At 62.0% G+C, this 57,671-nt stretch carries 44 protein-coding genes (2 of these 44 cut by a window edge); 16 read left to right on the top strand and 28 right to left on the bottom strand.

Going from position 1 to position 57,671, the window contains the following annotated elements; genetic code table 11:
- Window positions 1–3,114, bottom strand: the 5' portion of a protein-coding gene (locus tag BLV09_RS07990; RefSeq protein WP_146686895.1) for a vitamin B12-dependent ribonucleotide reductase. 630 nt of this gene lie to the left of the window's left edge; only the first 3,114 of its 3,744 coding nucleotides appear in the window; its start codon is at window positions 3,112–3,114; the stop codon falls past the left edge of the window.
- A 744-nt stretch (window positions 3,115–3,858) separates the two neighbouring features.
- Between BLV09_RS07990 and BLV09_RS07985 the strand changes: the two genes are divergently transcribed.
- The gene (locus BLV09_RS07985; RefSeq protein ID WP_146686894.1) at window positions 3,859–4,758 is read left to right on the top strand and encodes a DMT family transporter; all 900 of its coding nucleotides are present in this window, start codon (window positions 3,859–3,861) and stop codon (window positions 4,756–4,758) included.
- A 24-nt stretch (window positions 4,759–4,782) separates the two neighbouring features.
- On the opposite strand, the gene BLV09_RS07980 is transcribed toward BLV09_RS07985, so the two are convergent.
- From BLV09_RS07980 to BLV09_RS07970, 3 genes are all read right to left on the bottom strand, one after another.
- Window positions 4,783–7,029 carry a CHASE3 domain-containing protein gene (locus BLV09_RS07980; RefSeq protein ID WP_146686893.1) on the bottom strand — a complete coding sequence of 749 codons (2,247 nt, stop codon included), beginning with the start codon at window positions 7,027–7,029 and terminating at the stop codon, window positions 4,783–4,785.
- Window positions 7,030–7,051: 22 nt separating this feature from the next.
- Window positions 7,052–7,456: a response regulator gene (locus tag BLV09_RS07975; RefSeq protein WP_146686892.1), complete on the bottom strand. Its 405-nt coding sequence runs from the start codon at window positions 7,454–7,456 to the stop codon at window positions 7,052–7,054.
- 230 nt (window positions 7,457–7,686) lie between these two features.
- A complete protein-coding gene (locus BLV09_RS07970) occupies window positions 7,687–8,166 on the bottom strand; it encodes a BA14K family protein (RefSeq protein WP_146686891.1) in 480 nt (159 codons plus the stop codon).
- Between the two features lie 266 nt (window positions 8,167–8,432).
- Between BLV09_RS07970 and BLV09_RS07965 the strand changes: the two genes are divergently transcribed.
- Window positions 8,433–8,843: an NADH:ubiquinone oxidoreductase subunit NDUFA12 gene (locus tag BLV09_RS07965; RefSeq protein WP_100386843.1), complete on the top strand. Its 411-nt coding sequence runs from the start codon at window positions 8,433–8,435 to the stop codon at window positions 8,841–8,843.
- A gap of 14 nt (window positions 8,844–8,857) precedes the next feature.
- On the opposite strand, the gene BLV09_RS07960 is transcribed toward BLV09_RS07965, so the two are convergent.
- Entirely contained in the window at window positions 8,858–10,426 is a 1,569-nt protein-coding gene (locus tag BLV09_RS07960) for a glycosyltransferase family 87 protein (RefSeq protein ID WP_146691018.1), read from the bottom strand.
- 309 nt (window positions 10,427–10,735) lie between these two features.
- A protein-coding gene (locus BLV09_RS07955) for an IS5 family transposase (protein WP_244548995.1) occupies window positions 10,736–11,517 on the bottom strand; the annotation gives its coding sequence in 2 pieces (ribosomal slippage) (window positions 10,736–11,193 and window positions 11,193–11,517; 783 coding nt in all).
- A 130-nt stretch (window positions 11,518–11,647) separates the two neighbouring features.
- On the opposite strand from BLV09_RS07955, the gene BLV09_RS07950 reads away from it, so the two are divergent.
- Window positions 11,648–11,920: a hypothetical protein gene (locus BLV09_RS07950; RefSeq protein WP_146686890.1), complete on the top strand. Its 273-nt coding sequence runs from the start codon at window positions 11,648–11,650 to the stop codon at window positions 11,918–11,920.
- A gap of 139 nt (window positions 11,921–12,059) precedes the next feature.
- Complete coding sequence (locus BLV09_RS07945) at window positions 12,060–13,397, top strand: IS701 family transposase (RefSeq protein WP_167558652.1); 1,338 nt, start codon at window positions 12,060–12,062, stop codon at window positions 13,395–13,397.
- 296 nt (window positions 13,398–13,693) lie between these two features.
- Here the strand turns inward: BLV09_RS07945 and BLV09_RS07940 are convergent, their stop codons facing one another.
- The 4 genes from BLV09_RS07940 to BLV09_RS07925 all read right to left on the bottom strand — a co-directional run bounded on the left by BLV09_RS07940 (window position 13,694) and on the right by BLV09_RS07925 (window position 15,950).
- The gene (locus BLV09_RS07940; RefSeq protein WP_146686888.1) at window positions 13,694–14,224 is read right to left on the bottom strand and encodes a dihydrofolate reductase family protein; all 531 of its coding nucleotides are present in this window, start codon (window positions 14,222–14,224) and stop codon (window positions 13,694–13,696) included.
- Between the two features lie 33 nt (window positions 14,225–14,257).
- Complete coding sequence (locus BLV09_RS07935; RefSeq protein WP_146686887.1) at window positions 14,258–14,602, bottom strand: hypothetical protein; 345 nt, start codon at window positions 14,600–14,602, stop codon at window positions 14,258–14,260.
- Window positions 14,599–14,940, bottom strand: coding sequence for an ArsR/SmtB family transcription factor (locus BLV09_RS07930; RefSeq protein WP_146691017.1), 342 nt, complete (start codon window positions 14,938–14,940; stop codon window positions 14,599–14,601). The genes BLV09_RS07935 and BLV09_RS07930 overlap by 4 nt, the downstream gene beginning before the upstream one ends.
- A gap of 320 nt (window positions 14,941–15,260) precedes the next feature.
- Window positions 15,261–15,950 carry a DJ-1/PfpI family protein gene (locus BLV09_RS07925; RefSeq protein ID WP_146686886.1) on the bottom strand — a complete coding sequence of 230 codons (690 nt, stop codon included), beginning with the start codon at window positions 15,948–15,950 and terminating at the stop codon, window positions 15,261–15,263.
- A gap of 110 nt (window positions 15,951–16,060) precedes the next feature.
- Between BLV09_RS07925 and BLV09_RS07920 the strand changes: the two genes are divergently transcribed.
- Both BLV09_RS07920 and BLV09_RS07915 read left to right on the top strand, forming a co-directional pair.
- Complete coding sequence (locus BLV09_RS07920) at window positions 16,061–16,999, top strand: GlxA family transcriptional regulator (RefSeq protein ID WP_146686885.1); 939 nt, start codon at window positions 16,061–16,063, stop codon at window positions 16,997–16,999.
- A 148-nt stretch (window positions 17,000–17,147) separates the two neighbouring features.
- Entirely contained in the window at window positions 17,148–17,420 is a 273-nt protein-coding gene (locus BLV09_RS07915; RefSeq protein WP_146686884.1) for a hypothetical protein, read from the top strand.
- A gap of 21 nt (window positions 17,421–17,441) precedes the next feature.
- Here the strand turns inward: BLV09_RS07915 and BLV09_RS07910 are convergent, their stop codons facing one another.
- From BLV09_RS07910 to BLV09_RS07895, 4 genes are all read right to left on the bottom strand, one after another.
- Window positions 17,442–18,680, bottom strand: coding sequence for a cation:proton antiporter (locus BLV09_RS07910; protein WP_146686883.1), 1,239 nt, complete (start codon window positions 18,678–18,680; stop codon window positions 17,442–17,444).
- 155 nt (window positions 18,681–18,835) lie between these two features.
- A complete protein-coding gene (locus BLV09_RS07905; RefSeq protein ID WP_146686882.1) occupies window positions 18,836–20,245 on the bottom strand; it encodes a PepSY-associated TM helix domain-containing protein in 1,410 nt (469 codons plus the stop codon).
- A gap of 516 nt (window positions 20,246–20,761) precedes the next feature.
- A complete protein-coding gene (locus BLV09_RS07900; protein ID WP_146686881.1) occupies window positions 20,762–21,709 on the bottom strand; it encodes an alpha/beta hydrolase in 948 nt (315 codons plus the stop codon).
- Window positions 21,710–21,744: 35 nt separating this feature from the next.
- The gene (locus BLV09_RS07895) at window positions 21,745–22,524 is read right to left on the bottom strand and encodes an SDR family NAD(P)-dependent oxidoreductase (protein WP_146686880.1); all 780 of its coding nucleotides are present in this window, start codon (window positions 22,522–22,524) and stop codon (window positions 21,745–21,747) included.
- A gap of 392 nt (window positions 22,525–22,916) precedes the next feature.
- Between BLV09_RS07895 and BLV09_RS07890 the strand changes: the two genes are divergently transcribed.
- Window positions 22,917–23,933 carry a DUF2155 domain-containing protein gene (locus BLV09_RS07890; protein WP_146686879.1) on the top strand — a complete coding sequence of 339 codons (1,017 nt, stop codon included), beginning with the start codon at window positions 22,917–22,919 and terminating at the stop codon, window positions 23,931–23,933.
- A gap of 13 nt (window positions 23,934–23,946) precedes the next feature.
- Here BLV09_RS07890 and aat read toward each other — a convergent pair whose 3' ends face one another.
- The 10 genes from aat to BLV09_RS07840 all read right to left on the bottom strand — a co-directional run bounded on the left by aat (window position 23,947) and on the right by BLV09_RS07840 (window position 33,801).
- A complete protein-coding gene (gene aat / locus BLV09_RS07885; RefSeq protein ID WP_146686878.1) occupies window positions 23,947–24,627 on the bottom strand; it encodes a leucyl/phenylalanyl-tRNA--protein transferase in 681 nt (226 codons plus the stop codon).
- Between the two features lie 147 nt (window positions 24,628–24,774).
- Window positions 24,775–25,866 (bottom strand): sensor histidine kinase, encoded by a 1,092-nt coding sequence (locus BLV09_RS07880; RefSeq protein ID WP_146686877.1) that lies wholly within the window; start codon window positions 25,864–25,866, stop codon window positions 24,775–24,777.
- Entirely contained in the window at window positions 25,863–26,303 is a 441-nt protein-coding gene (locus tag BLV09_RS07875; RefSeq protein WP_100381583.1) for a response regulator, read from the bottom strand. The genes BLV09_RS07880 and BLV09_RS07875 overlap by 4 nt, the downstream gene beginning before the upstream one ends.
- Window positions 26,300–27,829 (bottom strand): sensor histidine kinase, encoded by a 1,530-nt coding sequence (locus BLV09_RS07870; RefSeq protein ID WP_146686876.1) that lies wholly within the window; start codon window positions 27,827–27,829, stop codon window positions 26,300–26,302. Before BLV09_RS07870 ends, BLV09_RS07875 begins: the two co-directional genes overlap by 4 nt.
- Before the next feature lie 121 nt (window positions 27,830–27,950).
- Complete coding sequence (gene accC / locus BLV09_RS07865; RefSeq protein WP_100381584.1) at window positions 27,951–29,300, bottom strand: acetyl-CoA carboxylase biotin carboxylase subunit; 1,350 nt, start codon at window positions 29,298–29,300, stop codon at window positions 27,951–27,953.
- Window positions 29,301–29,416: 116 nt separating this feature from the next.
- Window positions 29,417–29,896 carry an acetyl-CoA carboxylase biotin carboxyl carrier protein gene (accB, locus tag BLV09_RS07860; RefSeq protein WP_100381585.1) on the bottom strand — a complete coding sequence of 160 codons (480 nt, stop codon included), beginning with the start codon at window positions 29,894–29,896 and terminating at the stop codon, window positions 29,417–29,419.
- 31 nt (window positions 29,897–29,927) lie between these two features.
- Complete coding sequence (gene aroQ / locus BLV09_RS07855; RefSeq protein WP_146686875.1) at window positions 29,928–30,395, bottom strand: type II 3-dehydroquinate dehydratase; 468 nt, start codon at window positions 30,393–30,395, stop codon at window positions 29,928–29,930.
- Between the two features lie 224 nt (window positions 30,396–30,619).
- Window positions 30,620–31,327, bottom strand: coding sequence for a DUF1236 domain-containing protein (locus BLV09_RS07850; protein ID WP_146686874.1), 708 nt, complete (start codon window positions 31,325–31,327; stop codon window positions 30,620–30,622).
- A gap of 190 nt (window positions 31,328–31,517) precedes the next feature.
- Complete coding sequence (locus tag BLV09_RS07845) at window positions 31,518–32,288, bottom strand: DsbA family protein (RefSeq protein ID WP_100381588.1); 771 nt, start codon at window positions 32,286–32,288, stop codon at window positions 31,518–31,520.
- Window positions 32,289–32,397: 109 nt separating this feature from the next.
- Window positions 32,398–33,801 carry a M48 family metalloprotease gene (locus BLV09_RS07840; protein ID WP_146686873.1) on the bottom strand — a complete coding sequence of 468 codons (1,404 nt, stop codon included), beginning with the start codon at window positions 33,799–33,801 and terminating at the stop codon, window positions 32,398–32,400.
- Between the two features lie 101 nt (window positions 33,802–33,902).
- Between BLV09_RS07840 and BLV09_RS07835 the strand changes: the two genes are divergently transcribed.
- Together BLV09_RS07835 and dctA are read left to right on the top strand one after the other, a co-directional pair.
- A complete protein-coding gene (locus BLV09_RS07835) occupies window positions 33,903–35,090 on the top strand; it encodes a pyridoxal phosphate-dependent aminotransferase (RefSeq protein WP_146686872.1) in 1,188 nt (395 codons plus the stop codon).
- A 151-nt stretch (window positions 35,091–35,241) separates the two neighbouring features.
- Window positions 35,242–36,567, top strand: coding sequence for a C4-dicarboxylate transporter DctA (gene dctA / locus BLV09_RS07830; RefSeq protein WP_146686871.1), 1,326 nt, complete (start codon window positions 35,242–35,244; stop codon window positions 36,565–36,567).
- A gap of 155 nt (window positions 36,568–36,722) precedes the next feature.
- Here dctA and BLV09_RS07825 read toward each other — a convergent pair whose 3' ends face one another.
- On the bottom strand, window positions 36,723–39,803 hold the full coding sequence (locus tag BLV09_RS07825) for an Rne/Rng family ribonuclease (RefSeq protein WP_146686870.1): 3,081 nt from the start codon (window positions 39,801–39,803) through the stop codon (window positions 36,723–36,725).
- A gap of 715 nt (window positions 39,804–40,518) precedes the next feature.
- Here BLV09_RS07825 and BLV09_RS07820 point away from each other — a divergent pair.
- The 5 genes from BLV09_RS07820 (at window position 40,519) to BLV09_RS07800 (ending at window position 49,377) form a co-directional block, all read left to right on the top strand.
- Entirely contained in the window at window positions 40,519–41,835 is a 1,317-nt protein-coding gene (locus BLV09_RS07820; protein ID WP_146686869.1) for an N-acetylmuramoyl-L-alanine amidase, read from the top strand.
- Between the two features lie 198 nt (window positions 41,836–42,033).
- Window positions 42,034–44,529: a penicillin-binding protein 1A gene (locus BLV09_RS07815; RefSeq protein ID WP_146686868.1), complete on the top strand. Its 2,496-nt coding sequence runs from the start codon at window positions 42,034–42,036 to the stop codon at window positions 44,527–44,529.
- 228 nt (window positions 44,530–44,757) lie between these two features.
- Window positions 44,758–47,250, top strand: a complete 2,493-nt coding sequence (locus BLV09_RS07810; RefSeq protein WP_146686867.1) for a penicillin-binding protein 1A — start codon at window positions 44,758–44,760, stop codon at window positions 47,248–47,250.
- Window positions 47,251–47,357: 107 nt separating this feature from the next.
- A protein-coding gene (gene prfB / locus BLV09_RS07805; protein WP_146686866.1) for a peptide chain release factor 2 occupies window positions 47,358–48,489 on the top strand; the annotation gives its coding sequence in 2 pieces (ribosomal slippage) (window positions 47,358–47,426 and window positions 47,428–48,489; 1,131 coding nt in all).
- A 3-nt stretch (window positions 48,490–48,492) separates the two neighbouring features.
- Window positions 48,493–49,377, top strand: coding sequence for an NAD(P)-dependent oxidoreductase (locus BLV09_RS07800; protein ID WP_146686865.1), 885 nt, complete (start codon window positions 48,493–48,495; stop codon window positions 49,375–49,377).
- Here BLV09_RS07800 and BLV09_RS07795 read toward each other — a convergent pair whose 3' ends face one another.
- Window positions 49,378–51,447 carry a carbamoyltransferase C-terminal domain-containing protein gene (locus tag BLV09_RS07795; protein ID WP_146686864.1) on the bottom strand — a complete coding sequence of 690 codons (2,070 nt, stop codon included), beginning with the start codon at window positions 51,445–51,447 and terminating at the stop codon, window positions 49,378–49,380. It abuts the gene before it with no gap.
- 248 nt (window positions 51,448–51,695) lie between these two features.
- On the opposite strand from BLV09_RS07795, the gene BLV09_RS07790 reads away from it, so the two are divergent.
- Window positions 51,696–52,919, top strand: a complete 1,224-nt coding sequence (locus tag BLV09_RS07790) for an ABC transporter substrate-binding protein (RefSeq protein WP_146686863.1) — start codon at window positions 51,696–51,698, stop codon at window positions 52,917–52,919.
- Between the two features lie 31 nt (window positions 52,920–52,950).
- On the opposite strand, the gene BLV09_RS07785 is transcribed toward BLV09_RS07790, so the two are convergent.
- Window positions 52,951–54,327: a M23 family metallopeptidase gene (locus BLV09_RS07785; protein ID WP_167558651.1), complete on the bottom strand. Its 1,377-nt coding sequence runs from the start codon at window positions 54,325–54,327 to the stop codon at window positions 52,951–52,953.
- A gap of 101 nt (window positions 54,328–54,428) precedes the next feature.
- On the bottom strand, window positions 54,429–55,151 hold the full coding sequence (locus BLV09_RS07780) for a peroxiredoxin (protein ID WP_146686861.1): 723 nt from the start codon (window positions 55,149–55,151) through the stop codon (window positions 54,429–54,431).
- Between the two features lie 206 nt (window positions 55,152–55,357).
- On the opposite strand from BLV09_RS07780, the gene BLV09_RS07775 reads away from it, so the two are divergent.
- On the top strand, window positions 55,358–57,671 hold the 5' portion of the coding sequence (locus tag BLV09_RS07775; RefSeq protein WP_146686860.1) for a DUF3971 domain-containing protein. The gene runs 1,415 nt beyond the window's last position; the window shows 2,314 of its 3,729 coding nt (coding positions 1–2,314); its start codon is at window positions 55,358–55,360; the stop codon falls past the right edge of the window.

The following is a 57,671-nucleotide window of genomic DNA, read 5'->3' as shown; positions in this document are numbered from 1 at the left end:
CGGCACGCCGTATTGCAGACCCAGCGACACCGCGATGGCAAAGTTATTGATGAAGGAGCGAAGTGCGGCGCCTTCCTTGTGCATGTCGATGAAGATCTCGCCGAGCCGACCGTCGTCATATTCGCCGGTACGCAAGTACACCTTGTGGCCGCCGACCACCGCCTTCTGGGTATAGCCCTTGCGGCGATCCGGCATCTTCTCGCGCTCGCGCATCACGACGATGCGCTCAACCAGCTTTTCGACGATCTTTTCCGCGACGTGCGTGGTTCGCGCCGCCATCGGCTTCTCGTAGAGCGCCTCGACCGCATCGTCCTCGTCCTCATCGTCCGAGATGAGTTGCGAGTTGAGCGGCTGCGACAGCTTTGAGCCGTCGCGGTAGAGCGCGTTGGCTTTCAGCGCCAGCTTCCAGGACAGCAGGTAGGCGGATTTGCAATCCTCCACCGTGGCGTCGTTCGGCATGTTGATGGTCTTGCTGATCGCGCCCGAGATGAAGGGCTGCGACGCCGCCATCATGCGGATGTGGCTTTCCACCGAGAGGTAACGCTTGCCGACCTTGCCGCAGGGATTGGCGCAGTCGAACACCGGATAATGCTCGGCCTTTAGATGCGGCGCGCCTTCCACCGTCATCGCGCCGCAGATGTGCACGTTGGCGGCCTCGATCTCGCGCTTGGTGAAACCGACCGCGGCGAGCAGGTCGAAACCGGGCGCGGCCATGGCTTCACTGCCGATGCCGAGGGTGTCGCGGATGAAATCCTCGCCAAAGGTCCACTTGTTGAAGGCGAACTTGATGTCGAACGCGGTCGGCAGCGCCTTTTCCACCTTGGCAATGGCTTCATCGGTGAAGCCTTTTGCCTTGAGGGTAGAGACGTTGATGCCGGGCGCGTTGGAGAGCGAGCCGTGGCCGACGGCATAGGCCTCGATCTCCGCGATTTCGCTTTCGCGGTAGCCGAGCGCGCGCAGCGCTTCGGGTACGGCGCGGTTGATGATCTTCCAATAGCCGCCGCCGGCGAGCTTCTTGAATTTCACCAGCGCGAAATCAGGCTCGATGCCGGTGGTGTCGCAATCCATGACGAGGCCAATGGTGCCGGTCGGCGCCACCACGGTGGTCTGCGCGTTGCGGTAGCCATGAAGCTCGCCGAGCTCCAGCGCCTTGTCCCAGGCGGCCTTGGCGCGCTCGACGATATTGGTCTGCGGCACGCTGGCGTAATCGAGCGGCACCGGATTGACGGCCAGCGCCTCGTAGCCGCGGCTTTCACCATGCGCCGCGCGGCGATGGTTGCGGATCACCCGCAGCATGTGGGCAGCGTTCTTCTTGTAACCGGGGAAGGGGCCGAGCTCCTTGGCCATCTCGGCCGAGGTGGCGTAGCTGGTGCCGGTCATGATCGCGGTCAGCGCGCCGCACAGCGCGCGGCCTTCCTTGCTGTCGTAAGACAGACCCATGGTCATCAACAGGCCGCCGATATTGGCAAAGCCGAGACCGAGCGTGCGGAATTCGTAAGACAGTTCCGCGATCGCCTTGGATGGAAACTGCGCCATCATCACGGAGATTTCGAGCACGACGGTCCACAAACGACACAGATGCTCATAGGCATCGACGTCGAAGCTCTTGGTCGTGGTGTTGTAGAAGGTGATCAGGTTGGCCGACGCCAGGTTGCAGGCGGTGTCGTCCAGGAACATGTATTCCGAGCACGGATTGGAGGCGCGGATATCGCCTGACGCCTTGCAGGTGTGCCAGTCGTTCATGGTGGTGTTGAAGTGCAGGCCGGGATCGGCCGACGCCCAGGCGGCGTAGCCGATCTTTTCCCAGAGCTCGCGCGCCTTGAGAGTCTTGGTGACCTTCTTGTTGGTGCGGCCGATCAGGTTCCAGTCGCCATCGGTTTCCACCGCGCGCAGGAAATCGTCCTTCAGCGACACCGAATTGTTGGAGTTCTGGCCGGAGACGGTGAGGTAGGCTTCGGAATCCCAGTCGGTGTCGTAGACCGGGAAGTCGATGTCCTTGTAGCCCTGCTTGGCGAACTGGATGACGCGCTTGATGACGTTGTCGGACACCATCGCGCGGCGCGCCAGCTTGATCTCGCGGCGCAGCGCCGGGTTCTTCTCGGGATCGAAGCAGTCGTCGCCGCTGCCTTCGCAATTGACGCAGGCTTTCAGCACCGCTTTCAGATGCTTCTGGTTGATCTTGGAGCCGGTCACGAGCGCGGCGACCTTCTGCTCCTCCTTCACCTTCCAGTCGATATAGGTCTCGATGTCAGGGTGGTCGGCGTCGACCACGACCATCTTGGCCGCGCGGCGCGTGGTGCCGCCGGACTTGATCGCGCCCGCCGCACGGTCGCCGATCTTGAGGAAGCTCATCAGGCCGGACGAGCGGCCGCCGCCGGACAGCCGTTCGCCTTCGCCGCGCAGCCGCGAGAAGTTGGAGCCGGTGCCGGAGCCGTATTTGAACAGGCGCGCCTCACGCACCCACAGATCCATGATGCCGCCCTCGTTGACGAGGTCGTCATTGACGCCCTGGATGAAGCAGGCGTGCGGCTGCGGATGCTCGTAGGACGATTTGGATTTGGTCAGCTTGCCGGTGAAGGGGTCGACGTAATAATGGCCCTGGCCGGGGCCATCGACGCCGTAGGCCCAATGCAGTCCGGTGTTGAACCATTGCGGCGAGTTCGGCGCGACCATCTGCTTGGCCAGCATGAAGCGCAGCTCGTCATAGAACGCCTGCGCGTCTTCTTCTGAGGAGAAATAGCTGCCCTTCCAGCCCCAATAGGTCCAGCAGCCGGCGAGGCGGTCGAACACCTGCTTGGCGGAGAGTTCGCTGACATAGCGCTCATTCTCCGGCAGCGCGGCGAGCGCCTCGGTGTCCGGCACCGAGCGCCACAGCCAGGAGGGGACGGTCTCTTCCTCGACCTTCTTCAGGCGCGCGGCAACACCGGCTTTGCGGAAATACTTCTGCGCCAGCACGTCGGAGGCGACCTGCGACCAGAATTCCGGCACTTCGACGTTTTCCAGGCGAAATACCACCGAGCCGTCGGGATTGCGGATCTCAGATGTCGTCAATCTGAAATCTATCCCTGCGTAGGGTGACTGGCCTTCAGTGGTATTGCGCCGTTCGATTCGCATTGTCGTGCCCCGTTCTTTTTTGACCGGCACCGCTGCCCAGCGACGCCGGATGATCTTCCTTGAACGAACGTTCGGTCGCGGTTCTTCCGTGATCCTGACGTTCGCAGCTCAGCCGGTGGATCCGGCCTGTTTCTCTTCGACGGCAAAACCGATGCGCGCATCGATCCCGCCGCGACACGATCTGAACCAACCCGGTTGGGGTTTTTCAGGCCGTGCATTCAACGCCCCACACATCTTCTGGACCCATTCAGGCCCGTTTTTTGTGCCCCCGGAGTGCCCTGAATTGAGGGCAGACAAGCCCTTCACCCGCTGCCCTAACGGCTGACGGAGTGGTCAATTTGGAACCCTTTTGGGAGCGACCGGCGGGCACCCAAACACACTCGCGCCGAACAGGATGAAAGCTAGGACAAGTCCGAGACGCCCGTCAAGGACTAGTACGAGTTCCTGAATCAAATACTAAATATGGTGGAAAAAGGAGAAAAACAGGGGCGCGCCGGCGCCTGTTGTTGAGCCAAGTATCAGTGAGTCCTCAGGGATTCCCAAGCAAAAAAAATGTTGTTGGGGCTGTGGATTCCAAGCTGCACCCGCTGTTCACAGGGCAAGTATTTATTCCTGTCACAGCATTGCACTTTCGGGACTCACGTAAGGCTACTGATAGCTCCGGGCTGGCATGCCCGCCGGGCCGATGGCCAGCGGTCCCGATAGGCGTCATGGTGCCGCCGATTCTCATCGGTTGTCCTCTCCATGACAGTTCAAAACCAACCGGGCGCGCGGGCACGACTCGCGCCCGCGGGCCTGATGTTCCTCGCCATCACCTCGATCGGCTGGGGCTTCAACTGGCCGGTCACTAAATACCTGCTCGGCGAATTGCCGCCGCTGACCCTGCGCGGCGTCACCGGCGTGATCGGCGCCTGTCTGCTGGCCGTGCTCGCGGTCGCACGCGGGCAGAGCCTGAAAGTGGCGCCAGCACTTTGGCCGCGCCTGATGCTGGCGGCGCTGCTCAATGTAACGGGGTGGATGGTGCTGATCGGCTTGGCGCTGCTCTGGCTGCCCGCCAGCGAAACCGCACTGATCGCCTACACCATGCCGGTGTGGGCGGCGATGCTGGCCTGGCCGGTGCTCGGCGAGCGGCCGACCGTGTTGCGCACGATCGCGCTGGTGATGGCGTTGGCGGGACTGGCCGCCATCATGGGCGGCAACGGCATCACCGCGAGCGCGGCAAAACTGCCGGGAATGATCATGACGCTGGTGGGGTCGATCGGGTTCGCGCTCGGCACGGTGCTGGCCAAGAAGTTGCCGCTGCATTTGCCGCCGATTCCGGCCGCCGCCTGGCAGATCGGTCTTGGCTGTTTTCCGGTCGCGATCGCCGGTCTCCTGATCGAGACCACGCATCTCGCCGCGGTGACGCCGTTCGGCTGGCTGCTGCTGTTCTATTCGACGGTGATCCAGTTCTGCATTGCCTACGTCGCCTGGTTCGCAGCACTTGCGCGGTTGCCGGCCTCGATCGCGGCGATCGGCACCATGGCGGTGCCGGTCATTGGCGTGGTGGCGTCCGCACTGGCGTTGCACGAGCCGCTCGGCATCGTGCAGATTGCAGCCCTCATCTTCACGCTGGCCGGTGTCGCGCTGGCGGCACGATCGTGAGCGCCTTTAAAGAGGCGTGACGCCCTAGCTTGTTTCGCCTCGGAGCGCCCGGCGCACCATCTGGGCGAGCTGGGCTTTGCGGTACGGCTTGGTGAGCAGCAACACGCCCTCATCGAGCCGGCCGTGATGCACGATCGCGTTGTCGGTATAGCCCGAGGTGTAGAGCACTTTCATGTCCGGCCGGTGCTTTGTCACTTCGTCGGCGAGCTGACGGCCGGTCATGCCGCCGGGCATGATGACGTCGGTAAAGAGCAGGTCAAAAGGCTCGCCGTTCTCGACATGCGCGAGTGCGGCGCGGCTGTCGGCGGCGGCAAGCGTCTTGTAGCCGAGGGCATGGAGCTGCGCGATCACGAAATTCCGCACCAGTGAATCGTCTTCCACGACCAGGATCGTCTCGTTGCCGCCTGCGACCGGCGTGGCCGCAGACTTGGCGGTGTCGGCGCTGCCGCGGGCAGGGGGCAGATAAAGCCTGATCGTGGTGCCGTGGCCCTCCTCGCTGTAGATCTTGATGTGTCCGCCCGATTGCTTGACGAACCCGTACACCATGCTCAGCCCGAGGCCCGAGCCCTTGCCGACCTCCTTGGTGGTGAAGAACGGCTCGAACGCCTTGTCGCGGACATCGGCCGGCATGCCGGCGCCGGTATCGCTGACCGCCAGCATCACATAGGGGCCTGGGCGGACCTCGACATTGGTCTGGGCGTAGGCTTCGTCGAGCACGACATTGCGCGTTTCCAAGAGCAGCTTGCCGCCGCGCGGCATCGCATCGCGGGCGTTGATCGCCATGTTGAGCACGGAATTCGCCAACTGCGAGGCGTCGATATGCGACACCGTTGCTTCGGGTTCCAGGATGGTCTCGATTTCGATCTGCTCGCCGAGCGTAGGGCGAAGCAGCTTGGCGATATCGACCACGGCGCCGTTGATATCGACATTGCGCGGCTGCAGCGGCTGCCGCCGGGCGAAAGCGAGCAGATGCTGGATCAATTCGCTGCAACGTTCGGCCGCATCATCGATCAGCTTGGCGACGCTTTGCAGTTCGGGCTGACGGGCAAGCGCCGCCACCAGCGTTTCGGTGGTGCCGGTGATGACCGTCAGCATGTTGTTGAAATCGTGGGCGACGCCGCCGGTGAGCTTTCCGATCGCATCCAGCTTTTGCGCTTGCTGCAGCAGGCGCTCGGTTTCGCGCGCCGCCGAGATGTTGTGATAGACAACGGCCGCGCCGCTGATCGCCCCGGATGCGTCGCGCAGCGGCCGGGCGCTGATGACGAGGTGAAGCGGGGCCGCGCCACGAAGCGGGCGGGCGACGACTTCCTTGCTGTCGACATGTTCGCCGCGCAGCGCCCGCGCCGCCGGCAGTTCGTTGGGCAGGATAGGCGTCGTACCGTCAGCGTGATAGGCGACGCTCGTGCTCCTGACCTGTTCGATGGTCATTCCCGTCCGGTAGCGAAGCATTTGCTCGGCCGCCGCGTTCGACAGCACCACCGCTCCCGTGGTGTCGATGACGAGCACCGCCTCCGCCATGCTGTTGAAGGTGCTTTGCATCACCGACGCCGAGCGGCGCAGTTCTTCATGCGCCGCGAGCAGGTGCTCGGTGCGCTCGGCAACCGCCGCTTCAAGGGACTCGTTTTCGGCCCGTGAAGCGTCAAGCGAGGTTTCCAGCTTGCGGCTCGAACGCCTGACCTCCTGGATCAGTATCGCGGCGAGCATCAGGATCAACAGGGCTCCCGCCAGATCAATTCCAAGCAGGACGATGCGTGTTCGCCGCGAATCCGCCGTGCGAATGGCGAGCAGCTTGTCTTCCTCGGCGACAAGCTTGTCGAAGTTCACGCCGATCGTATCCATCACCGAACGGCCTTCGGCCCTGGCCGTCAGCGCCGCGATCCCGCTGCTGTCGCCCGCTGCCTGCAGACGGGCCAGTTCAGCGCTGACGGCAAGCCGGCGCGCGATGAGCTGACGGTTGCTTTCGAGCAATTGCGTCTGGACCGGATTATCCCTGGTTTCCTCGATCAGATCGGCGAGTGCCGGCTCGATCTGGTTGCTGGATTCGCGGTATTCCCTGATGAAGTTCGGATCGTTGCTGAGCGCAAAACCGCGTGCCGCGCTCTCTGCGCTCCGGATCAGCAATCGCAGGTCCGACAGCTTCTGGAGGACGCCGAGCGTGTGATCGACCCAGGCGGCATCGGATCGCGATTTGACCTCGAGACCGATCGAGGCGGCGCTGATGACCAGAAGTATCGCGAGGCCTGTTCCGAGAACGACACGCTGGGACGGCATCGACGGTGGGTTTTGTTTTTTGTTAGGAATGACGAGTGTTTGCAATCGGTTTTGCCAGACATTCGTTGACGGCCGCCAGCAGCGCGTTCGGTGTGAACGGTTTGCGAAGGCAGACGGTTGCACCAAGTTCGAGGGTCATTCGCAGAAAGTCCGGCGAGGGGCTATCGAAACTCGCGAAGGCATAACCGGACATGGCGATGAGCGGGATCGTGGGCGCGCACTCGTGGAACACGCGGATCGATTCAAAGCCGCGCATGTGCGGCATGAATATATCGACAAGCATCACGTCAAACGTCGAGGTATCGAGCGCGCGGATCCCAGCTTCACCGCCGTCAGCGACGGTTACCTCGAAACCCTGGCGTTGAAGACAGACCTCAATGGCCACACAAACCATCGGGTCGTCATCGACCACGAGAATACGCGGCACCGACCGATTTCCTGTTAGGCGAGAGCACAAAAATCATGATGCAGCCGAATCGAACGTCTTGCAGCAATTAGGGCCGAAATGGGTCAGCGCGTCTGCACGCTAGAATGCATAGCAGGCCAGAGGTATCCAGATGTTCCCATCACAATGCTTCGACCGTGAGACGAAGCTGCAGTCATAAAAAAGACGGCGCACACAATGCGCCGTCTCCAAATTCCGGGATGTCGAGGTGATTACGGGCAGGGATGCCGGACGCCATCATTGCCCAGATAGGTTCCTGACTGCGGATCGTAGGAACGAAACCTCTGCATGCAGTAGGAGACGCCATCATCACCGCCCGGCGCGGGTGCAACCGCGACCGCGCCGTCATCGTAGTCGCCGCCATCATAGTAGCCCGGACCGTAATAGGCGGGGCCGCCATAATAACCTTGCGAAGCGATGGCGCCGCCGATCACGGCACCGGCAATCGCGCCGGGAATCAGCGCTCCGCCACCACCGCCGTGGTAATAGCCGCCTCCGTGATAACCGCCGCCGCCAAAGCGCGGCCCGCCACCAGGGTGGAAGTTACCGCCTGGCCGACCACCGCCGCCTGGATGGCCGCCCGCGCCGCCGTGATGTCCCTGCGGATTTTGGGCGAAACTGGGCGCGGGTATCACGGCTGGCAAAATCAAGGCCATTACAGCAGCGGTACTCAAAACTTTAAGGCTGATCATTTTCGGCTCCATTCGTGGGATACGTCCCAACCGTCTCAACAGATGGGGGTTCCCTGGGCGTCGCGCCAATCGCACGCTGAGGTGGAGGCTGTCAGGCCGGAACTGTATGCGGAATGAATGGATTGCGCCGAATCCGCGGCAATTCGTCACCGGTGGCGTTGTGTCAGATCTTCTTCAGTCATGCCGGGCGGGGCGACCAAACTGGACATTTCGGCCTGCCGATGGCATCACGACCACAAGCGTATCTCGAACCGGCCGAGCCCCTGATGAAACAGTTTCTGCTCAAGATGTTCACATGGTGGAACGGCCAGACCTTCGGCACGCAATTGTGGACCTGGCGATTCGGCGAGCTGGTCGGTGAAGACGAGCAGGGCAACCGCTATTACCGCACCAAGGGCGGCAAGATCGATCCCACGCTCCATTTCCAACGGCGATGGGTGGTCTACAACGGCTACGCCGAAGCGACCCGCGTGCCGCCGTCATGGCATGGCTGGTTGCATCACACCGTCGACGTCGCGCCGACCGAAGAGGCCTACGTGGCGCGTGAGTGGGAAAAGCCGCACGTGCCGAACATGACGGGCACGCCCCGGGCTTACCGGCCTTCCGGTTCGACGCTGGCAAGCGGGCGCCGCCCCAAGGCCACCGGCGACTATCAGCCGTGGACGCCGGGAAGCTAAGCCGGTAGCCGCGATCAGCAGGACTGGCTTTTGGTCTGCGCCGATGGGCGCAGCGGACAGGCCTCGATATCGACGCCTTCTGGTCCCGGAATAACAGCACACGCGCGCGAAGCGTCGATTTCCCAGCCATATTCGTCGAGCAGACACTGCCGCGGCGCGCTGCCACGCAGATGCATCGCCCACACGCCGCCCGGCAACGGATGGGCAAGACCAGCGCGGATGCGATGATCCAGGGATCCTCCCGGGACAATCGGCATCAGAATGTCGGAGAGTTGATAGGCGCGCGAACCGGGTCCGAGCAGCGGCACCATGTATCCGAGCGGTTTTTCGATCATCAAATACGTCGCGGCTTCGGAAAGCGCCTTGGGAGGCTGTGGTTGATACGGATCAGACCAGGGACGTCGCGACCAATCGGCAGGTTGCGACCACAACGCGATGGCGACGGCAAGACCGGCTGTCGCGAAACTGGCCCAGGCCGGCCGGCTCGACGCAAAAGGCTTGCGTTGCAAGGCGCCTGACAGGCGCGAAAACAAAAGGACGATGAGCGGTGCGCAGAGCAATTCCAGAGCCACCGCGTAGCGGTGAATGGAAAACTCCAGGAGCCACACGACGTAGGCGACCAGGAAAAAAACCAGGAATTGCTTATCCCGCCGCGTGAATATGCGTAGCCGGGACAACAAGCCGGCACCGACGGTTGCCGCAAGCAGCACGAATGCGATGGCGAAGCGTGGATCTCGAAATGGCCATTCAGACGAGCGGTAATTGCCGACCGCCCAGTAAAATGGATAGGCGAACGCCTCCCACAAACCATGCGGCATGAAGCGCAGGTCGGCGAACGATCCGTCCATGGCTTCCGGAGAGCGAAAAATCCCGTTGTAAAAAGGAAACACAGGGTTGCCGAACTCCTGCCATAACGTCCAGGCCCACGCGCCGCCGGTGCCGAGCGCACCAACCGCGCCACCGGCCGCGAAACAGCAGAGCGCCGACAGCGGCCGCGCCGCGTATAAGAGGGATATGGCCGCCCCAACACAGAAAACCATGTTGGTCAGCTTTAACCCTGCGGCGGCGCCAATCAGCATGCCCGCGATGACGTAGCGTGCGCGATGCTGTGCGTTGGCCGACAGCATCACGCCGACGCCCGCGATGACGGGCAGCGCGGTGAGTATATCGGCAAAGCTGGTTCCGACTTCCGACAGCGTCATCGGACCGAACGCGGCGATAACAACCGAAGCGGCCAGCGCCCATACGTTGGCAGCGCCACCCAAAACGATGCGCGAGAACCAGTAGATCAGCGCCAGGTTGAGACCGTGGAGAGCGCCAAGCCACATTCCCCAAAACGGTGCGCTGACGTGATGCCGCAGAAGATAGGCGGGCAGATAGGGAAGGGGATTGAGGAAGGTTTGAAAGCCGCCGGGTGCGACGTCCTGATCGAAACGTCCATTGAGCAGCGCGAACGCGCCATACTCATGATAGTTGCGCCAATCCCAGTTGATGTCCTCGCCGGCAAACCAGGCGTAGGCGGCGCCTGCCGCCAGCGAGCCCAGGATCACCAGCCAGATCTCGAGGTTTCGGCGCGCGACCATTGGCCGGACGAAGCCGGGTTCGTTCGTTCCGGCGTATGGACGAAACAGTGCGCCGGCTTCAGCCGGCGAGTTCCGCGCTGGACGATATTGGCTGCTCATTTGGCTCCGGCGGTTGCCGGAAACCTATCGCAGGTGGGGTTAAGAAAGGGATTCTGCGCTATCCGAGCCGTGCGGCCGCGCGGCGGATGGCTCGGCATTCCGCGTTTCGCTGTCGCCGCAGTCAGATTTTCGAGCATGCGTGCCCGTGAACACGGTAACAGCGGGGACATCTGCAGGTTGTGTCCTTGTGCTTCGACCTTGACCACGGTTCTAGGAGGCGTGGACAAATTTGAGCCAGTATCTGGCAGACGCAAGATGGACCATGCCGAGGAAGCTATTGGCCAGTTGGTCGTAGCGGGTGGCGATGGCGCGGTTGATCTTGAGGTGGCCGAACATGCGCTCGATGCGGTTGCGCTGCCTGTAGAGCGTCCGATCATGTTCGATCTTCACACGGCGGTTTGAGCGGCCGGGGATGACGGCCTTGATTTTTCGCCTGGCAAGGTCGGCGCGGATCGCGTCCGCGTCATAGCCCTTGTCCGCAAGCAGGGCGTCAGGCGCGCGCTCAGGCAGGTCGATCAGGGCATCATACGCTTTGCAGTCAGCCGCTTCGCCGACCGTCAGGTGGAAGGCGAGTGGTCGTCCGAGGGCATCGGCCAGACAGTGAAGTTTACTGGTGAACCCGCCCCGCGAGCGGCCAAGAGCGCGTCGATGAGTCCCCCTTTTCCGCCCGCTGCCGAGACGTGGGCGCGAACTGTGGTGCTGTCGATGCTGTAGTGGCCGCTGTCCGCCATGATCTCGGCGAGCGTCACGGCGACGCTCTCCCATACCCCGGCTTCGCTCCATCGTCGGAACCGTCGATAGATGGTGTTCCAACTGCCATATTTGGGCGGCACATCGCGCCACGGCGCTCCGCACCGAAGCCGCCAGAGGATGCCGTTGATGATCGCGCGGTTTTGCTCGGGCGGCCTGCCTCGACCACGGTTCTCAGGCTCTATGGGCAACAAGTCCTTCAGAACGCGCCATTCCGCTTCAGTGAGATCGCCCCTGCTCAAGTCTACCTCCAAAAGGCAGCCTTGAATCAATCTTCCAGCGCTCGGTCAATCATGTCGGACCGCACCCTTTTTGCAGGCGCTGGAGATTCCACGGCTATCCGATAAAGTGCCTGACCTCAGGAGTTGGACTATGGGCTGGTGGAAGAAACTGTTTGGCCGGACGAGCGACAAGTCACTCGACGGAGCAACGTATCAAGTTGCCACAACGCTCTACAGCTGGGACGGAAAACGCTCCGCAGAAATTCGCAAATTCGACAACGGGCAAACCTATTTGCTCGAAAGCGAATGGGTGGACGGAACCGAATTCAGAGAACGACATGAGGGTAGGATGGTCGGACCCTTCCGCTCTCCAAAACATGCTGAGCAATTTATCGTAAGCACAGCGTGGTTTAGCGGAGATTGATCGGACGCTCTCCTACAGTCGGAATTTGTCCACGCCTCCTAGCACTACTTTGGCAGATTTCGACGATTGATCGGCTCAACTGGATTCCCGAATCAGATTTTCGGTGATTCATGGGTGGTCGGCATTTGGAGGGCCGACCATGGCGGGCAGGACGTCGAACTGGGAAGATGAGCTTGGACGCTGGCTCCAGCCATTTCTGGATCGGTTAGGGCACAAGGCGCGACGGCGGATGTGTCCGCTGTATGTTTCGGGGCTGATCGGACCGGGCGATCGCAAGAGCGTGCAGCCGATGGCGGCGCGGCTATCGCCGGGGGACTATGACCAGTTGCACCATTTTATCGCTGATGGCGTCTGGGATGCGGCGCCATTGGAGTCGGAGCTGCTCGTTCAGGCCGATCGGCTGGTCGGTGGCGAGGATGCGGTACTGGTCATCGACGACACCGCGTTGCCGAAGAAGGGCGATCGTTCGGTTGGTGTGGCTGCGCAATATGCTTCGTCTCTCGGCAAGACGGCCAATTGCCAAACGTTGGTGTCGCTGACGCTTGCGCGCGGTGAAGTGCCGGTGATGGTGGCATTGCGTCTCTTCCTTCCCGAGAGCTGGACGAGCGATGCGGCGCGTTTGAAGCGCACCGGTGTTCCCGTCGAGTATCGCGCAGCGCGGACCAAGCCAGAGATCGCGCTGGCTGAGATCGATCGCGTGATCGCGGCCGGAGTTCGCCTCGGCTGTGTACTGGCGGATGCCGGTTACGGCCTCAGCGCACCGTTCCGTCAGGGGCTCACGACACGCGGGCTTTTCTGGGCCGTTGGTATCCCTCGTCACCTCAAGGTGTACCCGGTCGGGGTCAAGCTGATCTGGCCAGTTGCGGCTCGGGGTCGTCCCCGCAAGCGGCACATTCCGGATATTCTGTCGAGAGCGGCCGAAGACATGTTGGCCAACGCCAAGTGGCAGAATGTAAGCTGGCGAAACGGAACCAAGGGGCGGCTGGAAGCCCGCTTCGCCGCGGTGCGCGTCCGGACCGCCGATGGACCACCGCAGCGGATCAAGGACATGGGCCAGCAGCACCTTCCCGGAGATGAGGCGTGGCTGATCGGCGAGCATCGCAGCTCGGGGGAGAAGAAGTATTACCTCGCCAATCTGCCGGCCAAAACGGATCTGCGCACGTTAGCTGCCACGATCAAAGCGCGGTGGATTTGCGAACAGGCCCATCAGCAGTTGAAGGAGGAACTCGGGCTCGATCACTTCGAAGGAAGATCCTGGCAAGGCCTCCATCGACATACGCTCATGACCATGATCGCTTACGCGTTCCTCCAGCACCGCCGTCTCGCACAAGTGGGGCGGAAAAAAAAGAATCAACGGTCCACCGCCGCAGCCGAGCCTGCCAGCCGTACGCCAAGCCATCGTCGATCTCATCGTTCAACCACGACCTCAGCGATGCCCGTACTGCCGAAGAAAAATCGGCAAAAAGCAGCGGCATGAATAATCTGCCAAAGTAGTGCTAGGCCCCTGGTGCAGAAGTTCTGAAATCGCCGGTTGATGTGGAGCTGCCGCAAGACAGGAAAGGCCGTCTGGGAAACCAGACGGCCTTTTTCTTACATAGCGATTTCAAACGAGAGCCCGCTCTGGACTTGATCCGGGGAAGATACCGGTTCTCCTGTGCGATGCCAGTGCTCTGAGCTTACTTCCGCTTTCGGAGCATAGGAGACGTGGTCAGATTTGCCACTGAGTCGCCCCGGTCGCGAATGACCCCGAAGCGGACATCGGCAGCGCATCGGCTAAGCAGGAACGTATGTCAACCTGATCGCATCCTCGCCGATCAAGTCGCTGGCCACCAGACGGAGCGGCGGCCGGGGGCCGGCGAAGAATGGCTTGCCGCGACCAAGCACGACGGGATGGAAGTAGAGTCGATACTCATCAACGAGACCGAGGTTGGTTAAGCTTCGTGCCAAGTCAGGTCCGCCAACTTCAATCTCCCCAGCGAGCCGAGCCTTCAACCCACTTATCAGCGCCTCGACGTCATCCGCGACAAGTGTGGCGTTGGGGCCGACTGACTTCAACGAGCGCGACACGACCCACTTCGGTTGGCTCCGCCATGCCATCGCGAAGTCGCGTAGCTCCGGGGTCCACTCAGAATGGTCCTCGTCCCAAACCCGCATTACCTCGTACATGCGGCGACCGTACACACTGCCGGTCAGGCCGCGCACTTGCTCGATGAAGTGACGGAAAAGCGCGGGTCCCGGTGCGAATTCCTGGTGGTCTACATAACCATCAAGAGACTGGTTCAATCCGAAGACGAGTTTCGCCATGTCATCGCTTCCAATCTTCAAAAAGTCGAAAGACTAACGCTGCTCTTGTACACCCAGTTGCCATTCAACAGGCTGAAAAGACACCGCGCGGGGAGAGCCGCCGCGAGCGTTCACAGCGTGCGAACTGGGCCGCCCAAGCTCCTTCATTGCGGTGACTTGCGCGAGGCCGTATGCGCTCATCGTGTAGCTTAGAACACCATTGGCCCGCGTTTCGAGCGCATGCACTTTCGTACGAAAGCCTTCCGGGCCCCACCATGACTCAAAACCATCTGAAGTCGTCCAAAGCGCCCACAACTCCTCCAGCGGCGCGCGGTAGGTTCGCTCGATCACCACACTCGACGTGATTGCTTCGGTCGCCGGCCGGATAATGCTGCTCACTTGCTTCTCCTGCTTTTGGTAGTTCGGATGCGCTGCCGATTGTCGAGTGCCGATCCGAACCGATCCAGCCGCTCTTCCCAAAGGCCCCGATAGCCCGCCAGCCAACCGTACAACTCGCGAAAGAGTTCTGGCCGAAGCGAGTAGAAGCGCCGCTGATGCTCCGGCCGCACCGTGACAAATCCCGCATCATGAAGGATGCGCAAATGGCGGGAGACGCCGGATTGGTGAATGCCCGCATCTTTCACGATGTCGCCAACCTGACGTTCACCCGCACGCAACGCCTCGATGACGCGGCGACGCGCTGGATCCGCGATAGCCTGAAAGGCATCTATATGCATCATTATGTATATGTATCATTATGCATATAATAAGGTCAAGGTCGGCCGGGTTCAGGGCAGCGGGAGACGCGGCGCAGTCGGCCGGAACGGCGACACCCCATGATCGATCATGTCTGCCTCTGGCACATCGCGACATCGGGCTCTGAAACGGACATTGATCGCTTTCGGGGCGTAGCGGACATCGCATCGTCCATCGTTCTCACCTGGCGTTTTGGAGCGAAAGCCTGATCAGGGGTGGATACGCGGTTCGCGTGAAGAAAAACGCTTCAAGATAAGAGCTTCGGAGTCTGACCCTGGTCCAGTCAAGAATCCAACAGGTTTTAGCTCGTGAGCCGTGCGGCCGCGCGGCGGATGGCTTCGCTGCGGCGCGGCTGGGTGACTGCTATTCTCTCTTTCATGACGGCGAGAATTTCCGGCGGCGCGGCATCGGGCGAACCGGCATTGAACGGAGGCGCCGGATTATATTCCAGCCTGAGCTGAATCGCTTCCGCGGTCTGCCGGTCGACCAGCAGCGACACCAGCGTCAGCGCAAAATCGATGCCCGCGGTCACGCCGCCGCCGGTGACGCGGTTGCGGTCGATGCATACGCGGGTTTTTGTCGGCGTCGCCCCGAACGGCTCGAGAAATTCCATCGCCGTCCAATGCGTCGCGGCGCGATAACCCCTGAGCAGTCCGGCGGCGCCAAGCACCAGAGACCCCGTGCAGACCGACGTGATGTATTTCGCGGCCTTCGCTTGCCTGCGCAGGAAGTCGAGCATCTCCTCGTCATTCACCATGTCGTCGCTGCCGGCGCCGCCGGGGACACAGATCACATCGAGCTGCGGGCAGTCCGCAAAGGTGACGGTCGGCGTGAGCGTCAGCACGGAATCGCTCGGCACCGGCTCGATCCGTTTCCAGATCAGATGGACCTTGGCGCCCGGCACGCTCGAAAACACCTGCAGCGGTCCGGTCAGGTCGAGCTGCGTCACCTTGGGAAATACCAGAAGACCGATCTGAAGTGATGCTGACATGGGAAGACCTCCGAGGTTTCGCTTGACCGGGTTATCCTGTCATGATGACCTCCTGTCTGAAATGCCATATTTCCCTCATTTAAGGACATTGCACATCTGAGGTCTGAATCATGATCGGCATCCTCGTATTTCCTGATTTCCAGTTGCTCGACGCGGCCGGCCCGATTTCGGTATTCGAAATCGCTGCGCGCTATGCCGCGGCGGATCAGGCGATCAAGGTTCTGGCAGTGACACCGGGTCCGGTTCGCAGCTCCTCCGGCGTCGAAATGCTCGCGCGCGGCCTCAGGCCCCATGGCGCGATCAGCACCCTGATCGTGGCCGGTGGCGAGGGGGTGAGGACGGCGTCGAAATGCGAGAAGACATTGGCGTTCGTGCGTACGATGGCCAGGCGCGGCGTGCGCATCGCCAGTGTCTGCTCCGGGGCCTACGTCCTCGCCGAAGCCGGCCTGCTCGACGGCCGCCGCGCCACCACGCATTGGGGACGCACCCGGCACTTCCTCAGTGCCTATCCCAAGGTGAAGCTGGAGCCTGATCAAATATTCACCCATGACGGTCCGATCTGGACCTCGGCCGGCATCAGCGCCGGCATCGATCTGGCGCTGGCGATGGTGGTAGAGGATTTCGGCGAAGAGGTTGCGCAGAAAACCGCGCGCCAGCTCGTGCTCTATCATCGCCGCAGCGGCGGCCAGTCGCAATTTTCCTCGCTGCTGGAATTGAAGGCGCCCACGGGGCGCTTCGGCGCGCTGCTGACATGGGCGCGCGAGCATCTCGATGCGCCGCTGACCGTGGAAGATCTGGCCGAGCAGGCCGGCATGAGCACGCGGCACTTTGCCCGCGCGTTCATCGCGGAGACCGGGACCACCCCGTCAAAGGCGGTGGAGCGACTGCGGATCGAAGCGGCGCGGCAGCGGGTGCAATCCTCAAGCGAAGCGATCGAGCGCGTGGCGCAGTCCACCGGCTTTCGCGATCCGGAGCGGATGCGCCGCGCTTTTATCCGCGCCTTCGGCCAGCCGCCGCAATCGCTTCGGCGCGCAGCGCGGGTGGGTTGATTTCAATCAATCGAAAATTTGAGCTGGTTGGATCAGGCTTTGGCGTTGTCCTTTTGTTTGTATGCAGGGCGTGCGCCGCTTTGGGAATGCTTCTAAAACGCTTGGAGCCACCCCTAAAGATCGTCAATGAGGCCGAAGAGATCACGTGATGGCCGGCAATTCGATGACCTTCAGAATTCTCTTTCCGTCGAGCTATTCGGTCGAGGTCTCCAAACTTCGGCAGCAACTCGACGAAGCGCATCTGGCCTGGTCGAAGGAGTGGAAAGAACGACAGGCTGATTTCAAGATCGAGAACATCCGTTTTGCCCATGATCCTCGCTGGAACAAACGATTTTTCAGCTTGCAAGCCGCGCATGATGGAGAGTCATGGTTTTGGCAGGCCACGCATATGATTGTAGTCTTTGGCGGATTGTCGATCTGAACAAATCGAAAATCAGATCCGCTAGTTTGTCTCCAAAAGCCCTAACTTGCGTCCGAGCCATTCGGTGGTCGACGCCTGGATCAGGATCGTCATGAGAATGGCGATGAAGGTGACCGACGCGATTATAGGCGCGCCCGGTGCTTTCATTCCCGACAGCAGGCCGGCGAGGGCAGCCGGGATGACGCCGGTCTCGCGGGTCCAGCACATGAACAGCATCTCGCGAAAACTCCATCGCGCGCGACGGTCCGGCAGCGCGCACAGGAAAACCGTCGCCGGCCGCGCCACCAGCATCAGCACGGCGACGACGGCCACGCCGCCGAGCCAATATTGGCGCATCAGCTCGAAATCGACCTGGGCGCCGAGCAGAATGAAAATGAACACGCGCATAATGAACGCGGTGGTCAGCACATACTCGTCGAGTTTTTGTGCTTCGCCTGGTTCCATCTTGAAGCCGAAGGCTTCCTTGTTTCCCAGCATGATGCCGAACACGAACACCGCCATGAAGCCTGAGGCCTGAAGGCCGGTGGCTGCGAAATAGGCGCCGATCATCGCGACCAGCGTGACGACGGGGGCATATTCGGCGAGGAAAGCCCATTTCTCATGGGCGATCAGCAGCGCGGCCAGATATCCGAGCGCGATGCCCGCGACAATGCCGAGGACGGATTGCTTGAGCAGGTCGAGGATGGATGTCGTCAGCGAGAACTCGCCGCTTCCTGTCGCCACCGCCAGCACGCCGAAGGTGATGATCGCAGCCATGGCGTCGTTGAACGCGGACTCGCTCATCACGGTTTGCGCCACCCGATCTCGAATCCGAACCTGGCGGAAGATCGGCACCAGCGTCGCCGGATCGGTCGAGGCCAGCGTTGCCCCCAGCAGCAGCGCCACGACAAGAGGCGTCCCGAACACATAATAGGCGGCAAGGCCGGTGATGCCGGCCGTGATCAGCACGCCGACGGTCGCGATCACGACGATGGTGATCCAGACCTGCTTCAGGACATCAAATCGCAGTGAGGCTCCGCCGTCGAAAAGAATGTAGCTGGAGCCGAACAACAGGATGATCTCGTTCAGCGGCGTATCCGCCTTGATGTCGATCAGTCCCAGCGCCTGCGGGCCGATCGCGATGCCCACGACGAGAAATACCGCGACATCGGGGATCCGGATCTTCTGTGCGAGGAAAGCGGCGATGGTGCCGATCGCCAGAATAAGCCCGCAAGACAATAGCGTGTGCCTGGCGATTTCAATGGAGACGGAGGCTTCCAACTGGTTTTCTCTTCACGCGGGCCTGAATGCGCAGATCATATTTTATGAGGACGACGCTGCCCGAGCCGCCGTGAAATGGCAAGCTCTCCGGCGTTTCCGGCCGATGCCAACGCGGGAATGCCGACTAGGTTCGATCAAGCCGTCCCGACGGCAGTTTATTTCGGCTTTGCCACCACGTCATTGGCACGCCGTCGCTGAAAGCAAACAGCAATGACAACGAGCGGAGCAGCGAGTGCGATCCACGATAACATCCACCAAATTCCACCTTGCCCAAGCAGGGCGGATAACAGCCCGAAGGCTGTCAGGATCGCAAGCGTTCCCGGCCATCGCCAGACGTGGCGCGATGTCTGACGTGTCGCACCGGCGCTCATTCGGCGGCTTCCCGCGACAGCGGCCGGCGAAGAAGCGGCGTGACTTGCGACCAGTTCAGCCTCGGCTTCCGCAAGAGGCGACGCACGGCGCGATAGCCAGAGGTAGAGTCCGCTCCCCAGCACGGCGATCGTGACAAGATCGAGCAGAATCCAGATGATCTTCAACGGCATGCCACCGTAATCGCCGAAGTGCAGAGGGCGCGATAGCTCGAGCGCCCGCAGGTACCACGGCATCTTTACGACAGAGACCAATGCGCCGCTCCGCGCATCGATCAGAACGGGGCTGAAAAGCCGGGATGTCAACGGCTCCCGGCCCTTGCCCCACACAAGGTAATGGTAGGGTGAGCCGAACGGCGAGCCTGGAAAGACAATGCTCGTCATTGTCATGTCGGGAAGTGCTGCTTTCGCCGTATCGAACGCGGCTTGCGGCGAGGTTAGCTCCGCGACGTCAGGCGTGGGCTTGCCGCGCATGGGATCGAGCATCGCCTTGACGTCGGTCTGCTGCCAAAGCGCAAATAGCGGCGTGGAGAGCTCGTTGATGAATCCCGTCGTCCCGACCACCAGGGTCCACGCCAGCATGACGACGCCAAACAGGTTGTGCAGATCGAGCCATTTGAGTCGCGGCGAGCGGTCGGCGCGCACGGTGCCGAAATCGAGTTTGCGCATGAACGGGCCGTAGACCACGACGCCGGACACGATTGCGACGACGAACAGAAGCGCCATGAGACCCATGAACAATTCACCCGGGAGGCCCGCAAACAAATCCTTATGAAGGCGAAGCATCAATTCCAGAAAGGTCTGCCCATCCTGGTCGAATGGCTTCGATTGCTTGAGCACTTTGGCCGTGTGCGCATCGAACCGGATCCAATGCATTGAATTGCGATTCGCCTTGTAGCTTTCCCAGGAGGGGGCCATGAAAACGACGATCTTTGGCTCGTCGTCATCGGAGAACATCGAGATCACGATTTGCCCCGGATACATCTGCCGACTGATCTGCGCGAGGTGATCGAGGCTTGCGTTCGGCGTTCCGTCCGGCGCGGATGCGTAAGGCAGCCCGTCATCGAGCAAATTGGAAATCTCGTCCCGGAGCACGAGGGGCATGCCGGTGATGCAAATCACCAGCAGAAAAACCGTGCACACCAGGCTCGCCCATTTATGGACCCAGAACCATCGTCGAAGCGTCGCTCGCGTCATGATTTTATTTACCCGGGCCTCCGGAAAGAACGATCACGTTTCCCTCATCGGGTGCAGGCTCCGTCACCAGCGATAGCGCAGGCCCGCGTAACTTTTCTTCCAACAACGTTCACCGAAATTATCCCCGCGCAGTGGGCCACCTTGTGTGGCTTCTGCGCCGGGTTCTTATTCGACCTGTCCTCGTTCGAATCCTAGAATGCCTCTACTTGCCTCGCGTGGATCTTAGAAATTATCAAAACAAAGCGATGCGTTGTCTTCTCAGAAATACATCGATACATTTCGATACATTCTATCGACGCATCTGCAATGCGCCTTGCGGGTTTGGCCTCACAAGTGTTGAAGGTGCAGAAGATCTGATTCGACGACACGGCCGCCGTTTCGACGCAGACACTGAGGTCTATCGTCGAAGATAATTGACTCATCATGTTCAATGATTGCGGGAGGCTCGGCAAGAATTCGCTATCGGATCAAAGTGGACCGCAACGAGCATTCCTGGACGCGTTTTATGCGTTCGCGCTAGTTCAGCGCCTTCAGCCACGCGCCGATTTCGCTGGCTGCGACATTGGCCTGCTGTAGCAGCTTGCCCATGGTAAAGAAGCCGTGGAATTGGCCGGGAAATGTCCGGTGCGTGACGGCAACGCCGGCTTGCTGCAGACGGGCGGCATATTCGTCGCCTTCGTCGCGCAAGGGATCGGCGCCGGCGGTCAGCACATAGGCCGGCGGCAACCCGACCAGCGTCGCGGCTTTTGCCGGCGAGGCGCGCCAGTCATGAACGTCGGCGGTGCCGCTGAGATAATGATCGCGAAACCACCTGATGACGGAATGCGTCAGCAGGATGCTGGTCTCCGGCTCGCTGTGCGAAGGATGCGTCATGGCGAAGTCGACGGCGGGATAGATCAGCACTTGACCCGCGATCGCCGGACCATCGCCGTCGCGCGCCGATATCGCGACGACCGCGGCGAGATTGCCGCCGGCGCTGTCGCCGCCGACCATCAGCCGCGACGAATCGATGCCGAGTTGCGTTGCATTGCCGGCGATCCACGTTGTCGCAGCGATGGCATCATCGACGGCAGCGGGAAATTTATGCTCGGGCGCCAGACGATAACCGACCGAGATCACGATAAGCTGGCTTGCATCGGCGAGCTTGCGGCACACCACATCATGGGAATCGAGATCGCCGATTACCCAGCCGCCGCCGTGAAAGAAAACCAGACATGGCGCAAGACCATTGGCCTGCCTCAGCTTCAGCGGCGTGTAGATGCGCGCCGGAATCGATCCGGCAGGCGAGGGGATCGCAAGCGGCTGCACCGATTTCAGCTCCGGCGGCCCCGGGTTGGTGACGACGCGGCCCTTCAGATAGAGCTCGCGCGCTTCAGCCGGCGAGACCGTTTCATAAGGCGGCCGGCCCGCTTCCTGGAACGCCTGGTAGACGGCGGCGGCATCGGGATCGAGAACGACGGGCATGATTGGAAAACCTTCTGATGTCAGAACTAGAGCGCTTAGGCGGCGGTGCGGCCACCATCGACGGTGTAGGCTGAGCCCGAGACATAGCTCGCCTCGTCGGAGGCAAGGAACGCCACGATGGAGGCGACTTCGGAAGCCTGGCCCAGTCGGCGGGCCGGAATCCGCTCCACGATCTTTTCGTTCGGCGTTGGCGCGTTGCCGGGATTGCGGCCGTCGATGATCGCGCTCAGCATCCGGCTGTCGATCAGGCCGGGGCAGACGCAATTGACGCGGACGCCGGTCGCGGTGCATTCCCACGCGGCGCTCTTGGTGAGCCCGATCACCGCGTGCTTGCTGGCGCTGTAGACTGCGATATGTGGCGAGCCCACCAGGCCCGCGATCGAAGCGGTGTTGATGATGCTGCCTTTGTTGTTTTTGAACATTACCGGCAACACATGCTTCATCCCCAGGAAGACGCCGACCACATTGACGTCGAGCACGCGGCGAAACGCCTCCAGCGAATATTCGGTGATCGGCCTGATGTCACCTTCAACACCGGCGTTGTTGTAGAACACGTCGATGGTGCCGAACCTGTCGACGGCGGCGCGGACATATTCGGCGACCTCTTCCTCATGGCTGACGTCGGCGGTGACGGCGAGCGCCTCCGCCGAGGCGGGCAAATCCCTGATCGCGGCTTGCAGGTCTTGTGGCTTGCGGTCGACTGCGACAATTCGCGCACCGCGCTCGGCCAGCAACCGCACGGTTGCGGTGCCGATGACGCCGGCCGCACCGGTGACGACGGCGACCCTGCCGTCCAGACGAATTCGATCGGGCATGTCGGTGTTTCCCCTGGGCTTCCCCGGTTGTCCCGGGTTTTCCTTGCCGGCGCGTGGGCCGCGCCAGCTTTGATCCGCCGACTATTCCATGGGTGGCGCGGGCTGACCAGTGCAGTGGCTTTGAAGTTCCTTCGGGGGCGGCGCGTCGGTCGAGGGGCTTCAAATCCGAGATCCGCATCGGAATCGTGGTTTGTCGTGGCCCTCAAGATTCCGAAGTTCGCATAAGGGGTTGCAGCGAGGGCAAAGGAGCTTTGGAAGCCGGATACTAGCGGTGGGAGCGTCCGCAAGCGCCCTTTCCCCGCCGTATTCGGCGTGTTAACCGGTTGCCCAGTGGGCGGCTCATAAATTGTACAATGGCGTCAGCCCGATTCGCCTCTTAAAGCCCGCGCGAGATGCTTCGAACCATTGCCCTGACTGGCTTTGCGGCCCTCATTGCCGCTGCGACGATCACACTTGCGCCGCCCGCGCAGGCGCAGATCGGCAATATCTTTTCCGATCCCACACCGCGCCCGCCGGGCAATGTCCCGCGCGGCAATCAGCCGCCGCCTGACGACGAGGAGGACGTGCCGGAACTGCCGCAGGGCCGTGTGCTGCCTGCGGCTCCCACCCGGTTGCCGCCACCAGCGCAGGGCGTGCCGCCGCCCGGCGCAGTCCAGTCGCAGCCCTTGGCGCCGCCGCCAGGCACGACCGTCATTCCGCAGAACACGCCGCCCGCGGCTGCCGGCATGCCGCCGCAGCCTGGTCAGGGCGTCGCCGTCGCGCCATCAGGGCCCAATCCGCTGCCGGGCTTGCCACCGGGACAGCGTCAGCCCAAGGGCACTCCTCAGACCGGGGTTCCGCAGACGCCGGCCACGTTGCAGCCGGGCGATGAAGTCGTCACCGAGCCGCCGGCGCAGAAGATCATCAACAAGAAAGCGAGTTTTTCCGGTCTCGACAAAATCACCGGACGCATCATCAATTTCGATGAGGATATCGGCGAAACCGTGCAGTTCGGCGCGCTGCGGGTCAAGACCGATGCCTGCTACACCCGTCCGGCCACCGAGTCAGCCAACACCGACGCCTTTGTCGAGGTCGACGAGATCACGCTGCAAGGCGAGGTGAAGCGGATTTTTTCCGGCTGGATGTTTGCGGCAAGCCCCGGCCTGCACGCGATCGAGCATCCGATCTATGATATCTGGCTGACTGACTGCAAAGTCCCTGACACCACTGTCGTCAGCACTGCGCAGCCCGATCCGCCGAAACCCACGGCACCGCCGCCTCCACCATCTGCGCAGAAGCGTCCGCCGGCGCAAAAGCAGACAGCTCCGCGTCCGCCGGCACCGATGCAACAGCAGGTGCAGCAGCCGCCTCCGCCACCGCCGCAACCTCAGCAGCAGCCTGGTGGTCTGTTCGGAATTTTCCGGCAATAGAGCGCGCCTTCGGCTAGCCGCGCTCCGCGATGATCTGGAGCGCATCCGCGCCGCTGAGGGGGCGATCAACCGGCAGCTTGCCGAAATCCGCGGCCTCTCCTGTGATCGCCTTGTCCAGCAGCGCCCGGTAACGCCGTCGCGGCACCTCGACCGCGCCGAAACTGCGCAAATGCTCGGTCACGTATTGGGTGTCGAGCAGTGCGAAACCGCCTGCAATCAGCCGCGCCACCAGATGCACCAGCGCCACCTTCGAGGCGTCGCGGGTGCGGTGAAACATGCTCTCGCCGAAGAAGGCGCGGCCGAGGTTGACGCCGTATAGTCCGCCGACAAGGTCATCGTTCTCCCAGACCTCGACGCTGTGGCAATGCCCGAGTTCGTACAACCCGATATAGAGATCGCGAATGCGCTTGTTGATCCAGGTATCGTCGCGCCCGGGCTGTGGCGCGGCGCAGCCGGCGATGACGGCCTTGAAAGCGGTATCGACGGTAACGGTGAAGGCGTCTGAGCGCACGGTGCGCGCCAGCCGCGACGAGACATGAAAGCCGTCGAGCGGGATGACGCCGCGCATTTCCGGCTCGACCCAGAACAGGGTCGGATCATCGGCGCTTTCGGCCATCGGGAAAATGCCGCAGGCATAGGCGCGCAGCAGCACTTCGGGCGTGATTTCGGAAGTGGCGGAGTCGCGCGACGTCATGTGCGCCAGGATAGCAGGGTGAGGGCCGGCATGCGACCGCGCACTATAGCGTTTTCGAGCGAAGTGGCTTCCGGTTCGCGTGAAGAAAACGCGTCAAAACAAAAGAAATAGAGCCTCGGTTCTGATTCCATCAGAACCGAAAAGGCTTTAGCCCGCGGCCGCGTTCGCAGGTTTCGTGGCGGGTGCATTGACGCGGCGAAACCGGACCACGATCCGGGTGCCGGTATGGCTCGGATCGCGCTCGACGCAGGCATCCAGCTTGGTCGCCATCGCAGTGACGATGCGCTGTCCCATGCCGGTGGAGCGCGGGTCCGCCTTGACGTTGAGGCCGACGCCGTCATCGGCGATCGACAGTACCAGATCGTCACCTTGCGCCTTGAGCTCGACGTGAATAGGACCGGCGCCGTCGGGATAGGCGTATTTGACGGCGTTCATCACCAGTTCATTGACGATGATGCCGATCGCCACCGCGCGGTCCGGATCGATCTCGATCGGTTCGGCCTTCAATGTCAGCCGCGACATCCGGTTGCCTTCGGCGGACCGCCTGAGGTCCTCGAGCAGGGCATCCAGGTACTGGTTCAGGAGCACGCTCTTCAGATCGTGCGAGGTGTAGAGGCGGCGGTGAACCTGAGCCACCGCGGCCACACGGCCCATCGCATTGGTCAACGCGGCCTTGACGTCGTCCTGCGCTGCGGAGCTGGCCTGCAGATGCAGCAGCGAGGCGATGATCTGCAAGCTGTTGCCGACGCGATGGTTGACCTCGCGCAGCAGCACCTCGCGCTCGGCGGCGAGCGCGGCGTAGCGGTCGCGCGAGGCGTGGACCTCGGCCTCGGCTTCGTCGCGGGCCTTCTGGATCTGCGCCTGACGCAACGCGCCGTTGACGGCGACCTGGAGCAGGGGGATGAAATCGCCCTGCACGTCCTTTACCAGATAATCGGCGGCGCCCGCCTTGAGCGCGGTGACGGCGATGGTTGAATCCTGCGAAGCGGTGACGAACACCACCGGCGGCGAATTCGGAATCGCCAATATCTGCTCGAGGGTTTCGAGGCCATCGAGCCCGGGCATGTATTGATCGAGCGCGACGACGTCGATGCCGCCCTGCTGCAGCCGGTCGAGCCCGGCCGTGCCGCTTGCGGCATGGACCACGCTGAAGCCGAGCCGGGTCAGGCCGCGGTCGACCAGCCGGGCCAGCGCCTCATCGTCGTCGATATATAGCAGCGTGGGCATGGCAGCGCTCATGTGGCGGCTTGCGGAACCTGAATGACGGAAAAGAACAGGCCAAGCTGGCGAATGGCGTTGGCGAAGCTTTCGTAATTTACCGGCTTGGTGATGTAGACGTTGCAGCCGAGTTCATAGCAGCGCTTGATCTCCTGCGAGTCGTCGGTGGTCGTGAGCACGACGACCGGAGCGCATTTCAGATATTTGTTTTCCTTGACCCGGCGCAAGATATCGATGCCGGTCATATCCGGCAGGTTGAGATCGAGCAGGATCAGCAACGCCTCGCCCTTATGGTCGACGCCGGTACCATCGTTGCCGAACAAATAGTTCACTGCAGCTGTACCATTGGTGAACGGCAAGATCTCGTTGTTGACGCCGGAGCGACGGATGTTCCGCTCGATGAGGCGGGCGTGCCCTTCGTCGTCCTCGATCATGATGATGGTGACTGGCTTGCTCATGTATCTCTGTTCCGGTTACTGGCTGCCCAGGCGATGGGCAGTGTTATCGTGAATGTGCTGCCATTGTGAAGTTCCGATGAAACCGACATGGTTCCACCGAGCCGCCGCACCAGCGCCCGGACGTGGGCGAGCCCGATGCCCTGTCCGGGCTTATCCTGTGTACCGGCACGGCGGAACAGGTCAAAGATCCGCTGGTGGTCCTTGGGATCGATGCCGCGGCCGTTGTCTGCAATCTCAAAAATCGCAAAGCCGAGCTTGGTGCGGCCCCGGATCGTGATGTCGCCGGGAACCCCGGGCTTGAGGTATTTGAGTGCGTTGTCGATCAAGTTGGAAAAGATCTGCTCGATTGCAAGCCGGTCACTGATGATGTCCGGCAGCGGCTCGATGCGAATCTGCGCGTCGGCCTCGGCCGCCTGATGGGCGACGGTCGAAACGATACTCTCGATCAACTCGCGGGTGTCGATTTGCACCGGCTGGAATTCGCGCCGCCCCTCGCGGGTCAGATTGAGGATGGCGGTGATCAGGCGGTCCATCTTGGCGATCGACGATTTGATGAAGCCGAGCGCTTCGGCGAAATCCTGCGAGAGCTGCTTGTCCGGTCCGTCGAGCATGGTTTCGACGTCGCCGCCATCGGCCGGAACGAGTGGCGCGGAATCCGTCATATGGCCGAGCGTCGCGATTCGCCTGAAGATGTCGCCACGCAATTCCTCGAGCTCGCTGGTGAAACCCATGATGTTGACCAGCGGCGAGCGCAGATCGTGACTGACGATATAGGCAAAGCGCTGGATTTCGTTGTTGGCTTCGCGCAGATCGGCCGTGCGCTCGTCGACCGTCGCCTCAAGATTGAGATTGCTGTCGCGCAACCGCGCTTCGGCAAAATCGCGCGCGCGCGACGAACGCCGCACCAAAAACACCGAAATCGCGGCAAGCGCGATCACGAGGCCGGAGCCGACGACGGTCACGATCGATGCCAATTGCTGGGTGCGGTCGGCGATTTTCGTCCGTAGCGCGAAAAGGCGATCTTCTTCGCCGCGCATCGCGTGCGTGATCTGCGTGATGGCCTCGGCGGCCTCGTTCGATCGGCCTTCGCGCAAGACGGCAATGCTGGCTGCGACATCATTGTTCCGGGTGCGATCGATACCTCGGGCGAATTCACCTAACCGCAGCTCAACTGCTGTTTTCAGTTTCGCGGCGTTCTCGGCTTGAACCGGATTGTCGCTGGTCAAATGAGTGAGATGGTCGAGCTCGGGCAGGATGGCTGCCGTCGCAGATTCGTTTTCGCTGAGGAATTGCGGCGCCGAAGACAGCATGTAAGCGCGCGTGGCGCTTTCGGCGCGGCGGATGTCCAGCAGCAAGGCGTTGATCTGGTTTTCCACCTCAACGGTGTGAACCACCCAGGCGTTGTCCTTGCGGGACTGGGTGACGAGGACCACCGACAAGGCGCTGATCGCAACCAGCACAAAAAGCCCGGCCGCGAGCAGCAGGATTTGACCAATCGCGCGCCGGCGCGTGGCATCAACCGTCACAAGTGTTTCGCTTGGCGAAATCAACTGTCCCCCGCGGGATCGTTCCCGGCAACCCGAAAACTTCCATTGGGGCAAATGGTTCCCGGAGGGATCGGATATTTTTGTCGGGAGAGGCGGCCGCTCAATTGGCCGGTTTACCGGCCAGATATTGCTCCAGCCAGTGAATATGGTAGTCGCCGTCGATGATGGCGGGTTCGCGGACCAGCGCCCTGAACAGCGGCAACGTGGTTTCGATGCCTTCCACCACCATTTCGTCGAGCGCTCGCCGCAGCCGCATCAGGCACTCCGCGCGGGTCTTGCCGTGCACGATCAGCTTGCCCACCAGGGAATCGTAATAGGGCGGGATGACGTAGCCCTGATAGACGGCAGAATCGATCCGCACGCCGAGCCCGCCGGGCGGATGGTATTGCGAAATCCGCCCCGGGGAGGGACGAAACGTCTGCGGGTTTTCCGCATTGACGCGACACTCGATAGCATGGCCGATGATGGCGATTTCATCCTGCGTGGCAGGCAACTCGCCACCGGCGGCGATGCGGATCTGCTCCAGCACGAGGTCGATGTCGGTGATCATCTCGGTGACGGGATGTTCGACCTGGATGCGGGTGTTCATTTCGATGAAATAGAATTCGCCGTCCTCGAACAGAAACTCGATGGTGCCGACACCGAGATATTTCATGTCCTGCATGGCCTTGGCGCAAATCCCGCCAATCCTGGCGCGCGCCTCCGCGGTCAGAACCGGTGACGGGCCTTCTTCCCAGACCTTCTGATGACGACGCTGCAGCGAGCAATCGCGCTCGCCGAGATGGATCGCCCCGCCGCGGCCGTCGCCGAGCACCTGAATTTCAATGTGGCGCGGCTTCTGCAGATATTTCTCGAGATAGACCGAGGCATCGCCGAATGCCGATTTGGCTTCATTGGCGGCGGTGGAAAGCGCCAGCATCAGGTCGTCAGCGGTCTGCGCGACCTTCATGCCGCGGCCGCCGCCGCCTGAAGCCGCCTTCACCAGCACCGGAAAGCCAATGGCTTTCGCGATCGCCATTGCGTCATCGTCGGGCCCGACGGCACCCTCGGAGCCGGGAACCACGGGAATGCCGAGCCGCTTTGCAGTCTTCTTGGCTTCGATCTTGTCGCCCATCAGGCGGATGTGTTCGGCTTTCGGTCCGATGAAATGCAGATTGTGATCGGCCAGGATCTCGGCAAAGCGGGCATTCTCCGACAGAAAGCCGTAGCCGGGATGCACTGCATCGGCGCCCGTGATCTCGCAGGCCGCCAGCAGCGCCGGGACGTTGAGATAGCTGTCCTTGGACGGCGGCGGACCGATGCAGACGCTCTCGTCGGCCAGGCGCACATGCATGGCGTCGGCATCGGCGGTCGAATGCACCGCGACCGTGGAGATGCCGAGCTCCTTGCACGCGCGCAGGACGCGCAGTGCGATTTCGCCGCGGTTAGCTATCAGGATCTTGTCGAACATGTTGTCCTAGGCAGGGAGGGGCGAATGGTGAGTGGCGAACAGCGAGTGGAAAGCGCTTCGAGCGGCCGCTGAGTTCGTCGTCGTTCTATTGGCCATTCGCTATTCGCCACTCGCCTCTATTCAATGATCACCAACGGCTCGCCGAATTCGACAGGCTGGCCGTCTTCGACCAAAATCTGCTTTACGGTGCCCGCGCGCGGTGACGGAATCTGGTTCATCGTCTTCATCGCCTCGATGATCAGCAGGGTCTGTCCGACCGACACCTTGCTGCCGACTTCGATGAACGGCTTGGCGCCGGGTTCGGAAGCCCAATAGGCGGTGCCGACCATGGGCGAGGGCACGACGCCCGGATGCTTGGCGACATCCGCCACATCGCCGGGGGCCGCAACGCCGGGCGCGGCGGCGACGGCCTGAATGGACGCCGGCATCGACGCGGCGATGCTGATGTTGCGCGCGACCCGCACCCGCAAGCCGGCGCGTTCGATCTCGATCTCGGTGAGACTGGTTTCATCGAGCAGCAGCGCGAGCTCGCGAATGAGTGCGCTGTCGTCGCTCTTGGATTTTGCGGATGCTTTGTCGTCAGGCTGACGCGCCATGATCTCGTAACTTTCTTTTGGGTGACAGGCGTCAGGCTTTTGCCTTGACGCCGATCCTGGCGGCCAGGCCATTGATCGCGAGCCGGTAACCGTCGATGCCGAAGCCGGAAAGCGTTGCGAAGGCAGCCTTGGCCGTGAACGAATGGTGCCGGAAATTTTCGCGGGCGTGAATATTGCTGATGTGCACTTCCACCGTCGGGATTTTCACCGCGACCAGGGCGTCGTGCAGCGCGATCGAGGTGTGCGAGTAACCGCCGGCGTTGATGATGATCCCGGCCGCTTTCTTCGCGTGCGCCTCGTGGATGAAATCGATCAGTTCGCCTTCGCGATTGGATTGCCGGCAATCGGCTTTCATGCCGAATTGCGCCGATGTCTCGGCGCAGAGCTTCTCGACGTCGGAGAGCGTCGCGTGGCCATAGGTCTCCGGCTCGCGAATCCCCAGCAGATTGAGGTTCGGGCCGTTGAGAATATAAATCGTCTCGGCAGGTGTGTTGGCCATCCAAATCCCGGCGATGTGGCGGTGGTGGCGCGGTTATAGGTAACAACCGGCCCAAGGGGAAGCCTCCGCCCCCTGCCGTTTCCCGTCCAAATGCTTCATGCAGTTCGTAAAAAGCCGCGTGGAACCTACGGAAATCACTCATTAACCAAGGTTAAAGGATGGTGAAGCGGGACAAAGGGGGCGGGCATCGCTGCCCGCCCCGGATGGTCGTCCCTGTGGAAACCTCAGGCCTCGATGACGGCCACGATTTCGAAGGTGTTGGGATCAATCACCAGGATCTGGTCCCTGACGAGGATGAAGTTATATCCGCGCCACTCCGGGTAAATGGTCACGACTTCCGCGGGAAGCGGACGGAAGGCGACGTCGTGCGGAACGCGGGTGCCGACCGAAATCGAGAAGTTTACATTCGTGACCGGGGCCACATGCTGCTCCTTGATCACGGTGGTGATCTTGGTGCGCTGGTCGCTCGAGAGCTTCGCTCCGGCGCCGGCCTGTCCCGTCGTGGTCTGAGACTTGTTTTCCGCCGTACCCTTGTTTTCCGCGGCGCCCTTCACGTTGCCGTCGCGGCCTTCGGCCTTCATGCCTTTCTGGTCTTCACGGCCTTCAGCCTTGATGTCCTTGCCGCCTTTGGCGTTGTCGTTCTCAGAGCTCATGCTCTTGGACTTCTGGCCTTGCATGGTCTCGTCGGCGCGCTGGTTCTTGCCGGCGGCTGGTGACTTCTCCTGCGACTGCGTGGACTTCATGCCCGGCTCCGTCGCGCCTTGATTCATCGGTGTCGCGGAAGTGCCGCGGTCGGACGATGGCGCACTCTGCTGAGCGGCAGGACCCGCTGACGGTGCTTCGCGGCTCATGCCGGTGCCCTGCGCGTTGGCAAACCCGGTTCCCGCGATCAACGCCGCCACGGCAACCGTCATCTTAAAGCGATTAATCATCGAAATTCTCCTCACACATTTGCATTGCCCGCGCCGACAACGACAGGCGATGTGCGATGTTCCTCGATATTGGAGCCTGCGACGATTTTGTTTGGTGAATGCGCGATGAACGTCTTGCTGTTGGGAACCGCTCAAAAACAAAGCCGGCGGTGCAACCGCCGGCTTTTCATGGATGCAACGATATCGAGCGTTAGGAGCAGGCGGCCTTGCCGCAGCGGGCGAGGGCAATCTTCTCCTTGAGACCATCAAGGCCGATCGCACCGACCACGACCTGCTTGCCGATCACGTAGCTCGGCGTGCCGTTCATGCCCATCGATTCGGCGAGCTTGAAGTTCTCCTCGATCGTGGCCTTTGCTTCCGGGCTCGCCATATCCTTTTCGAGCCTGGCCATGTCGAGGCCGGCGTCCTTGGCGGCAGCCAAGGCGTGCGCCTTGTCAGCCGGCCCGCGACCACCGAGCAGCTTCTGGTGGAAATCGAGATATTTCTTGCCGCCGGGATCCTGCATGCGCACGGCAACCGCGACTTGCGCGGCTTCAACGGAGCCCGGACTCAAGACCGGGAATTCCTTCAGCACGACCTTGAGCTTCGGATCGGTCTTCATCAGATCGAGCATGTCGGCCATGGCGCGTTTGCAATAGCCGCAATTGTAATCGAAGAATTCGACGAAGGTGACGTCGCCATCCTTGTTGCCGAGGACGACACCGCGCGGCGAATTGAAAATCGTCGCGGCGTTTTCGGCAACGCTGGCTTCATGCTTCTGCGCTTCCTCGGCGGTCTGGCGTTTGCTCAATTCCGCCATCGCCTCCTCCAGCACTTCGGGATGCGAGACCAGGTAGCTCTTGATGATCGCCTCGATATCGCTCTTCTGGGTGTCGGAAAAACTCTGCGCCGATGCGGCCGGCGGCATGGCGCAAAGCGCCAGCGCGAATAATGCGGGGGCAAGCAAGCGGAAGGAAGGCATTGGCAAATCCTCTAGGTGAAAGTGGTGTTCGAAAACCCTTGATCGTGTCGCTGGCTTGTCGTGTAGCGGGTTTTCGCGGGTTTGGCGTGATCTCTTGTTAGTCGCCCTTTTAGTCGCCTTTCTGGCCGGGCAACGGCTTTGCCGAGACGATGTCGTCAGCCTTGACCCATCCGGGCGTACCGATAGCGAAGCGCGTCTTGGCGCGCGAGGCGAGATCTCGCGCAGTCTTGTTGTCGCCGCGAAGATAAGCGGCCTGTGCCGAGGCCAGATCGGCCTCCGCATAATCTCCCTTCCGGCCGTAAGCCATCGCGAGCTGGGTATAACCCAGCGGTGCTTCGGTCTCCCGGCTCACCGCTGCGCGCAGAATCGCAATCGCTTCCGCGCTGTAGGCGTTATTATCCGTTCCCACGAGCGCCTGCCCAAGTAACATCTCGATGAGCGGCGCGTTATTCGAGAGCTGCACCGCCTTGCGCAGCGGCGCGATCGCCTCCGCGGGCTTGCCGCCTTCCAGCAGCGCCTGGCCGCGCAATTCATAGAAATAGGGGTTGGCGGGCTGCAGCTGGATCAATGCGTCAATCTGGGCCAGCGCATTACGCAAATCGCCGTGGCGATAGGTCGCAATCGCGTGGGCATAGCGCGCGGGCAGGCTGGTGTCCGAGAGCGGATAGCGTCGGTAGACCGTGTCCTGGCGCTCCATGAAGGCCGATATCTTGGCGCGCACCATGTCGTGGCGCATCTGCAGCGCGGGATCGTCTTTCTTGTCCCAGTATGGACTTGAATGCGCGATTTCCTCGAGCGCGGCGACGCGATCAGCCGGCATCGGGTGCGACTGAACGTAGGGGTCGGCGTTGTGCGCGGCGAACAGGCTGTCATCGGTAAAGCGCTTGAAGGTATCGTACATGCCCTTCGCGGACTGGCCGGTCGCCGTCAAAAACTTCACGCCGGCGCGGTCGGCGTTTTCCTCCTGCTGGCGCTGATAGGAAAGCAGGGTGCGGCGGATGACTTCCTGCGGCGCCGATATGGCGGCGGCGCCTGCGTTGGTCAGACCGTTATCGCCGCCGCTTTTTGCGCCCGCCACCAGCGCACCGGCGCCGAGCAGCATGGCAATCACCATCTGTGTCTGCGCTTGCGCCAGTTGCTGGCGGAGCTTGGCGAGATGGCCTCCGGCCAGATGGCCGGTTTCATGCGCGAGCACGCCGATGAGCTGGTTCGGGGTCTCGGACTGCATGATCGCGCCGTAGTTCACGAAAATCCGGTGACCGTCGGCGACGAACGCATTAAAAACGCTGTCGTTGATGATCACGACCTGGATGTTCTGCTTTTCCAGACCCGCCGCCCGCAGGATCGGCCGGCTGTAATCGCGCAACAATTGCTCGGCTTCGGTGTCGCGCAGGATAGGTGGCCCCTTGGCTTCCTGCGCGAAACTCGACATCGGTGTGAGGGCGAGTGCGACCGCGGTGACGAGGGCGGTCAGTTTCGGCATCCTGTTGCCGATTGCTATGCGAAGCAGCATTGAGCGGTCTTTAATCGTTGGCGACGGATCGGATACGATATATGCCCTAACAAACCGCCGAATGCGGCTAGTCTGGGGCACACGGCAAATAGCAGATATCGATGCTTGATGCGACATTGAGAGACCGCGCCAGAGGCCTTTTGACGGCCTCGGAACGCAGCAATGTTCCACCGTTCATGGTGATGGACGTGATGGCGGCGGCTGCGCGCATTGAAGCGTCCGGCGGCCACGTCATTCACATGGAAGTGGGACAGCCGGCCGCATCGGCGCCGAAAGCCGCGATATCGGCGGCGCGTGCCGCGATCGAAAGCGGACGGATCGACTACACCTCCGCGCTCGGTATTCCCTCGCTGCGTGAGCGCATCGCAAGGCACTATCGTGAAACTTACCGCTGCGCGGTGGACGCTGAACGGATTGTGGTCACCACCGGCTCGTCCGGCGCCTTCATTCTGGCGTTTCTCGCCATGTTCGAGCCGGGGGATCGCGTTGCCGTCACCGTGCCCGGTTACCCGCCGTATCGCCATATCCTCCATGCGCTCGGCTGCGAGGCGGTGCTGATCGAGACTTCGAGCGAAACCCGTCACGCCTTGACCGGCGATGCGCTGCTCGCGGCCCACCGCGAGAAGCCGCTGCAGGGCGTGCTGGTCGGCAGCCCGGCCAATCCCACGGGCACGATGATGTCGCGTGAGGCGCTCACCGGCCTGATGGCCGCGGCGGAGGGGGCGGGCATCCGTTTCATTTCCGACGAAATCTATCACGGTCTCGACTATGCGTTTCCCGCGGTGACGGCGGCGGAGCTATCGCCGCACGCGCTCGTCATCAACTCGTTCTCGAAATATTTTTGCATGACCGGATGGCGGGTCGGCTGGATGGTGGTGCCGGAACCGCTGGTGCGGCCGATCGAACGGTTGCAGCAAAACCTTTCCATCTCGGTTCCGACGCTGTCGCAGATTGCCGCCGAAGCCGCATTCGGGGGCCGCGAGGAGATGGAAGCGATCAAGCGCGGCTATCAGGAGAACCGCCGCATCCTGATCGAGGGCCTGCCGCGGGCAGGGCTCGCCGAGTTTCTGCCGGCAGACGGCGCATTTTACCTCTATGCGGATGTATCGAAATTCACCTCCGACAGTTTCGCCTTCGCCGGCGAGATGCTTGAGAAGGCGCACGTCGCGGCAACCCCCGGCATCGACTTCGACCCGGTGCACGGCCGCGCGTTCATGCGGTTTTCCTACGCGCGTTCGGCCGAGGAAATGCACGAAGCCGTGGCGCGCATTGCACGGTGGCTCGGATAGGCGGCAAGGCCTGTTGGTTGCCGGTATCCAGCATCGTGGCGAAGGGCGCCATTGACTTCGCCGGTCCCTTGATTTTGGTAGTGCACCGGGGACAGCCGTCCGGGCGTGGACAACGGACCAACCCGCGACATCAAATGGGGGAGTGCAACGCATGACGACAGCAATCGCAACGGCAGTGCCGGCGCGCCCGGCAAAACCCTGGTACAAAATACTTTACGTGCAGGTGCTGATCGCCATTCTGCTCGGCGTCCTCGTTGGCTGGCTGTGGCCCAGTTTTGCGACCAACGACTGGATCAAGGCGCTCGGCGACGGCTTCATCAAGCTGATCAAGATGCTGATCGCGCCGATCATCTTTTGCACGGTCGTCTCGGGTATTTCTCACGTTCAAGACGCCAGCAAGGTGGGGCGCGTCGGCGTCAAGGCGCTGGTCTATTTCGAGATCGTTTCTTCCTTCGCGCTGGCGCTCGGCCTTGTGATGGGCAATCTGTTCCAGATCGGCCATGGGCTCGCGGCAAGGCCGGACGCCGCCGCCGTGGCGACCTACGTCAAGCAGGCGGAAGCGCAGAAATCAGTCGATTTCATTCTCAACATCATTCCCGACAGCGTGGTCGGCGCGCTAGCACGCGGCGACATCCTGCAGGTGCTGCTGTTTGCCATCCTGTTCGGGTTTTCGTTGATGGCGATGGGCGAGCGCGGCGACCGCCTGCGCAACATCATCGATGATACGGCGCACGCGGTGTTCGGCGTGATCGGCATCGTGATGAAGGCCGCGCCGTTCGGCGCGTTCGGCGCCATGGCCTATACGATCGGTAAATTCGGGCCTGCCGCACTCGGCAATCTGGTCGGACTGATCGTGCTGTTTTACGCAACCGCGGGTCTGTTCGTGGTTGTCGTGCTCGGCCTGATCGCGCGGTTTGTCGGATTCAATATTTTCAAGTTCATCGCCTTCATCAAGGATGAACTGTTGATCGTGCTGGGCACCAGTTCGTCGGAAAGCGCGCTGCCGCAACTGATGGAGAAGCTTGAGCGGCTGGGCTGTTCCAAGCCCGTGGTCGGCCTGGTGGTTCCGACCGGCTACTCCTTCAATCTCGATGGCACCAACATTTATATGACGCTTGCAACCTTGTTCATTTCGCAGGCGCTCGGTGTCGATCTGACGTTCGGTCAGCAATTGACGATCCTGATCGTGGCGATGCTGACATCGAAGGGAGCGAGCGGTGTCACCGGTGCGGGGTTCATCACGCTGGCGGCGACGCTGACGGTGGTTAATCCGGCGCTGGTGCCGGGCATGGCGATCGTGTTCTCGATCGACAAGTTCATGAGTGAGGTTCGAGCGCTCACCAACATCACCGGTAACGGTATCGCCACTGTGTTCGTGTCGTGGTGGGAAGGCGAACTCGATCACGAGAAGCTGCACGCCAATCTCAATCAGAGCGTCGACGTGTCGGATCTGGAAACCGCCGTGACGACGGGTTAGGGCACGATCCCGAAAATGAGGGAACCGTTTTCGGCGATCTTCATGCCTCAAACAAGGAGCCTGATGCAGCAGAGTTGAATCGGGCTCTGGCGATTTCGGCGATAAAAAACCGCCCGGTTTTGCCGGGCGGTTTTTTATTCTGAGATTGTTGCGCGCTAGCCGCCACCGAAACGCCGCGACCACCAGCCGGCCTTGCGCGGCTGGGTGTCGTCTGTTGCCTCGGGAGCGGGTTGGGAAGGCTCGGGGACTGCTGCCGGCGGTTGCGGCTGGCTGTGCTCGGCAGGTGCCGCCGCAGCGGGTGGAGAATCGACCAGGAAGCTCACCTTTTCGCGAACCGTTGACCGTCGCCGCGCGGCCTTCTCGGCCTCGTGCGCGCTTTCCTCGGACGCAGAACCATGAGCCGGCTCAGGCTGCCCGCGTTCGGCGGGCTGCGGTTCGGCTGATGGTGCGATGGTTTCGGGTTGAATGGTCGGCAAATACGGCTCGTCCGAAACACCGTCAAAATCGGCGACCGCGTTCGTCACTTCCGGCGGCGAGGTCGGTTCGAGTTCGTCCGCAATCGATCCGGCCAGGCCATCCTCCGGTCCGCCGCGCCGGCGACGTCCACCGCGACGTCCGCGGCGGCGGGGCCGTCGTTCTCCGCCGGCCGACTGATCCGCGCGGGGGAAGCCGGGCTGCTCTTCGGATTCGTCCTCGTCGGATTCGCTTTCCTCTGCAACCGTGCCGGTCGCAGTCTCCGGCGCAGCTTGCACGACGTCCTGATCATTGCGTGGGAAGCCATTTTCGCGCGGCTCACCGGCGCGTCCGCGGCGACGCCGACGCCGACGCCGCTTCTGGCCATCGGCCTCGCTTTCGCCGCCTTCCTCGCCGGCCGCTTGATCGTCGGCCAGCCCTTCGGTTTCTTCGGTCTCAACTTCCGCTTCGATATCGAACGGCTCTTCGTCGTCGAACGCTTCCTCCGACGGCGGCGGGGCGGCCGCAGCCTGGGCTGCCAGCAGCGCCTTGGCGGCTTCCAGCGTATGCACCTGTTCGCCGCGATCAATGATGAAGGATTGCTGGCCGCTTACGGTCGGATCGGCGATCACGGACAGTGTGACCTTGAAGCTGTTCTCGAGATCGCGCAGATGGCCGCGCTTGTGGTTGAGGACGTAAAGCGCGACGTCGGTTCGCGTGCGGACCACCAGATTGTGGGTGGCGCCCTTCATCAGGATCTCTTCGATGCCGCGCAGCAATTGCAGCGCGACCGAGGATACCGAACGCACATGCCCGCTGCCGCCGCATTGCGGGCAGGGCTCGGTCGAACTCTCCAGCACGCTGGCGCGAATACGCTGGCGCGACATTTCGAGCAGTCCGAAATGCGAGATGCGTCCGACCTGGATTCGCGCGCGGTCCTGTCTCAGGCAATCGCTGAGCTTGCGCTCGACCGAGCGGTTGTTGCGCTTCTCGTCCATATCGATGAAGTCGATGACGATCAGGCCCGCGAGGTCGCGCAACCTTAGCTGCCTTGCGACTTCCTCTGATGCCTCAAGGTTGGTCTTGAGCGCGGTGTCCTCGATATGATGTTCGCGGGTCGACCGGCCGGAATTGACGTCGATCGAAACCAGAGCTTCGGTCTGGTTGATCACGATGTACCCGCCGGATCGCAATTGCACGGTCGGCGAGAACATGGCGTCGAGCTGGCTCTCGACTCCCATTCGCGAAAACAGCGGCTGGCCGTCGCGATAGAGTTTCACCGCGCGCACGTTCGAGGGCATCAGCATTTTCATGAAATCGCGGGCCTCCTGATAGCCGGCCTCGCCGGCAACCTGGATTTCGTCGATTTCCTTGTTGTAGAGATCGCGCAGCGAACGCTTGATCAGCGAGCCCTCTTCATAGACGAGCGTCGGCGCCTGCGACCTCAAGGTCATGTCGCGCACGGTTTCCCACATGCGGATCAGATATTCGAAGTCGCGCTTGATCTCGGGCTTGGTGCGTGACGCGCCGGCGGTGCGCAGGATGATGCCCATGCCCTCGGGCACGTCGAGATCCTGCACCACTTCCTTCAGCCGCGAACGATCCTGCGCCGAGGTGATCTTGCGGCTGATGCCGCCGCCGCGCGCGGTGTTGGGCATCAACACGGCATAGCGGCCGGCCAGCGACAGGTAGGTCGTGAGCGCGGCTCCCTTGTTGCCCCGCTCTTCCTTGACCACCTGAACCAGCATCACCTGACGGCGCTTGATGACTTCCTGAATCTTGTATTGGCGGCGCGGGCGGAAGGCGCGTTCCGGCACTTCTTCCAGCACATCATCACCGCCGACGGATTCAACCATCTCTTCCTCGGCATCGTCGCCGTCATCTTCATCGTCGTGATGCTCGTCGCCATGCGGCTCGGCGGCCTGTTCTGAAACGGCATGCTCGCCGTCGGCATGTTCGGCATGCAGCGAATCGTCGGTGTAGGCGGCGTTTTCCTCGGCCTCGGTCTGCTCCTCCCGGACGCGTTCGTCCGGCGCGGGCTCTTCGCGGATTTCGGCGCCGGCCGGCGTCTCGGACGCTGCTGCGGTCGATGCCTCGACTGCCGCGGCAACCGGCGTCTCGGGCTGAGCCTCCGGGGCGGGGGCCGGCGTCTCGTTTAACGCGTATTCGTGGCCGTGTTCCTCGTGATCGTGGTCATGATGATCGTGTTGATGATCATCATCGTGCGAATGGTCATGATCCGCGTGGTCGTGACCTTCGTGGTCGTGATGCTCGGTGTCATCGTGAGGGTGATCGGCATCATGTGCATGAGCGTGACCGTCGTTGGCGTGCTCGTGGGCTTCGTAGGGCTGCGGCGTCTGCGAGGGGTCGAGGCTCGCATTCTCGACGATGTCGCTCTGGACGCGGTCGCCATTGCCGCGGCGTCGCGCGTTGCGATGGCGTGGACGGCGCCGGTGGCTGGAGCGATTTTCGTTCTCTTCCTCGGCCTCGCGATGGGCGCGCTCATCCGCCTCGATCAGCGCCTGGCGATCGGCGACCGGGATTTGATAATAGTCCGGATGGATTTCGCTGAAGGCCAGGAAGCCGTGGCGGTTGCCGCCATATTCGATGAAGGCGGCCTGCAGTGACGGCTCTACGCGCGTGACCTTGGCGAGGTAGATGTTTCCACGCAGTTGCTTGCGTTGGGCGGTCTCGAAATCAAACTCTTCGACGCGATTGCCGCGGACCACAACGACCCGGGTCTCTTCCGGGTGGGTAGCATCGATCAGCATTTTGTTGGGCATTTTGGAACTCTTGACGGCGGCGGGCGCGTATGGCGGTGCGCGCGTGTCGCGCGGCCGGGTGACGCGACGGTCCACCTGATTCGGGGGTGAGGGGAAGGCCAAAACGCAACCCGGAGCGCCCCGCCGAACATGATCCTCGCAGATACAGGCGACGCGCGGAGCATTCGCTCCGCATCGGCGCGGTTCTTCGATCAATCATGGTTGGCAACACAGTCTGGCGCATCGAGCGTCGGCCCGTCTGAAAACACTTTTGGCGGCAAAAAGCGCCGCCTTGTCTGTCGCTAAAGGCCCCGGCGCGGCGCCGAAGCGCTCGCCGGCCATCGCATATCGGAACCTTGCGGCCCGGTAATCGGTTATGCCGTGTCTTAAACTGTCCCTGGAGCAAGAAAGTGACCTGGGACCGGACGCCGCTCGGGCTCGAAACCGCCTCTCCATGTCAGCCGCGCGCTGCGCTGGCTGGGGAAGGTCGGAAAGACGCTGGAATCCCCAATGTCGAGGTTTCCGGCGTTGCACCGGGAGGCTGAACGCGACACAACCGGGAGTATTAGCCGTCAGCCCCTCGTACATACGTGGATTGGCTGCCGGGTGCAAGGGAAGCGTCGCAGCACTGCAACACTCCGCCTTATTCGCGGTATGATTCGGGGTATGTTCCTTAAGCGGCGATTAACCCTGTAGTTCTATTGCGGTAAGAGGGCTGCTCGGAGGCATCGAATCGTTGGTGGGCCGCGCAAATCATCGGATTTTGCTGGGTTTTGCGCTCTTGTGCGCCGCAGCATTGGCGTGCGCCGGGGCCACCATCGTTGATGCGACAGCGGAACAGGCGCCGGCCCCGATCGTAGCCCCCAGTTTTCCCGTGGCCTCTGAAGCTCGCCTGGCCGGCGACGGCAAGCAAACCCGGTTTGTCCTCGATCTCGACAAGGCCATCCCGTTTCGTGCTTTTGCGCTGGCTGATCCATATCGGGTCGTGGTGGACATCCCGCAGGTCAATTTCCAGCTTACCGCGGGGACCGGCGCCGCCGGACGCGGATTGATCAAGGCGTTCCGTTATGGCCTGGTCATGCCGGGCGGCTCGCGAATCGTGTTTGACCTGACCGGCCCGGCCAAAATCTCCAATTCCTACGTGCTCGATGCCGCTAACGGCCAACCGGCGCGGCTGGTGCTGGAGTTTCAGGAAGTCGACCGCACCACCTTCGTGCAATCGCTTGCGGCGCAAAGCCGGCCTGAGCTGCGGCCGGCCATCGCCGACGCCGCGGCATCCGCAGCGTCGACCCCGGAAGCCAAATCTTCGGAGCCCAATCCCGCCGAATCAAAGCCCGCTACGACGGATCCACGCCCGTTGATTGTGATCGATCCGGGCCATGGCGGCCTCGACAACGGCACGCAGGCCGACGGCGAGAGCGAAAAGAACCTGGTGCTGGCATTTGGATTGGCGCTGCGCGATCGCATCGAGATGGGCGGCAAATACCGTGTCGTCATGACTCGCACCGACGATACCTTCATTCCGCTTGCCGATCGGGTGAAGATCGCGCGCACTCAATCGGCGGCGCTGTTCGTGTCGATCCATGCCGATTCGTTGCCGCGCCGTGAGGGTGATGCTCAGGGCGCGACGATTTACACCCTGTCCGATCGCGCCACCGATGCCGAAGCCGAGAAGCTGGCTGACGCGGAAAACAAGGCCGACGCCATCGGCGGGGTTAATCTGACGGAAGAGCCGACCGAGGTCGCCGACATCCTGATCGATCTGGCGCAGCGAGAAACCCGCACGTTTTCAAACCGCTTCGCGCGTTTGCTCGCAGGCGAGATGAAAAACACCGCGCGCATGTACAAGCACCCGCTGAAATCCGCCGGCTTCAGGGTGCTGAAAGCGCCCGATGTGCCGTCGGTCCTGGTCGAGCTCGGCTATGTCTCGAATAAAAGCGATCTCGAGCATCTGGTATCGGAAAACTGGCGTTCCCGGACCGTTGGGTCGATGACACAGGCCATTGACGCGTTCTTTGCAAAACGCCTGGCGACGGCCGGGCCCACGAATTGAGGGAAGCCCTAGTTTGGCCACAGCGGCGGCTTTATAAAAAACCGCAGCAAGGTGTTCGGAATCGATGAGGATTCCCGCTTCGGCGATCTAAAGTATATTGAGAACCCGCGGGGCACGGCAAATCATCCCGCAACGCTGGTCGCAGCCAAAGGAAAACGCCGGGTGCAGCGGCACGAGATTTGAAACGGACATTCGATAATGCGCTTGCTGGTGCGGTTCTTGGGTTTCCTGTTCGCCGCCGGAACCGTGTTGTTCCTGGTCGGTGTCGCCGCGACCGCAGGGCTGATCTGGCATTTTTCCAAGGACTTGCCCGATTATTCACAGCTTCAGGATTATGAACCGCCGGTCATGACGCGCGTCCATGCCGCTGATGGCGCGCTGCTCGGTGAATATGCCAAGGAACGCCGCTTGTATCTGCCGATCCAGGCGGTGCCCAAGCTCGTGATCAACGCGTTCCTCGCCGCCGAGGACAAGAACTTCTATGAGCACGGCGGTATCGATTATTCCGGCATGGCTCGCGCCGCGCTTCTTTACGCCGAGAATTACGGTTCCAACCGGCGGCCGCAGGGCGCCTCGACGATCACCCAGCAGGTGGCGAAGAACTTCCTTCTGACCAACGAAGTCTCCTTTACCCGCAAGATCAAGGAAGCGCTGCTCGCGATGCGGATCGAGCGCGCCTACTCGAAAGACAAAATTCTCGAACTTTATCTCAACGAAATCTACCTCGGCCTCGGTGCTTACGGCATTGCCGCGGCGTCGCTGGTCTATTTCGACAAATCGGTCAACGAGCTCACGGTTGCGGAAGCGGCTTACCTTGCCGCGCTGCCGAAGGCGCCGGCCGCGCTGCATCCGGTGCGTAACCACGATCGCGCGATCGAGCGTCGTAACTACGTGATCGACCGCCTGCTGGAAAACGGCTGGATCAAGCAGTCTGACGCCGACACGGCGCGCAAGGATCCGCTGATCGTGACGAACCGGGCAAACGGTGCGCACATCTTTGCCGGGGAGTATTTTGCCGAGGAAGTCCGTCGCGACATCTTCGAACGCTACGGCGAAAAGAAGCTCTATGAAGGCGGCCTCTCGGTTCGCACGACGCTCGATCCGAAAATCCAGATGGAGGCGCGCAAAACCATGGTCGCCGGCCTCGTCAACTACGACGAAGCACAGGGGTGGCGCGGTCCGCTCAACAAGATCGACGTATCCGGCGATTGGGGCATCAAGCTCGCAGATCTCAAATCGCTGTCGGACATTTCGCCCTGGCGGATGGCGGTGGTGCTGGAGACCAGTGAGCAGTCGGCGCGGATCGGCTTTCAGCCCGGGCGCGAACTCGGCGGCGCCGTCTCCAAGGATCGGCAGACCGGAATCATCACACTCGATGGCGTGAGATGGGCAAGGGCCGCGTCAGGTCCGGCAAAGGGCAGGGCGCCGACGGCGGTATCGCAGGTGCTTTCGCCGGGCGACGTGGTTTATGCGGATCCCCTGTTCAAGGATGGCAATGCGGTCGACGGCCAGTACCGGCTGCGTCAACTGCCGGAGGTCTCCGGCGCCATGGTGGCGATGGATCCGCATACCGGCCGCGTGCTGGCGATGGTCGGCGGTTTCTCGTTCGACCAGAGTCAATTCAACCGTGCATCGCAGGCCTATCGGCAGCCGGGATCGTCGTTCAAGCCGATCGTGTACTCATCGGCGCTCGACAATGGATATACGCCATCGACAGTCGTGCTCGATGCGCCGATCGAAGTCGATCAGGGGCAGGGTGCCGGCGTCTGGCGTCCGGAGAATTTTTCGTCCGGCAAGTTTCAGGGGCCGACGACACTGCGCAATGCGTTGAGATTGTCGCTGAACACGGTGACGGTGCGGCTGGCGCAGGATATCGGGATGCCGCTGATCGGCGAATATGCCAAGCGCTTCGGCGTCTATGATGAGTTGCCGAATTATCTGTCCTACGCACTGGGTGCCGGCGAGACGACCGTGATGCGAATGGTCACGGCCTATTCGATGTTCGCCAATGGCGGCCGCCGCGTGAAGGCAACCTTGATCGATCGCATTCAGGACCGTTACGGTCATACCATCTTCAAGCACGACGCCCGCGAATGCCGCGGTTGCGATGCGCCGGATGGTTGGAAGAATCAGCCGGAGCCGCAGCTTGTCGACCGCCGGGAGCAGGTGCTGGATCCGATGACGGCGTATCAGATCACCTCGATGATGGAAGGCGTGGTGCAGGCCGGCACGGCGACGGCCTTGAGGGATGTCGGCAAGCCGCTCGCCGGCAAGACCGGTACCACCAATGAAGCAAAGGATGCCTGGTTCGTCGGCTTCTCGCCCGATCTGGTGGTCGGTATCTATATGGGCTACGACAAGCCGCGCACGCTTGGCCGGGGCAATGCCGGGACCGGCGGCCATCTGGCAGCACCGATCGCGCGTGATTTCCTCAAGCTTGCGCTCGCCGATAAGCCAGGCGTTCCCTTCAAGGTGCCGGCCGGGATCAAGCTGATCCGGGTCGATTCCAAGACCGGGATGCGGGCCGGCCCGGGAGATACCGGCAAGACTATCCTCGAAGCCTTCAAGCCGGGCACCGCGCCGCCGGATAATTATTCGGTCATTGGCGTGGCCGACGCAGACGGGCGCTCGCTGACGGTTTCCCCGGACGCGGATCGCACCATCCTGCGCTCCGGCACCGGCGGACTGTATTAGACCGGAACCCTTGGGAGGACGTGCGGCGACCGCTCATGCTCGGGCGGTGTCGTCTGCTGTTCGCGCGGGAGGATATGCCGGGTGAGCAACAATTTGCTCGGGGCGGCTTTTGCAACACATCAAATGCACACAATTGAAATTGATTGAAATCACGGCTATACGGCCCGGCCGCAGCGCGGAAGTATGTTTAGCGCTGAACGAGGGCAGGCTCACGACCGGGTAAGATTTATGAGACTGCTCTTCCGTTTCTTCGGCTTCCTGTTCACCGTCGGAACCGTGCTGTTCCTGGTCGGTGTCGCCGCAGCCGCGGCGCTGATCTGGCATTTCTCGAAGGACTTGCCGGATTATTCTCAGCTCCAGGATTACGAGCCGCCGGTCATGACGCGCGTCCATGCCGCCGACGGCGCGCTGCTCGGCGAGTATGCCAGGGAACGCCGGCTGTACCTGCCGATCCAGGCGGTCCCGAAGCTCGTGATCAACGCGTTCCTCGCCGCCGAGGACAAAAACTTCTATGAGCACGGCGGTATCGATTACTCCGGCATGGCGCGCGCCGCGATTCTTTATGCAGAGAATTACGGTTCCAACCGCCGGCCGCAGGGTGCCTCGACCATCACCCAGCAGGTGGCGAAGAATTTTTTCTTTTCCAGCGAAGTTTCGTTCACGCGCAAGATCAAGGAAGCGCTGCTCGCGATGCGACTCGAGCGCGCCTATTCGAAGGACAAGATTCTCGAGCTCTATCTCAACGAAATCTATCTCGGCCAAGGCGCTTACGGTATCGCTGCGGCGTCGCTGGTGTATTTCGACAAATCGGTCAACGAACTCACGGTGGCCGAGGCGGCCTTCCTCGCCGCGTTGCCGAAAGCGCCGGGGACGCTGAATCCGGTGCGCAATCATGATCGTGCGGTCGAGCGGCGCAATTACGTGGTTGATCGTCTGCTCGAAAATGGCTGGATCAAACAGGCCGACGCGGACACCGCGCGCAAGGATCCGCTGACTGTCACCAATCGAAGCAATAGTGCGCGCACTTTCGCCGGTGAATATTTCGCCGAAGAGGTCCGCCGCGACCTGCTCGAGCGCTACGGTGAGAAGAAACTTTATGAAGGCGGTCTCTCGGTGCGAACCACGCTGGATCCGAAGCTGCAGGTGATGGCGCGCAAGACCATGGCGGCGGGGCTCGTCAATTACGACGAGGCGCAAGGCTGGCGAGGCGCGATCGGCAAGCTCGATATTTCCGGCGATTGGGGCGTCAAGCTTGCCGACGTCAAATCACTCAACGACATCTCGCCGTGGCGGATGGCGGTGGTGCTCGAGACCAGCGATCAGTCGGCGCGGATCGGTTTCCAGCCGGGTCGCGAACTCGGCGGCGTGATATCCCGAGACAGGAAAATCGGCATCATCACACTTGACGGCGTGAGGTGGGCAAAGCCGACGGCGGGACCTGCGAAGGGCAAGACGCCGACGGCCGTATCCCAGATATTATCCCCCGGGGACATCATTTACGCTGACCCTCTGATTGCCAAGGATGGCTCGTTGGTCGACGGTCAGTTCCGGCTGCGCCAGTTGCCGGAAATATCCGGTGCCATGGTGGTGATGGACCCGCACACCGGTCGTGTGCTGGCGATGGTGGGTGGATTCTCGTTCGACCAGAGCCAGTTCAATCGCGCGACACAGGCCTATCGTCAGCCGGGCTCGACCATCAAGCCGATCGTCTATTCCTCGGCGCTCGACAACGGCTATACGCCGTCGTCCGTCGAGGTCGATGGGCCGATCGAAATCGATCAGGGGCAGGGCGGAGAAGTCTGGCGCCCGGATAATTTCTCCGTCGGCAAGTACCAGGGCCCGACCACGCTTCGCAACGCATTGCGGCTGTCGCTGAACACGGTGACGGTGCGGCTGGCTCAGGATATCGGCATGCCGCTGATCGGCGAATATGCCAAGCGTTTCGGTGTCTACGACGAACTGCCGAATTACCTGTCCTATGCGCTCGGCGCCGGCGAAACCACCGTGATGCGGATGGTCACGGCCTATTCGATGATCGACAATTCCGGCCGGCGGGTGAAACCGACGCTGATCGATCGGATCCAGGACCGCTACGGTCATACCATCTTCAAGCACGACACCCGCGAATGCCTCGGATGCGATGCGCCTGAGGGCTGGAAGAACCAGCCCGAGCCGCAACTCGTCGATCGTCGGGAGCAGGTGCTGGACGTGCTAACGGCTTACCAGATCACCTCGATGATGGAAGGCGTTGTCCAGGGTGGCACGGCGATGGTGATGCGCGACGTGGGCAAGCCGATCGCCGGCAAAACCGGTACCTCGAACGAAGCAAAGGATCTCTGGTTCGTCGGCTTTTCGCCGGATCTCGTTGTCGGTTTATATGTTGGCTACGACAAGCCCCGCAGTCTGGGCAGAACCGCGCAAGCAGGTCATACCGCCGCGCCCATTGCCAGGGATTTCATGAAGCTTGCGCTTGCCGACAAGCCGGCGACCCCGTTCAAGATTCCCGCCGGCATCAAGCTGATCAGGGTTGATTCCAAGACCGGAATGCGGGCCGGCCCGGGAGACACCGGCAGGACCATTCTCGAGGCGTTCAAGCCGGGCACCGCGCCGCCGGATAATTATTCAGGCATTGGCGTGGCCGACGCGGACGGGCGGACCCTGACGGTGTCGCCGGATGCGGATCGCACGATCTTGCGCTCCGGCACCGGCGGACTGTATTAGCGCGCCTTCGAAGCGGGCTGGCGTGAAGCCGATTGCGCTTTGCGCCGCTCATCGTTACATCGCTCGCAGCATTGCAATGGCGGCATTGGCCGCGGATCAGAGGGACCATGCGCGCCGAAGTCGAACGTCTAGTTGAAGAGATCAAGCAGTCAGTCGGGCTGCTGAGGAGGCATCTTTGACGTCGATGCTTCCACCATGCGGCTTGCGGAGCTGAACAAGCTCGCAGAAGACCCCGATCTCTGGAACGATCCGCAGAAGGCGCAGAAGTTGATGCAGGAGCGAACCTCGCTGGAGGATTCGCTTGAGGGCATCGGCAAGGTCGAGCGCGAGCTTGAAGACAATATCGGGATGATCGAACTCGGCGAAGCCGAGAACGATGAGGGCGTGGTCGCGGAAGCCGAGACCGCGCTGAAATCCCTCAAGAAGGAAGTCGCGCGCCGCGAGCTCGAGGCGCTGCTCAGCGGCGAGGCAGACAAGTTCGACTCCTATCTCGAGGTTCATGCCGGCGCCGGCGGCACCGAGAGCCAGGACTGGGCTTCGATGTTGCTGCGCATGTACACGCGTTGGGCCGAGAAGCACGGCTTCAAGATCGAATATCTGGAAGAGACGCAAGGCGAAGAGGCCGGCATCAAGTCTGCCACCATCCAGATCAGCGGTCACAACGCCTATGGCTGGCTCAAGACAGAAGCGGGCGTGCATCGGCTGGTGCGGATATCGCCGTTCGATTCCAATGCGCGCCGGCACACCTCGTTCTCCAGCGTCGCGATCTTCCCGGTCGTCGACGACAGCATCAAGATCGACATCAAGGAATCCGACGTGCGCACCGATACCATGCGCTCCGGCGGCGCCGGCGGTCAGCACGTCAACAAGACCGAATCCGCGGTACGGCTGACGCATATTCCGACCGGGGTTGCGGTGGTCTGTCAGGCCGGCCGTTCGCAGCATAAGAACAAGGCGCAGGCCTGGGACATGCTGCGCGCGCGGCTCTATGAGATCGAATTGAAGAAACGCGAAGAACAGGCTGCCGCCGACCAGGCCGCCAAAACCGATATCGGCTGGGGTCATCAGATCCGCTCCTACGTCCTGCAGCCCTACCAGATGGTGAAGGACCTTCGCACTGGCGTGCAGACGTCGGACACATCAGGCGTGCTCGACGGCGACCTCGACGAGTTCATGGCGGCGACGTTGGCGCAGCGCGCCTTCGGAACCACAACCGGTGCGGTTGAGGATGTGGATTAGCCCATGACAAAAGTTGCTTTCATCGGCCTCGGACGGATGGGTCACGGCATGGCCGGCCGCTATCTGGAGGCTGGCTTTACGGTTTCAGTCTGGAATCGCAGCAAGGCAAAGGCGGAAGATCTGATCGCCCGCGGCGCGCGCTGGGCGTCCTCGCCAAAGGACGCCGCCACCGATGCCGACGCCGTCGTGACCATGGTCGCCGACGATGAGGCCTCGCGCGCGGTGTGGCTCGGCAAGGATGGCGCCGCCGCAACGATGAAGGCCGGCACGCTCGCCATCGAATGTTCAACCGTGTCCTATCGTCACGCGCTCGAGCTTGCGCAGGAGCTTCGAGGCCGTGGCCTCATCTATATCGATAGTCCGGTCACGGGCCTGCCGGATGCTGCAGCCAGCGGGAAGCTGACACTGCTGGTGGGCGCCGAGCCCGCCGATCTTGAAAAAGCGCGGCCCTATCTGGCGCCGCTCTCGACCACGATCCGGCATTTCGGCGCCGTCGGCAGCGGCACGGTCTACAAGCTGATCAACAATCTGATGGGCGCTATCCAGATTGCCGGGATCGCGGAGGGCTTGGCGATCGCGGAGCAGGCCGGGCTCGACATGAAGCTGGTGCTGGAAGCAATTGAAACCGGCGTCGCCGCCAGTCCGCAGGTGATCCGTCATTCCAAGCGCATGGCCGCGCGAAATTTTTCTGGCGCGACGTTTACGGCGGCGCTCCGGCACAAGGACGCGGCCTATGCGGTGGCGCTGGCCGAAAGCCTGCTTTCCGGCGCGCCGCTGATGGGACGTGCCGCGGTAGAGGCCTATGAGCGCGCGAAAGCCTACGCGCCTGACGATGATGAAGGCAAAATGATCGAGATCGTATCGCGCAGCGCTAACGCGTCGACCTGATCAGCACCCTTTCTGCTCGATCTTCCATTTCGAAAACCAGTTGGTGAACCGGCCGCTGTTGCGTTCGCCGCCGTGCCAGGCCGCATAGACCATGCCGTTGCTGGCCACCATGAACACAGCGTCGAGCCCCCTGGAGCGGCGCAGCGTGTCGATCGCTTGCGCTGCGGTCTGGGCGATGGGGCCGGCGACGTTGAACGAGGTGTTGACCGACATCTCGACGCCGATATGCCGACCCAGCGCCTTCAGATAGGCGTAAGTGAGCGGATCGTCTTCCGCGCGCACGATCTGAATCCGGCCGGTGCCGTCGGCATGGATCACCGCTGGAATCCTGGCTTGCGCCTGCGGCTTCGATCGCGCCGTCAGCACCATGTAGTTGTAGGCGTTGTAATCGCCGTCGGAAGCGCCATCCAGCAATTCGAAATATTCCTTGGCCGCCTTCAGCGTCGCCATCGGCGCCAACGGACGAATTGCTTCCCGGTATTTCACGCGCTCATTGAGCCGCTCGCGCGCATCGGCGTCGCACGGGTTGGCAAAGATCGAGCGATGGCCGAGCGCCCGCGGGCCGGTTTCGGCCGGGCCCTGATAGAGCGCGATGATGCCGTTTTGCGCCACGATGAAGGCCATCAAATCGGCGATGGCCTCAAGGCCGGCTGTTGTCGAGATGTCGCCGATCCCCTGCGAGGCAATGTCGTCGGCTGTGAGCGAACTTTCGATGTCCTCCTGCGAAGGCGATGCGCCGCAATAGAACGCCGACGTCAACGGCGCGCCGCGCGGTGCGCCGGCAAGATGCGCAAACAGCCACGCTGCGCCGATGGTGACGCCGGGGTCGCCTGGCGTGGGTGGTACCCACAAATGAAGGCGCTCCTTGCGCTGTTGGAAGTGCGCGAACCAGGCCTCGTCGAAGTGCTCGAGCAGCCGCATGTTGCCGATGGCGTTCAGCGCCACGCCACCCGTCAGCACCAGCCGGCTCGCGCCGGTCGCGCGCAACAGGTGGTCGACCACGTGGACCATGGCGTCTTCGAACACCAGTTGGGTCGCGGCCGCCTTGTCGAGACGATCGCTGGTGTCGGGCCGATGCTGGATGTCCTCGACTCGCAGGACGGCGTCGGGATTCCAGAGTTGATCCGGCGTGAGCGGCGGCCCGAGAATGTCGATCAACGCAGCCTTGTAGGGGTGATCGAACGGGTCGCAATACCAGTTGGCGAGCGCACGATTGATGCGGACTTCGCCGCCTTCACCGAAATCCAAAACATCCTTCAGGCGCGCGTAATAGCGGTTGCTGGTGCGGTTCATGTCACCCCAGGCGGCCGCGCCCATGTAACGGCCCTCGCTGGAGAGCCAGGTCCAGCCGCCTTGCGTCGACGAGATCACGCTGTAGAAGGCGCCGAGTGAATCGAACATGCTGTCATTGCAGTAAAGCCGCTGCATTGCGCCGTTGCGGACGACATAGAGCGAGATCGATCCGAGGTCGCCGGTGCCGTCGAGCACGGCAACCGCAACGGGTTCGCTGCTGTCTGCAAACGGCGAGGCCGCAAACGAGAACCAGGCGTGGTTGTCGTGATGCGGCGTGCAGATCAGCGGCACGCGCTCGGAAAGGCCGAGCTGTTTGGCGAGGATCTTGGGCGTGCGGGTCATCTGATCGAGACGGCGACGATCGAATCCAGCCGCCTCGGTGGTGCGCACCAGCTTCAGGCTTTGCGGCAGTTCCTCCAATACCGAGCGGGCCAAAGTGCCGGCCAGTGTCGGGTAATCCCAGGTGGTGAGCCATGCGGCGATGTCAGCGATGTCGAGTCCCATGCCGCGCAGTGTCGCCACCATCGCGTCGATCGAAGCCCGCGGATATTCGGTGGTGTGCTTGTTGCCGGAAAAACGTTCTTCCTCGTTGTTGACGATCAAACGCGGGCCATTTGCTTGGCTCACTTCGACCAGCGCAACGCCCGAATTGTGCGTGCCGGGTGGCGCCAATCCCGCAAGATAGACCGTCTCGCCGCGCGCGAGCTTTTCACGGACATGCGCGATCCGCGCATCGGCAAACGCCGAGCCGAGCTGATGAAAGCCCGCCGCTGCCATGGTTCGCGCCGCCAGCCATCGCGCGGCGCGAAATCCGGCGTCCCCGAGCCTGGGGTGTCGCGGACCAATTCGTGTGTTCGGTTTCAATCAGCCGGCCTTGTCGAGGAAAATCCTGATTGCGCCAAGCATCAATCACAAATGGTGGCGGCCAACAATGCTGTTTCGTGCCGCGGAATAAGCTCGCGCTTGCATGCCTACGCCCGAGTTGCGACACTTGGTCAAAACAAATCACCAAGCGGGAGAAAACGATGCCGGTTCGTTTCACACGTCTATTTGCCCTCGCGGCACTTGCCACTGTTGCCGCGATGATGGCGACCGCGGCCCGCGCGGAAAAGAAATACGATCCGGGCGCGAGCGATACCGAAATCAAGGTCGGCAATATCATGCCCTATAGCGGTCCGGCTTCATCTTACGGCGTGATCGGCAAGGCGGAGGCGGCCTACTTCAACAAGATCAATGCCGAGGGCGGCATCAACGGCCGCAAGATCAATTTCATCTCCTATGATGATGCCTACAGCCCGCCGAAGGCGATCGAACAGGCGCGCAAGCTGGTGGAAAGTGACGAGGTCTTGCTGATTTTCCAGCCGCTCGGTACGCCGTCCAACTCGGCCATCGAAAAATACATGAACGCCAAGAAAGTGCCGCAACTGTTCGTCGCGTCAGGCGGAACGAAATTCGGCGATCCCAAGCACTTCCCATGGTCCATGGGCTGGCAGCCCAACTATCAAAGCGAAGGGCACATCTACGCCAAATACATCCGGGAGCACTATCCCAACAGCAAGATCGCGGTGTTCTGGCAAAACGATGATGCCGGCAAGGATCAGTTCAAGGGGCTCAAGGATGGGCTGGGCGATAAGGCCGGCATGATCATCGCCGACAAATCCTACGAGGTCAGCGACCCCAGCATCGATTCCCAGATCGTCGCATTGCACGATTCGGGCGCCGATATCTTCTTCTCCTGGGCCGCGCCAAAGGGCTCGGCGCAGGCGATACGAAAGGTTGGCGAGTTGGGCTGGAAGCCGACCTTCTTTCTGGCCAACACCGCGACGTCGGTTGCCGCTGTCCTTAAACCCGCGGGTCTGGAGAATTCCAAGGGAATCATCTCGACCGCCTACCTGAAAGATCCGACCGATCCGACCTGGAAGGACGACCCGGGCACCAAGGGCTGGCTCGACTTCATGGACAAATATTATCCCGATGGCGACAAGACCAACGCGAACAATGTTTACGGCTATGTCCTGGCGCAGAACATGGTTCAGGTGTTGAAGCAGTGCGGCGATGAACTGACGCGTGAGAACGTCATGAAGCAGGCGGCCAACATCAAGAATTTCTCGACGGACATGATGCTGCCGGGCATCAAGGTCAACACCAGCCCGGATGATTTCTTTCCGATCGAACAGATGCAGCTGATGAAGTTCGATGGAGAGGCGTGGCGGCTGTTCGGCGACGTCATCGACGGCGAGGTGCATTAATCGCCCGGCTGATCCGCCCGCGGCAGGTGTCTCAACCGGCGCTCAAGCGAACACCGGCCCGCAGGAATTTCTGCGGGTCGACCGCTTCGCCGTCGATCCGGGTTTCATAGTGCAAATGCGGACCGGTCGAGCGGCCGGTTGAGCCGACGGCGCCGATCACCTGTCCGATCTTGATGGGTTCGCCGACCTTGACGTCGATCTCCGACATATGGCCGTAGCGGGTCGACAGGCCATTGCCGTGATCGATTTCAACCATACGGCCATAGCCACCGGCCCATCCCGCCGACGCCACTTTGCCATTGGCGGTCGCGCGCACCGGATCGCCCATGGCAGCGCGGAAATCGAGGCCGGTGTGCATGGCGGGTCGGCCGAGGAACGGATCGCTGCGGATCCCAAACCCCGAGGTGAATTCAACTTCACCGACGACCGGCTTGCGATACGGCACCAGCGCCAGCACCCGGTTCAGACGATCCATTTGCGCACGGGTGATGTTGATCCGGTAGAGCTGCCGCTCGAACGGGCCCGCGTCGGCCGGAAGTTTGACGGGAACGTACGGGCCGCCCATGCCGGCGCGCGGTGTGGCGGCGTCCAGTTGCGCCATATCGAGGCCGAGATCGGTGATGACGCCGCGCATCCGGCGCACGCGCGATTCTATGCCGTCCTCGGCCGAGTTAAGCGCCGCCATCTGGCGGGTTTCGACCTGATCGAGCGAAGTCTGCAGACGGGTAAGTACGTTCTCGACGCCCTGAACCTGAGCGAACTGATTGGGGTTCGGCTTGGCGATGACGGGCGCACGCGATTCCAGCCGTGCTTCACGGTCGGGAGGCGCTACGAAAATGACGGTGTCGCTGATCGGCGAGGGCTTCGGCGTGGCCGTGGAAACCCCGTCATTCGCCCCGGCTCCGCGCGACGGTGGCCTGATCGATCCCGCGATCGATCCAGTGCTTTGGGTGTCCGGCATGGCGCCAAGCGCGGTGGCGCGCGCTTCCAGCGCGGTCTGACGCCGCATGATCTGGTCGAGCTTCTTGTCGAATTGTTCCTGGTCAAGCAGTTGGCGGCTGGTGGTGCGATCGACCTTGGTGCGCAGTTCGGCGATGCGATCTTCGTAGGCGTATTGCATCTCCGCCTGGCGCGCGATCAGACGCGTGAGCACATCGTCGCGGAAGGCAAAATAGGTCGCAGTTGCGGCCGACCACATGCCGAGCACGACTACCGTGCCGACCACGATCCAAAACACCACCGGACCAAACCGGACCTGCTTACCGGCGTGGACGAGGGTGTAGCCGTTTTGCGCGCGGGGCACAGCGGCGGGCGCGTGGCTTACCGCCGGGCGCCGAGCCGAGGTCCTGCCATGGTCTTGTGGATGATGTTGGGGATAGTCGGAATGATGACCGGAACGGTACGACATCGGCACTCCCGCGCCGGTCGGAGATGAGTCCCGTACGGCTGAATTGACGGAGCCGATTTGACCTTCTCATGGTTAATTTTCAGGAAACGGAGTCGCGCAAATCAGGCCGCCCGGACGGCCGCGAGGACCTCGTCGGCGTGGCCGTCGACCTTCACATTGCGCCAGATCCTCACCACCCGGCCGTCGGGGCCGATCAGAACCGTTGTCCGAAATACCCCAAGGAAGCTCCTGCCATACATGGATTTTTCGCCCCAGGCGCCATAGGCCTCCAGCATCTCGTGCTTCTCATCCGAGGCAAGAGGAACCGATAACTGGTGCTTGTTCCGAAAGGATTCCTGGGCCTTGAGCGGGTCGGCCGAGACGCCGAGCACGGCGGTCTGGTTGGCAGCGAAAGCCTCGGCCAGCCGGGTGAAATCGATGGCCTCTTTGGTGCAGCCCGGGGTATCCGCGCGCGGGTAGAAAAACAGCACGAGCTTGCGGCCTGCGAAATCGGACAGCGAAACGGTCTCGCCGCCGTCGCGCGGCAACCGGAAGGCCGGCGCTTTCGACCCCTCCGCCAAATTACCGAACTTTGCGGCGGCGGGCTTCGATGCCGGCGATTTTAACCTTTTGGACGGGGCTTGATGCGATGCTGCTGGGACGGCGTTGCGAGGTTGCTTGCCGGTTTTCTTGCCGGTTTTCTTGAGAGTTCTCTTGGCCGACTTGATCGCTGCGGCAGTCTGACGCTTTTTCGTGGCCGGCTTTTCGGCGGCTGCGGCAGATTCGGCGCGGGCCAGCTTGCCGGACGACGTCTTGGAGGATTTCTTACGCGTTTTCTTGGACATACGCCTTCCTTTCGTCGCTTTCGACGGGTCAACCATTAGGCAATTGCAGGCGGTGTCCTGGCAAGCTCGAATCGAGTAGGTCGCTGGGCAGATCTGACGGCCGCGGAGTAAGGTTTACACGGAATTCGAGACATCACTCGTCCGCTCGTTGAATGTGCTCGTTGGGCCGGACGACGGGTAACGATATCAATCGAGGATTGGCAGCGATGCCGGTACAAGAGCGCTCGTTACATACCGACGAGTGTGCCCTTGACGGCGATCGATCTTACAATCAGCGCTGCGACCGAGAGGCAATGGCAAGGAATACGTCGCCCCAGGGGTCCAGTCCCAGTGCTGACGTCCAACCCTCCGTGTTGGATGATGCCGATTGGGACCAAGAGCATGACGAGGTGGCCTGCCACCGCGCCCGCCGGCTGCTGTCGCGCTCGAACTCCGGCTACCACCGCTTGGGCGATCGCGTGGGGGCGCTGGGCCGATGGCTTGCGAGTGAACGCTGGGTGAAGCGCCTCGCCATCGTGATCGCGGTCTTGATGGTGATCTTCGGCGGAAGCTTCGGCGCGCTGTGGTGGCGGCTTGGTGCAGGTCCGATCAATCTCGACATGGCGACGCCATGGCTGGCGGCGGCGATCGAGGAAAATATCGGTCACGATAACACCGTCGAGGTCGGCGGCACCCAGATCGAGCGTGCCGGCAGAATCCGTATTGCGGTGCGAATCCGGGACATCATCGTCAGGGACCGCGACCATGCCATCGTGGCGAGCGCGCCGAAGGCCGAAGTGAGATTGTCGGGCACCGCGCTGCTGATGGGCCAGCTTCGCGCCGAAAGCCTCAATCTGGTGGACGCCACACTTGCGGTGCGCATTACCCCGGATGGCTACGTGACGGTTTCCACCGGCGACAACGCGCGACCGATCGCAACCGGCGTTACCTCGAAGCGACAACTCGGAACGCTGCCGCCATCACCGGGCCAGCCCGCGGCCTCGCAGCCTCCGGCCGCAGTTTCCCCGCCCTCATCAGCCGCTCAGCCCGGCACGACGACAATTGTTACCGATAACCGTAACGCACCAAGCGGCTTGCTTGCCGGCCTCGATTGGCTCGACAGTCTCAGCCTGACCGGGCTGGACGGTCAAAACCTCAACGAAATCGGTTTGAAGAACGGAAACCTGATCGTTGACGATCAGCAGCGCGGCAACAAATGGAACTTCGATAACATCACCCTTAGCCTTCGCCGGCCCAGCGGCGGCGGCGTGGCGCTGAGCGTCGGCGAAGAGGGCAGCCATGCGTGGTCGCTGCGTGTTGCGGTCGGGGCGCCCGCGAATGGCGTGCGATCGGTTGATATTCGTGCCGACAAGGTCTCGACGAGCAATATCCTGCTGGCGCTGCGGCTGAAGGACCTGACCTACAGCGCCGATTTGCTGCTGTCGGGCGAGTTGAAAGGTGAACTCGGCCGGGACGGCATGCCGACTTATTTCCGCGGCAAGATACGTGCGGGCGAAGGGCACATCATCGACAGCGATACGCCCGATTACCCAATGGCGATCGATTCGGCTGAGGTCGATCTCGAATGGGATGCCGGACGACGCGTGTTGCTGGCGCCATTCAAGATCATCTCGGGCGCGAACCGGATCACGCTGCTGGCCCATCTCGAGCCGCCCAATGACAACGTTACCGACTGGCAGATGGGCCTCAGCGGCGGCACCATCGTGCTCGCGGGAAGCGACGATGAACAGCCGCTGATCTTCAACCGCATTGCAATCGCGATGCGGTTCGATACGGAAAAGCACCGCGTGTTGCTCACCCAGGCCGACATCAGCAATGGTGAAATCGGCGTCGCCGGCACCGGCAGCGTAGACTATGCGGGCGAGCCACGGTTGCAACTCGGTTTCGCGGGAACGCCGATGTCGGCGTCGCAACTCAAACAGATATGGCCGGCCCTGATCGTCCCGGAGGTTCGGGAATGGGTCATCGACCGGGTCGAGCGCGGCTCGCTTCAACGTATCGAGATCGGTGTCAATTCGCCGGTCCACAATCTCTCGCGGCGAGGTCCGCCGATTCCCGATGACGGCCTTTCCGTCAACATCGTCGCCAGTGGCGTGTCGCTGCATCCGGTGGATGATCTACCGTCGGTGCACGATGCGGATTTGAAAGTCCATGTCACTGGCCGGACCGCGACGGTGACGATCGGGCAGGCCGCCGTGGATACCCCTGCGGGCCGCAAGCTCAACATCTCCGATTTCGTGTTCGAGGTGCCGGATATGGCGCCCAAGCCTTCGCCGGCAAAGGTCAGATTCAAGATTGACGGTCCGGTGCCGGCGGCGGCCGAAATTCTCGCCTCGGACCGCCTCAGCGAGTTTTCCGGCACGTTGATCGATCCCAATTCGAGCAAGGGAACGGTGTCCGCGCTGGTCACGCTCGGCTTGCCGATCAAGCGCGAACTCACCAAGGCCGACACGACCTACACCATTACGGCGGACCTTGGCGGATTTGCCGCCGACAAACTGATGATGAACCAGAAGCTCG

Origin of the sequence: Bradyrhizobium canariense, assembly GCF_900105125.1 — a bacterium.
In the GTDB taxonomy this organism is placed as follows: domain Bacteria; phylum Pseudomonadota; class Alphaproteobacteria; order Rhizobiales; family Xanthobacteraceae; genus Bradyrhizobium; species Bradyrhizobium canariense_A.
Note: the sequence above shows the minus strand (reverse complement) of the source record. Positions and strands in the feature narration are given on the sequence as shown.

Bases quoted from the DNA above. Each gene is read 5' to 3' on its own strand.
- BLV09_RS07985 (WP_146686894.1), top strand. From the start codon at position 3,859: ATGACAGTTCAAAACCAACCGGGCGCGCGGGCACGACTCGCGCCCGCG.
- BLV09_RS07980 (WP_146686893.1), bottom strand. From the start codon at position 7,029: ATGCCGTCCCAGCGTGTCGTTCTCGGAACAGGCCTCGCGATACTTCTG.
- BLV09_RS07970 (WP_146686891.1), bottom strand. From the start codon at position 8,166: ATGATCAGCCTTAAAGTTTTGAGTACCGCTGCTGTAATGGCCTTGATT.
- BLV09_RS07965 (WP_100386843.1), top strand. From the start codon at position 8,433: ATGAAACAGTTTCTGCTCAAGATGTTCACATGGTGGAACGGCCAGACC.
- BLV09_RS07960 (WP_146691018.1), bottom strand. From the start codon at position 10,426: ATGGTCGCGCGCCGAAACCTCGAGATCTGGCTGGTGATCCTGGGCTCG.
- BLV09_RS07950 (WP_146686890.1), top strand. From the start codon at position 11,648: ATGGGCTGGTGGAAGAAACTGTTTGGCCGGACGAGCGACAAGTCACTC.
- BLV09_RS07945 (WP_167558652.1), top strand. From the start codon at position 12,060: ATGGCGGGCAGGACGTCGAACTGGGAAGATGAGCTTGGACGCTGGCTC.
- BLV09_RS07940 (WP_146686888.1), bottom strand. From the start codon at position 14,224: ATGGCGAAACTCGTCTTCGGATTGAACCAGTCTCTTGATGGTTATGTA.
- BLV09_RS07930 (WP_146691017.1), bottom strand. From the start codon at position 14,940: ATGCATATAGATGCCTTTCAGGCTATCGCGGATCCAGCGCGTCGCCGC.
- BLV09_RS07925 (WP_146686886.1), bottom strand. From the start codon at position 15,950: ATGTCAGCATCACTTCAGATCGGTCTTCTGGTATTTCCCAAGGTGACG.
- BLV09_RS07920 (WP_146686885.1), top strand. From the start codon at position 16,061: ATGATCGGCATCCTCGTATTTCCTGATTTCCAGTTGCTCGACGCGGCC.
- BLV09_RS07915 (WP_146686884.1), top strand. From the start codon at position 17,148: ATGGCCGGCAATTCGATGACCTTCAGAATTCTCTTTCCGTCGAGCTAT.
- BLV09_RS07905 (WP_146686882.1), bottom strand. From the start codon at position 20,245: ATGACGCGAGCGACGCTTCGACGATGGTTCTGGGTCCATAAATGGGCG.
- BLV09_RS07900 (WP_146686881.1), bottom strand. From the start codon at position 21,709: ATGCCCGTCGTTCTCGATCCCGATGCCGCCGCCGTCTACCAGGCGTTC.
- BLV09_RS07895 (WP_146686880.1), bottom strand. From the start codon at position 22,524: ATGCCCGATCGAATTCGTCTGGACGGCAGGGTCGCCGTCGTCACCGGT.
- BLV09_RS07890 (WP_146686879.1), top strand. From the start codon at position 22,917: ATGCTTCGAACCATTGCCCTGACTGGCTTTGCGGCCCTCATTGCCGCT.
- aat (WP_146686878.1), bottom strand. From the start codon at position 24,627: ATGACGTCGCGCGACTCCGCCACTTCCGAAATCACGCCCGAAGTGCTG.
- BLV09_RS07880 (WP_146686877.1), bottom strand. From the start codon at position 25,866: ATGAGCGCTGCCATGCCCACGCTGCTATATATCGACGACGATGAGGCG.
- BLV09_RS07875 (WP_100381583.1), bottom strand. From the start codon at position 26,303: ATGAGCAAGCCAGTCACCATCATCATGATCGAGGACGACGAAGGGCAC.
- accC (WP_100381584.1), bottom strand. From the start codon at position 29,300: ATGTTCGACAAGATCCTGATAGCTAACCGCGGCGAAATCGCACTGCGC.
- accB (WP_100381585.1), bottom strand. From the start codon at position 29,896: ATGGCGCGTCAGCCTGACGACAAAGCATCCGCAAAATCCAAGAGCGAC.
- aroQ (WP_146686875.1), bottom strand. From the start codon at position 30,395: ATGGCCAACACACCTGCCGAGACGATTTATATTCTCAACGGCCCGAAC.
- BLV09_RS07850 (WP_146686874.1), bottom strand. From the start codon at position 31,327: ATGATTAATCGCTTTAAGATGACGGTTGCCGTGGCGGCGTTGATCGCG.
- BLV09_RS07845 (WP_100381588.1), bottom strand. From the start codon at position 32,288: ATGCCTTCCTTCCGCTTGCTTGCCCCCGCATTATTCGCGCTGGCGCTT.
- BLV09_RS07840 (WP_146686873.1), bottom strand. From the start codon at position 33,801: ATGCTGCTTCGCATAGCAATCGGCAACAGGATGCCGAAACTGACCGCC.
- BLV09_RS07835 (WP_146686872.1), top strand. From the start codon at position 33,903: ATGCTTGATGCGACATTGAGAGACCGCGCCAGAGGCCTTTTGACGGCC.
- dctA (WP_146686871.1), top strand. From the start codon at position 35,242: ATGACGACAGCAATCGCAACGGCAGTGCCGGCGCGCCCGGCAAAACCC.
- BLV09_RS07825 (WP_146686870.1), bottom strand. From the start codon at position 39,803: ATGCCCAACAAAATGCTGATCGATGCTACCCACCCGGAAGAGACCCGG.
- BLV09_RS07815 (WP_146686868.1), top strand. From the start codon at position 42,034: ATGCGCTTGCTGGTGCGGTTCTTGGGTTTCCTGTTCGCCGCCGGAACC.
- BLV09_RS07810 (WP_146686867.1), top strand. From the start codon at position 44,758: ATGAGACTGCTCTTCCGTTTCTTCGGCTTCCTGTTCACCGTCGGAACC.
- BLV09_RS07800 (WP_146686865.1), top strand. From the start codon at position 48,493: ATGACAAAAGTTGCTTTCATCGGCCTCGGACGGATGGGTCACGGCATG.
- BLV09_RS07795 (WP_146686864.1), bottom strand. From the start codon at position 51,447: ATGGCAGCGGCGGGCTTTCATCAGCTCGGCTCGGCGTTTGCCGATGCG.
- BLV09_RS07790 (WP_146686863.1), top strand. From the start codon at position 51,696: ATGCCGGTTCGTTTCACACGTCTATTTGCCCTCGCGGCACTTGCCACT.
- BLV09_RS07785 (WP_167558651.1), bottom strand. From the start codon at position 54,327: ATGTCGTACCGTTCCGGTCATCATTCCGACTATCCCCAACATCATCCA.
- BLV09_RS07780 (WP_146686861.1), bottom strand. From the start codon at position 55,151: ATGTCCAAGAAAACGCGTAAGAAATCCTCCAAGACGTCGTCCGGCAAG.